General features: G+C 38.3%; 47 protein-coding genes, 1 pseudogene and 1 riboswitch (2 of these 49 only partly in view). Of the genes and pseudogenes, 34 read left to right on the top strand and 14 right to left on the bottom strand.

The window, feature by feature from the left end:
* Positions 1-1,164, top strand: partial view of a hydantoinase/oxoprolinase N-terminal domain-containing protein gene (locus IGJ52_RS13170; protein WP_002419669.1) — the 3' portion only. Its footprint begins 390 nt before the window's first position; 1,164 of the gene's 1,554 nt are visible here — the last part of the coding sequence; its start codon lies beyond the left edge, outside the window; the stop codon is at positions 1,162-1,164.
* A gap of 56 nt (positions 1,165-1,220) precedes the next feature.
* Here the strand turns inward: IGJ52_RS13170 and IGJ52_RS13165 are convergent, their stop codons facing one another.
* Positions 1,221-2,738, bottom strand: coding sequence for an RNA-binding domain-containing protein (locus IGJ52_RS13165; protein ID WP_438792169.1), 1,518 nt, complete (start codon positions 2,736-2,738; stop codon positions 1,221-1,223).
* 429 nt (positions 2,739-3,167) lie between these two features.
* Here IGJ52_RS13165 and gor point away from each other — a divergent pair, with 429 nt between their 5' ends.
* From gor to IGJ52_RS13115, 10 genes are all read left to right on the top strand, one after another.
* Positions 3,168-4,517, top strand: coding sequence for a glutathione-disulfide reductase (gor, locus tag IGJ52_RS13160; protein ID WP_002354732.1), 1,350 nt, complete (start codon positions 3,168-3,170; stop codon positions 4,515-4,517).
* A gap of 197 nt (positions 4,518-4,714) precedes the next feature.
* A complete protein-coding gene (folB, locus tag IGJ52_RS13155) occupies positions 4,715-5,077 on the top strand; it encodes a dihydroneopterin aldolase (RefSeq protein WP_002372599.1) in 363 nt (120 codons plus the stop codon).
* Positions 5,078-5,563 (top strand): 2-amino-4-hydroxy-6-hydroxymethyldihydropteridine diphosphokinase, encoded by a 486-nt coding sequence (folK, locus tag IGJ52_RS13150; protein ID WP_002367511.1) that lies wholly within the window; start codon positions 5,078-5,080, stop codon positions 5,561-5,563.
* Complete coding sequence (folE, locus tag IGJ52_RS13145; protein ID WP_002383148.1) at positions 5,557-6,126, top strand: GTP cyclohydrolase I FolE; 570 nt, start codon at positions 5,557-5,559, stop codon at positions 6,124-6,126. Before folK ends, folE begins: the two co-directional genes overlap by 7 nt.
* Before the next feature lie 3 nt (positions 6,127-6,129).
* Positions 6,130-6,723: a non-canonical purine NTP pyrophosphatase gene (locus IGJ52_RS13140; RefSeq protein ID WP_010816868.1), complete on the top strand. Its 594-nt coding sequence runs from the start codon at positions 6,130-6,132 to the stop codon at positions 6,721-6,723.
* Entirely contained in the window at positions 6,716-7,507 is a 792-nt protein-coding gene (gene folP / locus IGJ52_RS13135) for a dihydropteroate synthase (protein WP_002386219.1), read from the top strand. Before IGJ52_RS13140 ends, folP begins: the two co-directional genes overlap by 8 nt.
* A gap of 452 nt (positions 7,508-7,959) precedes the next feature.
* Positions 7,960-10,008: a hypothetical protein gene (locus IGJ52_RS13130; protein ID WP_438792191.1), complete on the top strand. Its 2,049-nt coding sequence runs from the start codon at positions 7,960-7,962 to the stop codon at positions 10,006-10,008.
* A 504-nt stretch (positions 10,009-10,512) separates the two neighbouring features.
* Positions 10,513-10,713: a hypothetical protein gene (locus IGJ52_RS13125; protein ID WP_002383152.1), complete on the top strand. Its 201-nt coding sequence runs from the start codon at positions 10,513-10,515 to the stop codon at positions 10,711-10,713.
* A gap of 531 nt (positions 10,714-11,244) precedes the next feature.
* Positions 11,245-12,624 carry a hypothetical protein gene (locus IGJ52_RS13120; protein ID WP_438792168.1) on the top strand — a complete coding sequence of 460 codons (1,380 nt, stop codon included), beginning with the start codon at positions 11,245-11,247 and terminating at the stop codon, positions 12,622-12,624.
* An 87-nt stretch (positions 12,625-12,711) separates the two neighbouring features.
* Entirely contained in the window at positions 12,712-13,056 is a 345-nt protein-coding gene (locus tag IGJ52_RS13115) for a hypothetical protein (protein WP_002383155.1), read from the top strand.
* 61 nt (positions 13,057-13,117) lie between these two features.
* Here IGJ52_RS13115 and IGJ52_RS13110 read toward each other — a convergent pair whose 3' ends face one another.
* From IGJ52_RS13110 to IGJ52_RS13095, 4 genes are all read right to left on the bottom strand, one after another.
* On the bottom strand, positions 13,118-14,104 hold the full coding sequence (locus tag IGJ52_RS13110) for a polyprenyl synthetase family protein (RefSeq protein WP_438792167.1): 987 nt from the start codon (positions 14,102-14,104) through the stop codon (positions 13,118-13,120).
* 37 nt (positions 14,105-14,141) lie between these two features.
* A complete protein-coding gene (locus IGJ52_RS13105; protein WP_002354743.1) occupies positions 14,142-14,699 on the bottom strand; it encodes a Gx transporter family protein in 558 nt (185 codons plus the stop codon).
* Between the two features lie 11 nt (positions 14,700-14,710).
* A complete protein-coding gene (locus IGJ52_RS13100) occupies positions 14,711-15,133 on the bottom strand; it encodes a NusG domain II-containing protein (RefSeq protein WP_002354745.1) in 423 nt (140 codons plus the stop codon).
* Between the two features lie 217 nt (positions 15,134-15,350).
* On the bottom strand, positions 15,351-17,297 hold the full coding sequence (locus IGJ52_RS13095) for an NAD(P)/FAD-dependent oxidoreductase (protein WP_002354747.1): 1,947 nt from the start codon (positions 17,295-17,297) through the stop codon (positions 15,351-15,353).
* 277 nt (positions 17,298-17,574) lie between these two features.
* Here IGJ52_RS13095 and pplA point away from each other — a divergent pair, with 277 nt between their 5' ends.
* The 5 genes from pplA (at position 17,575) to IGJ52_RS13070 (ending at position 24,570) form a co-directional block, all read left to right on the top strand.
* Positions 17,575-18,504, top strand: a complete 930-nt coding sequence (gene pplA, locus IGJ52_RS13090; protein ID WP_002367507.1) for an extracellular electron transfer flavoprotein PplA — start codon at positions 17,575-17,577, stop codon at positions 18,502-18,504.
* A 255-nt stretch (positions 18,505-18,759) separates the two neighbouring features.
* A complete protein-coding gene (locus tag IGJ52_RS13085) occupies positions 18,760-19,827 on the top strand; it encodes an FAD:protein FMN transferase (RefSeq protein ID WP_002354751.1) in 1,068 nt (355 codons plus the stop codon).
* A gap of 13 nt (positions 19,828-19,840) precedes the next feature.
* Positions 19,841-20,788 carry a 1,4-dihydroxy-2-naphthoate polyprenyltransferase gene (gene menA, locus IGJ52_RS13080; protein ID WP_010817733.1) on the top strand — a complete coding sequence of 316 codons (948 nt, stop codon included), beginning with the start codon at positions 19,841-19,843 and terminating at the stop codon, positions 20,786-20,788.
* Between the two features lie 385 nt (positions 20,789-21,173).
* Positions 21,174-21,536: an LPXTG cell wall anchor domain-containing protein gene (locus IGJ52_RS13075; protein WP_002383160.1), complete on the top strand. Its 363-nt coding sequence runs from the start codon at positions 21,174-21,176 to the stop codon at positions 21,534-21,536.
* Complete coding sequence (locus IGJ52_RS13070) at positions 21,523-24,570, top strand: WxL domain-containing protein (RefSeq protein WP_279260904.1); 3,048 nt, start codon at positions 21,523-21,525, stop codon at positions 24,568-24,570. The genes IGJ52_RS13075 and IGJ52_RS13070 overlap by 14 nt, the downstream gene beginning before the upstream one ends.
* Positions 24,571-24,819: 249 nt before the next feature.
* Here IGJ52_RS13070 and IGJ52_RS13065 read toward each other — a convergent pair whose 3' ends face one another.
* Positions 24,820-26,436, bottom strand: a complete 1,617-nt coding sequence (locus IGJ52_RS13065) for a phosphatase PAP2/LCP family protein (RefSeq protein WP_438792166.1) — start codon at positions 26,434-26,436, stop codon at positions 24,820-24,822.
* 91 nt (positions 26,437-26,527) lie between these two features.
* Positions 26,528-26,694: riboswitch (M-box (ykoK) riboswitch) on the bottom strand.
* Between the two features lie 203 nt (positions 26,695-26,897).
* Here IGJ52_RS13065 and IGJ52_RS13060 point away from each other — a divergent pair.
* Positions 26,898-28,193, top strand: coding sequence for an AAA family ATPase (locus IGJ52_RS13060; protein ID WP_279259363.1), 1,296 nt, complete (start codon positions 26,898-26,900; stop codon positions 28,191-28,193).
* Between the two features lie 8 nt (positions 28,194-28,201).
* Complete coding sequence (locus IGJ52_RS13055) at positions 28,202-28,696, top strand: RloB family protein (RefSeq protein WP_002419656.1); 495 nt, start codon at positions 28,202-28,204, stop codon at positions 28,694-28,696.
* Between the two features lie 204 nt (positions 28,697-28,900).
* Here IGJ52_RS13055 and IGJ52_RS13050 read toward each other — a convergent pair whose 3' ends face one another.
* Positions 28,901-29,893: a biotin--[acetyl-CoA-carboxylase] ligase gene (locus tag IGJ52_RS13050; protein ID WP_010816863.1), complete on the bottom strand. Its 993-nt coding sequence runs from the start codon at positions 29,891-29,893 to the stop codon at positions 28,901-28,903.
* A 138-nt stretch (positions 29,894-30,031) separates the two neighbouring features.
* Between IGJ52_RS13050 and IGJ52_RS13045 the strand changes: the two genes are divergently transcribed.
* The 3 genes from IGJ52_RS13045 (at position 30,032) to rpoC (ending at position 38,101) form a co-directional block, all read left to right on the top strand.
* Positions 30,032-30,247 (top strand): zinc ribbon domain-containing protein, encoded by a 216-nt coding sequence (locus IGJ52_RS13045; RefSeq protein WP_002354768.1) that lies wholly within the window; start codon positions 30,032-30,034, stop codon positions 30,245-30,247.
* 419 nt (positions 30,248-30,666) lie between these two features.
* Entirely contained in the window at positions 30,667-34,281 is a 3,615-nt protein-coding gene (rpoB, locus tag IGJ52_RS13040; RefSeq protein ID WP_010712913.1) for a DNA-directed RNA polymerase subunit beta, read from the top strand.
* 166 nt (positions 34,282-34,447) lie between these two features.
* Positions 34,448-38,101 carry a DNA-directed RNA polymerase subunit beta' gene (gene rpoC, locus IGJ52_RS13035; RefSeq protein WP_002354777.1) on the top strand — a complete coding sequence of 1,218 codons (3,654 nt, stop codon included), beginning with the start codon at positions 34,448-34,450 and terminating at the stop codon, positions 38,099-38,101.
* A gap of 48 nt (positions 38,102-38,149) precedes the next feature.
* Here the strand turns inward: rpoC and IGJ52_RS13030 are convergent, their stop codons facing one another.
* A complete protein-coding gene (locus IGJ52_RS13030; protein WP_438792165.1) occupies positions 38,150-38,842 on the bottom strand; it encodes a prepilin peptidase in 693 nt (230 codons plus the stop codon).
* Positions 38,843-38,950: 108 nt separating this feature from the next.
* Here IGJ52_RS13030 and IGJ52_RS13025 point away from each other — a divergent pair, with 108 nt between their 5' ends.
* From IGJ52_RS13025 to IGJ52_RS12995, 7 genes are all read left to right on the top strand, one after another.
* Positions 38,951-40,471, top strand: coding sequence for a gluconokinase (locus tag IGJ52_RS13025; RefSeq protein ID WP_129194872.1), 1,521 nt, complete (start codon positions 38,951-38,953; stop codon positions 40,469-40,471).
* Positions 40,472-40,554: 83 nt separating this feature from the next.
* The gene (locus IGJ52_RS13020; RefSeq protein WP_016622550.1) at positions 40,555-41,274 is read left to right on the top strand and encodes a DUF5105 domain-containing protein; all 720 of its coding nucleotides are present in this window, start codon (positions 40,555-40,557) and stop codon (positions 41,272-41,274) included.
* Between the two features lie 127 nt (positions 41,275-41,401).
* On the top strand, positions 41,402-41,869 hold the full coding sequence (locus IGJ52_RS13015; protein ID WP_002354782.1) for a Dps family protein: 468 nt from the start codon (positions 41,402-41,404) through the stop codon (positions 41,867-41,869).
* A 236-nt stretch (positions 41,870-42,105) separates the two neighbouring features.
* Positions 42,106-42,534 (top strand): 50S ribosomal protein L13, encoded by a 429-nt coding sequence (gene rplM / locus IGJ52_RS13010; protein WP_048670019.1) that lies wholly within the window; start codon positions 42,106-42,108, stop codon positions 42,532-42,534.
* A 13-nt stretch (positions 42,535-42,547) separates the two neighbouring features.
* Complete coding sequence (gene rpsI / locus IGJ52_RS13005; protein WP_002354786.1) at positions 42,548-42,940, top strand: 30S ribosomal protein S9; 393 nt, start codon at positions 42,548-42,550, stop codon at positions 42,938-42,940.
* Between the two features lie 178 nt (positions 42,941-43,118).
* On the top strand, positions 43,119-43,346 hold the full coding sequence (locus tag IGJ52_RS13000) for a helix-turn-helix domain-containing protein (protein ID WP_129194899.1): 228 nt from the start codon (positions 43,119-43,121) through the stop codon (positions 43,344-43,346).
* Between the two features lie 24 nt (positions 43,347-43,370).
* Positions 43,371-43,976: a hypothetical protein gene (locus tag IGJ52_RS12995; RefSeq protein WP_202254893.1), complete on the top strand. Its 606-nt coding sequence runs from the start codon at positions 43,371-43,373 to the stop codon at positions 43,974-43,976.
* A 260-nt stretch (positions 43,977-44,236) separates the two neighbouring features.
* Here IGJ52_RS12995 and IGJ52_RS12990 read toward each other — a convergent pair whose 3' ends face one another.
* A complete protein-coding gene (locus IGJ52_RS12990) occupies positions 44,237-44,539 on the bottom strand; it encodes a hypothetical protein (protein WP_231415569.1) in 303 nt (100 codons plus the stop codon).
* A 109-nt stretch (positions 44,540-44,648) separates the two neighbouring features.
* Between IGJ52_RS12990 and IGJ52_RS12985 the strand changes: the two genes are divergently transcribed.
* From IGJ52_RS12985 to IGJ52_RS12960, 6 genes and pseudogenes are all read left to right on the top strand, one after another.
* A complete protein-coding gene (locus IGJ52_RS12985) occupies positions 44,649-44,879 on the top strand; it encodes a helix-turn-helix domain-containing protein (RefSeq protein ID WP_129194901.1) in 231 nt (76 codons plus the stop codon).
* A 54-nt stretch (positions 44,880-44,933) separates the two neighbouring features.
* Positions 44,934-45,716 carry a hypothetical protein gene (locus tag IGJ52_RS12980; RefSeq protein WP_129194902.1) on the top strand — a complete coding sequence of 261 codons (783 nt, stop codon included), beginning with the start codon at positions 44,934-44,936 and terminating at the stop codon, positions 45,714-45,716.
* The gene (locus IGJ52_RS12975; RefSeq protein WP_129194903.1) at positions 45,694-47,682 is read left to right on the top strand and encodes a hypothetical protein; all 1,989 of its coding nucleotides are present in this window, start codon (positions 45,694-45,696) and stop codon (positions 47,680-47,682) included. Before IGJ52_RS12980 ends, IGJ52_RS12975 begins: the two co-directional genes overlap by 23 nt.
* Before the next feature lie 3 nt (positions 47,683-47,685).
* A complete protein-coding gene (locus IGJ52_RS12970; protein ID WP_129194904.1) occupies positions 47,686-48,648 on the top strand; it encodes a bacteriophage abortive infection AbiH family protein in 963 nt (320 codons plus the stop codon).
* Positions 48,649-49,398: 750 nt separating this feature from the next.
* Complete coding sequence (locus IGJ52_RS12965) at positions 49,399-49,815, top strand: (deoxy)nucleoside triphosphate pyrophosphohydrolase (RefSeq protein ID WP_002381045.1); 417 nt, start codon at positions 49,399-49,401, stop codon at positions 49,813-49,815.
* Positions 49,808-52,683 (top strand): annotated as a pseudogene (locus IGJ52_RS12960) (DUF3427 domain-containing protein). The gene IGJ52_RS12965 and the pseudogene IGJ52_RS12960 overlap by 8 nt, the downstream one beginning before the upstream one ends.
* Positions 52,684-52,731: 48 nt before the next feature.
* On the opposite strand, the gene IGJ52_RS12955 reads toward IGJ52_RS12960, so the two are convergent.
* The 5 genes from IGJ52_RS12955 to IGJ52_RS12935 all read right to left on the bottom strand — a co-directional run.
* Positions 52,732-55,251 (bottom strand): sigma 54-interacting transcriptional regulator, encoded by a 2,520-nt coding sequence (locus IGJ52_RS12955; RefSeq protein WP_368561327.1) that lies wholly within the window; start codon positions 55,249-55,251, stop codon positions 52,732-52,734.
* Positions 55,252-55,398: 147 nt separating this feature from the next.
* Positions 55,399-56,226 carry a PTS system mannose/fructose/sorbose family transporter subunit IID gene (locus tag IGJ52_RS12950; RefSeq protein ID WP_002381048.1) on the bottom strand — a complete coding sequence of 276 codons (828 nt, stop codon included), beginning with the start codon at positions 56,224-56,226 and terminating at the stop codon, positions 55,399-55,401.
* Positions 56,223-57,038, bottom strand: coding sequence for a PTS mannose/fructose/sorbose/N-acetylgalactosamine transporter subunit IIC (locus IGJ52_RS12945; protein WP_002365419.1), 816 nt, complete (start codon positions 57,036-57,038; stop codon positions 56,223-56,225). The genes IGJ52_RS12950 and IGJ52_RS12945 overlap by 4 nt, the downstream gene beginning before the upstream one ends.
* A 16-nt stretch (positions 57,039-57,054) precedes the next feature.
* Positions 57,055-57,546, bottom strand: a complete 492-nt coding sequence (locus IGJ52_RS12940; protein WP_002419643.1) for a PTS system mannose/fructose/N-acetylgalactosamine-transporter subunit IIB — start codon at positions 57,544-57,546, stop codon at positions 57,055-57,057.
* A gap of 12 nt (positions 57,547-57,558) precedes the next feature.
* On the bottom strand, positions 57,559-57,671 hold the end of the coding sequence (locus IGJ52_RS12935) for a PTS sugar transporter subunit IIA (RefSeq protein WP_261998595.1). Its footprint extends 307 nt past the window's final position; 113 of the gene's 420 nt are visible here — the last part of the coding sequence; its start codon lies beyond the right edge, outside the window; its stop codon occupies positions 57,559-57,561.

Here is a 57,671-nt window from a genome sequence, read left to right as displayed (position 1 = left end):
GAAGAAGAATTACGTGGGATTTTGGCCTCTTGGCGAGGAGAAGTAGAGGCAATCGCAGTAATTGGCGTTTTTTCTTCTTTAAAAAGTGACCAAGAATTGTTTGTTCAAGCGCTTGCGAAGGAAGTGTTAGGGGCAGATGTTCCTGTATCTTGCTCCTCAATGATTGGGTCTGTCGGTTTAATTGAACGGGAAAATGCAACAATTTTGAATGCTGCGTTGCACAAAGTAATTAAAGTGACCAGCGAAGGCTTTGAACAAGCCTTAGAACAAGAAAAAATTCATCACGCCCAAGTGTACTTATGTCAAAATGATGGTACGTTAATGTCGTTAACGTATGCCAAACAGTTTCCTATTTTAACCATTGCTTGTGGACCAACAAATAGTATTCGTGGCGCTTCTTACTTAGCTGGTTTGAAAGATGCGGTTGTTTTAGATGTTGGTGGCACAACGTCAGACATTGGCGTGTTAGTGGATGGCTTTCCAAGAGAATCTTCACTGGCCGTTGATGTTGGCGGAGTACGGACCAATTTTAGAATGCCAGATATCGTGTCAATCGGTGTCGGCGGCGGCAGTCTAGTGCGTGAACAACCAGATGGTTCTGTGACAGTTGGCCCCGACAGTGTCGGCTACCGTATTACACAAGAGGCCCTTGTTTTTGGCGGCACACAATTAACGACCACTGATATTGCGGTTCGCTTAGGCCATGCCCAAGTCGGTGATCCTAGCAAAGTAGCTCATTTAGACCAAACGTTTGCGGAAAAAGTGTACCAAAAAATTGGCGAATTGGTCAGTGAAGCGATTGATCGCATGAAAACCAGTTCTGCAGACGTGACGGTCGTTTTAGTTGGTGGTGGAAGTATTATCATCCCCGAAGAATTGACAGGTGTTAAAGCGCTAATTCGCAACGAAAACGGGGCAGTGGCGAATGCCATCGGTGCCTCTATCGCTCAGATTAGCGGACAATACGAACAAATTTATGTCTATTCAAAAATCCAACGAGACGCGGCGTTGGCCGATGCCCAAGAAAAAGCCGTCCAACAAGCTGAACTTGCGGGTGCAGTTCCTGGCACAATCGAGTTAGTCGAGGTGGAAGAAACACCACTCGCCTATCATCCAGAAAATGCAACACGCTTACGAGTAAAAGTGGTTGGGAACATGTACTAAAAGAAAGGAAATCCTCTGGCATATGAGGGTTTCCTTTTTGTGCTATAGTCTCATCTTTACTTTCGAGTCAATTCAGTTTCAATGCGTTTTAAAATCCTCTTGTTCGCAATTATACCAAGTTCTTCTGTTGAGTTAAGCATATAAATCGTTGATTTCCCATTTCCTTTGTTTAACAAAGTACCTTGTTGGACTAAGCTGGTAACGGTTTTTCTAATTTTATAGTCAGAGTACCCACTATTTTTTTGAATATCTTTAATTTTTGCTTGTCCGTGATCCATCAAGTATAAAATAATTAATTGTTCAATATCAGTATAACCTTTTAGGCTATCTTTCATATTAATTTTCCAGATTTTGATAGTGGTTGCATCGAAATAGGTATCAATATCAGGTGCTTTTAAACTATTTTTAGTCGCTGCATCTATTATTCTAGGTCCTCCAGACCCTGCCTTCTCGGCAATTCCTACTCTCCTAAACAAAGTTGAAATAATCGGATTTCTAGTGACTGAATAACTTCCATGAATAAATTCTTCTTTAGACACTTTCATTTCTCCTGGATTGTAGAACTCAATATAATCATCGTAATCTGCAATCTTAATGACATGATCTGAATCATAATACGCATGCATTAAGACATTTACCAAAGCTTCTTTTAGTGATAATAATAGATCTGATTTATAGGAACCGCGAGTCATATCTTGTGATTGTCTAAAAGTATCAGGAATTGCGAGAGCGAATTTTTCAATGACAATAGTGTAAAAAGAGAAAATATTCATCTCTGGATAGTTCATATCACCTGTGGAAACTCTATCTAACCAATCGCTATCTAATGAACTTTTTTTCTTAAAATAATCCAATTGAAACTTTTTAAACCTGTCTGTAATTGAATGATATTTTCCAAAAAATAATAGTCCGCCAGTTGTTAATTTATATACATTATCGCTGTTCATTCTATCCTTTTTCAGGACACCCAAATTTATAAGTAACTCTTCATCTGAATAATCTAAGTATTTTTGCTCCTGAGTATTTTTATAAAGTAATTCTCTATATTCTTGAATTGTTTTTGTGTTTAAATCGTCCAGAGTATAATTATTTAGTAGCTCAGTATCTATATCGTTCTGAGAATCGACAATTAGGTATTTAAATTGATTATCATCTGCTTTTCGATCACCATCATCTGTTCTTATGTAGGTATTCGTTTTATTTCCATTTAGATAAATAGGTCTTCTTTCAAATGAAGCTTTTGGGACTTTAATTTGTATAATTGATTTTCCAGCAACTTTTAATGTAATAACATCTTCATTACTCAATAAATTAGCGCTCACTTTTTTCTTGTCGTGAATAAGATTCCAAAAATCCCTAAGGATCATTTCTGGCTTATCAACGCCAACAACTCTATAGCCATCGGTTATTTCTTCTACACCTAAAATAATTATACCACCCTTAGTATTTGCAAATGCGCTGTATGTACTCCAGATATCTTTGGAAAGAGAAGTCTGTGATTTTTTGTACTCTAATTGCCAACTTTCTTTTGGATGTGAAAAGATTTCGTCTTTTAATTCTATAAATTGATTCATACGTCCCCTCCTTAGTAATAAATTCAAAAGTAAATCAAAAGTAAAAAAACTGAGTGGTATCAAGCTTTTGAGTGATTTTTTCAAAAGAAAAAGTCATTTTTGAAAAGAAAACCAAAAGAATTGACATATAGATAAAATGTGGTATAATTTTAGGTTTCAATAATTAAATTGTATCATTAAAAAACTTTTTTTTCTAGAAGATTTTAGCAAGAAGTAGTTAAATGAACCAAGTAAATCAATCATAACTAGGAATTCCCTTCGACAATGCTACGATTGAATTCCTTTCCCCTCCCCCAGTTCTTTTACGGAACGAATCAATGAAACAGAAGCAGCAGAAAACTAAACAAAAGTAAGTAATTCGACTGTCTTTTTTTGCTATTTTTTGCGATAATAAGGGAGAAAGTTCAAATTGAAAGGGAGCCAGAATAAATGAAAACCTATGATTATATTGTTATTGGTGGCGGTAGTGGCGGGATTGCTTCTGCTAACCGCGCAGGAATGCACGGAGCCAACGTCCTTTTAATTGAGGGTAATGAAATTGGTGGGACCTGTGTCAACGTTGGTTGTGTGCCTAAAAAAGTCATGTGGCAAGCCAGCAGCATGATGGAAATGATGGAAAGAGACACAGCAGGCTATGGGTTTGATGTTGAAATCAAAAATTTTAGCTTTAAACAATTAGTTGAAAATCGTGAAAAATATATCGACTTCTTACATGGTGCGTATAATCGTGGTTTAGACAGTAACAACATTGAACGTATCCATGGTTACGCTACGTTTACTGGGGAGCAAACAATTGAAGTCAATGGGACAGAATATACGGCGCCGCACATTTTAATCGCGACAGGTGGTCGTCCGAAAAAACTAGGTATTCCAGGAGAAGAATATGCCTTAGATTCAAATGGTTTCTTTGCATTAGAAGAAATGCCAAAACGTGTGGTCTTTGTGGGTGCAGGGTACATCGCAGCCGAATTAGCAGGAACCTTACATGGCTTAGGCGCAGAAACACATTGGGCCTTCCGTCATGAACGACCATTACGAAGCTTTGATGACATGCTTTCTGAAAAAGTCGTAGAACGCTATCAAGAAATGGGCATGCAAATTCATCCGAATGCAACACCAGCTAAAATTGAAAAAACGGCGCAGAATGAGTATGTTATTACATTTGAAAATGGTGAATCAATTACGACAGATGCCGTGATTTTCGGGACAGGCCGTCAGCCGAACACGGATCAATTAGGCTTAGAAAATACGAAAGTAGCCCTTGATGAAAAAGGCTACGTCAAAGTAGATAAATTCCAAAATACCACGCAAAATGGCATCTACGCAGTCGGCGATGTCATTGGGAAAATCGACTTAACGCCAGTCGCGATTGCCGCTGGTCGACGCCTGTCTGAACGCTTATTTAACGGACAAACCGATTTATATTTGGATTATAACTTGGTACCAACGGTGGTCTTTACCCATCCACCAGTTGCGACAATTGGTTTGACGGAAAAAGCAGCGCTTGAAGAATATGGTGAAGACCAAGTGAAAATCTATCGCTCTAGCTTTACACCAATGTACTTCGCTTTAGGAGAATACCGTCAAAAATGCGACATGAAATTAATCTGTGTCGGCAAAGAAGAAAAAATTGTCGGTTTGCATGGCATCGGCATCGGTGTTGACGAAATGCTACAAGGCTTTGCAGTCGCTATTAAAATGGGCGCGACCAAAGCAGATTTTGATAATACTGTTGCGATTCATCCAACAGGCTCAGAAGAATTTGTAACAATGCGATAAAAGGCTAATAGACCCCAAAAAAGAGCGTTGCTGATGCAACGCTCTTTTTTGAATACACAAGTTGTACTATTTGATTGGTAAAAAGTAATTTTTTATATCATGCCAATAACCACTTTTCCATCTTTTAACTACTGACTTTTCCAAGAAATATGCTATGATTAAAAAAATCAGCAAAACAGAGGGTAGGGAGTTAGAAGATGGATAAAATTAGAATTAACAACTTGAAATTTTTCACAAAAAATGGTGTTTTGGCAGAAGAAAAACGTCTAGGACAGCAAGTAGAAATCGACCTTGAAATGCAGTTGTCGCTAGCCGAGGCAGGGCGAACAGATGATGTCACCCAAACTGTCAATTATGCCGAAGTGAATGAATTGATTGCCCAACGAGTAAACAATCACTCGTACGATTTAATTGAAGGTTTAGCGAGTGCTATTTTAGATGATATTTCCGCAGATTATCAAGAACAATTGGACAAAATTATCATTAAAATTAGAAAATATAGTGTGCCGATGCCCGGCCTTTTTGACAATATTGAAATTGAAATGGAGCGAGAAGTATAGATGATTGGCTATGTAGCATTAGGTAGTAACGTCGGCGATCCGTACACAAATTTAGTGAAAGCCCGCAATTATTTAAACGAAGACCCGCAGATTCAGGTCGTGGCTTCTTCAAAACTTTATGAAACGGATCCTTACGGCTATACAGACCAAGATGATTTTTTGAACGCCGTATTGAAAATTGATACTAGCTATACCGCTGAAGAATTACTGGCTGTTACCCAAGGGATTGAGCAAGCAATGAAACGTAAAAAATTAATTCACTGGGGTCCGCGGATTATTGATATTGATATTTTATTATTAGGGGAACAGTCAGTCACGTTGCCTCACCTACAAGTTCCTCATCAAGAATTAACAAAACGGTCATTTGTTTTGATTCCCTTAAGTGATGTTTACGCAGAGGAACAACTATTGGGCGCGCCAATAGCTACGTGGATTCAGCGCAGTGGCAATCAAGAAGAAGTGCGAGTAAGCGAAAAGGAATGGTAGAGATGGAGCAGGAAAAACAAGCGCAAATTGAGCAGGCAGTTACCACAATCTTAGAAGCAGTGGGGGAAGATACTCAACGGGCAGGACTCATTGATACACCCAAACGCGTAGCTAAAATGTATGCAGAAGTTTTTAGTGGATTAACCGAACCTGAATTTGACGATTATAAATTATTTGATAGCTTAAATGAAGGCGAAATGGTTCTAGTAAAAGATATTGCCTTTTATTCAATGTGTGAACACCATTTATTGCCATTTTATGGAAAAGTACATGTCGCTTATCTGCCAGAAGGTGGCAAAGTATTGGGACTAAGCAAGTTACCAAGATTAGTAGAACATTGTGCCAAACGTCCCACAGTTCAAGAAGATTTAACAGTGACAATTGCCCGCAAACTCCAAGAAAATATTCCCGTCAAAGGCATTGCAGTAGCCATTGAAGCGGAACATATGTGTATGACGATGCGCGGCGTGAAAACACCACAAAGTAGCACCAAAACATTTCAATTTACCGGACTATTTAAAGAACAAGAGTGGAAAAATCAATTTTTAATGGAGATACGTTAGAAAATGGAAATCATTGTCGGCACGAATAACCAAGGTAAGTTAAAAGAAATGCAATCAGGACTTAAGGACCCAGCTATTCAACTTGTCTCTTATCGAAAGTATACAACCAGTCAAGAGCAACCGGCAGAAACTGGCACTACGTATGCTGAAAATGCTTATCTAAAAGCACGCTTTTTCCAACAATTAATTGGACGCCCAGTGTTAGGTGATGATGGCGGCTTAACGTTAACTGCTTTTCCTGATTTATTAGGTATTTATACAAGCCGCTTTTTCCATTCAGCTAATCCGGAAGAACAGAACCGCGAACTGTTGCACTTATTTGAAGGGCAACAGTCGACTCGCGAGTTAACCTTATCAGCCACGTTGGTCTATGCACTCGATGACGACAAACTGTTGCAAACGGAAGCCGCTTTGACTGGTGAATTAGTTGAACCGCGCGGTACAGGCGGTTATGGCTTTGATCCGATTATTTATTTACCAGACCGAGGCAAAACCTTAGCGGAGTTGTCCATGAGTGAACGAATGAAGATAAGTCCTAGGATGCAGGCTTTACGAAAGATGATTCAGCAGATAAAGGAGCAATATGACAATGATTGATTTAAAAAAGAATTACCAAATTATGGGGATTGTCAACACGACCCCCGACTCTTTTTCTGATGGCGGTAGCTACACAACGGTCGACGTGGCCTATCAACATGCGCTTCATCTACTAGAAGCGGGGGCCGATATTTTAGACATTGGCGGCCAATCCACACGTCCTGGCTACGAAGAAGTTTCTCCACAAGTTGAGGCAGACCGAGTATTACCGTTAATTAAAAAAATACGTGAGACTTCTCTAGCGCCGATTTCTGTGGACACCTACTATCCCGAAGTAGCAGAAGCCGCGATCCAAGCTGGCGCCACAATGATTAATGACATCAAAGGATTAGACACTCCGGGGATGGCAGAAGTCCTCGCACAATATCCTGAAATCCAAGTTGTGATTATGCATTCTAGAAAACGCCAATCTCTTTCTTTAAAAGAAGAGTTGCACCAATTTTATACAGAAAAAATTGAACAATGCCAAAAATACGGGCTTTCCTTAGAAAAAATTTGTTTCGATCCAGGGATTGGCTTTCATAAAACTGTCGCAGAAAACCTTCAACTGTTAAAAGATCCTAACGCCTTTCGCTACCAAGATTATCCGTTACTGTACGGCGTTTCTCGCAAACGAACCATCGGCGCTTTAACGAACGAACCAGAACCAGCCAACCGTGATTTTGGTTCAGCCGCTGCTTCCTTGTATGCAGCACAACAAGGCGTAGAAATTTTACGTGTTCATAATGTCCAAGGCTTAAAACAAACATTTGATGTCTGGCGAGCATTGTCGGAGAAGGAGTAAGAGCAGACCAATAGACTAAACAGACCGACCATCAAAAAAGATGGTCGGTCTGTTTAGTCTATTGCTAAAATCAGTAATAAAAAATAAACCTGTCATAACTTTTACCGAAGGTTGATTATAATTAAAGATGACGTCTTAAATGTTCGCAAGCTAATAAACGCCAGGAACAGAACCAACGCCTTCGGAACTAATTGGTTCTGTCCTGATCTCTTCATGTTTATCGTGTTTATTATGCTAAGTTGAAACGGGAAAGTCGATTGTTAAATAAGCTTTCGTTTTTTAGGTATTTTTAAGAAATATTTTAGAGTAGATACAGCATAGAAATTCTATTACAATTGTCTTTGGATCTTCAAATAATATCAATTGTTATTTAATATTTATTTTATTTTTTACAAGTAAAAGTAAGGAGGTTGTAATCTCAATTGAAAAAACATAACTATTTATTGATTTTATTGTGGATAGTTGAAGGGATCTTTTTAGGAGTTGAAAAAGTAGAGGCTGCTCCTAGACCATTAACAGAACTGGGCTATTTCCATTGGGCAAATCAATCGATTACACCAGCGGCAAACACATTTATTATGCATTACGGCGAAAATACATCCGTCGAACCAATTGAAGGCGAAGTGTATTCAAACTACATGGCAGTTAGTCGAACGACAAATAAAAGTAAAGCATTAGTAAAAAATGTGGGGTTCTATGAAGGAAAAGCAGTTAATTTATTAGTTACATTACAACGGAATAAAAGTAATTTGGATGGAGGATCAATTAGTTTTACTGAAAGCTATTTTTTAGGAATTACGATTAAAGGCGAAATGCTGGTTACCTATGATTTTGTTGATAATTATGGTCAGCCCTTAACGATAAAAACAGCGTTTAATTACTATGGGTTAAATTCAAACAAATATGTTGGCTATAAAAACCCTGGAACGATAATTGATGCCTTATATGCGGAAAATCCTACACATATTCTTTACGATACGTGGGATGGCGGAGACGATGATTATTGGTTATATCTAAAAAACGTTACTGCAGGGGTACCTTGGCGGGACCCTCGCCAGCGTTTTGAAATGACGACCAAAAGTATTTCTACTGTTACGTTTGTAGTCCACAACAATGACACAACGCCGTCATCCATTGTTTACTTTACGGATTTTTTGGCAAAACCAGAATTTCCAACAGCCTACGCAATGGATACTTATTTTGAAAATGCAGAGACGGCTGTTTGTTTAAATGTGCAACAGACCATTCCAAATATTGATCAGTGGACAAAACCTAGTCAAATGGCTATAAACGTTAACCTGAACCAAGTAAATCAAACAAAGCAATATCAATTTGACAAAGTCTTAGTTACAGACTTTAAAGGAGAAGATTTAACGGATTTATTTACTAGCCAAACAGATGGTGAAAATGTCCAAATTATGACAAAAAATCTGTCAGATAGTCGTTTCTACGATACCGTATTACAATATAAAGTTTACTTGAAATGGCAAGGAACTCAAAATCCAGTCGATACGGCGCTCATTTCAAATGGAAAATTAGACTTGCCGTTTAGTGCAAGAACTCTTTTAGATGGAGAAAATTTAGAGGAAACGACTGCTACATCCAGTGTGAATTATGTGGGGAAAGCAACGACTGTGTTTTTAAATGAACAAGATAATGCTATTCATGAACCAGTCACAAAAGAAGGGATTTTAACCACGCCTTTTGACTTATCTAATCAGTATCCCGAAATAGCTGGCTATGAACCAATTAAGACCCAACAAGATCAAGGAATGTTTCTTCCAGAGGAGCAAACAATTATTCATCGTTATCGTGAAAAGAAGTTATTACAATTCAAATTGATGGATGAAGAAAATCCGCTATTGGTCTCACGTTTTACAAATCAGCGAGAAGTTACTTTTTCATTTTCCCATGATCCATCAACCAATATAACTTTAATAGCGAAGTGTGGCACGGAAGAAAAAGAATTAAAAAAATATGTAGATGCGCCAGAATCGGTTGTTGATAAAGTTACGTATACTTTTCCTGAACATTGGTTGAATCGAGAGGTTTTCTTTTATATAAAAGATGAGAACAATCAAGAGTCAGAAAAAGACAGTCGGACTCTTCAAAAAGAAGCTGGGCCCAAGCTCATTTTACCTGATACGATCAATTTTGGTGTGAATGAAATTCCCGCAACAGAGACAATGATTTCTTCTATTACAAATAAAGAAATCCGCATTGAAGATACAAGCAAACTTGATAAAAGTCGGTGGACAATTAAAGTAAAAGAAGAACAACCGTTAAAGAACGAAAACGGTGAGTTACTCGACAAAAGAATAAGTTATGGTGAGAAGAATCAGCGTGTTCTAATTAATGCAGATAGCCAACCTATTTTGCAAGGAAGCGGCAACGCTACCGCTAATTTGACCAAACAACTTCAGTTGACGATTTTTCCATCTGATCCAATCGGAAGGTATAGTGGAGTGTTGCGGTGGTCTCTGGAAGATGCGCCAGAATAAAACCTTTGTTTAATAAGAAAAAAGTGCCCAAAGATCTATCAATAGATAATTGGACACTTTTTTATAAACCTCTCTGGGGCTCCTACTTTTTTAAAGAGAGCGCCTTCTAACAAAGTGCAAATGTGTTATACTACACAAGTAGGAAGTTTATGACGGTGGCAATTTCTCAAAAAAGGGGGACTGCCAATGTTTTTGCTTGTTCGCTTTTTCCCTAGAAAGGAATAGCAGTGACTGTCTTTGAAGCATTGATGTTTGCGATTGCTTTCGCAACGTTAATTGTCAAAATCAGTAATAAAAACAACAAAAAATAAACCCGTCATAACCTTTAGCTGGGATTGACGGGTTTATTTCCGTATCAAAATCAAGCTACCGTCTTAAACGGTCTACCCGAGAGCGTATGTCTAGTACGCTCTCTTCGTGTTTATTATAGCAAGTTGAAACGGAAAAGTCGAATAGTAAATAAATTGAGATAAGACAGAGCGGGGAAAGTAGGGAGAGTTAAAAATGGCATTTGCACATATAAATATAGAAAATATGGTTGTTTTTGGAGGAATCTCATTAAGTATTTATATATTATACACTGTTCTGAATATTATAGAATTTAAGTATTATGACAAGGTATCTTTTGATGAAGAAGAACTTGACAGAATAGATACACAGGAATATGCAAGGTACTTTTCAGAACTATTAACGGAAAACCAATAATTTAAAGCCACCGTCGTAAATGGTCTACCCGAGAGCGTATGTCTAGTACGCTCTCTTCGTGTTTATTATAGCAAGTTGGAACGGAAAAATTCGAATAGTATCTAGATAAAAAAACAGTGTAGAAACGAAAGCTATGTTGAATGCTGCAGCAGATACTGCTTTTGTGATAATTAATTAAAGACTTCTGTCTCAACTTAAATCAACCAACAAAAGGGAACTTTTTATACAAAGTGTGTACACACTATTGAATAGACTTGAATCAGCGTGATTTTATTTGAATTTTTCAACAGTAGCTACAAAAAAAGTGTTAATTTATGCTTATAAAAGTAACAATTTTATTTTTGGACGACAATCAATAACTGGTTCAAACATTGGCTTTTATTTCATTTAATAATTTACATTATTTTATTATTTCTTTTTTTAGGAATAAATAAAATAAAATTTTAAATTTATTTCGTGTATGCTAAATGATATACAGGGGAACAATTTTATATATTCTTGATTAATTTTTATTTAAAGGAAGGAATTTGTATGAAGAAAATTACTAAGGCTCTTATCATTAGCACGTTAGGAATTCAAGTGTGTCTACCCATCGTGAGTTATGCAACGTCTGAAGAGCAACCGAGCGAAGTCAGTCAGCAACTTAGCGCCAGTCTGAAGGTAGCTGGTGTACCAGAATCTGAAAATTATAAAACACAGTTTTCTGTGAAACCATCTGAAAACTTATACAAAGGTTCTACGACATTTAGGCCAGCGAATCAAAACGAGTTGTTAATTGATGGCTTTGTCAACAATAACAACATACAAATTGCGATTACTGTTGACCGTACCAAACCGCGAACACTCTATATTTATGAACTTAGTCCCAACAATTCCACTCGACAAAAATACACACTAACAGAGGGGAGTACGGTGAATTCAAAAGAGTTTCCAGGACATCGTTATGTCTACCCTGGAGGGAAATATGACAATATTATTTTGGAACGTTACAACACTAGAGCGGCAATTTGGAATTTAAAACGAACGCTTTTACAAAATGATACGAAAACAGTGAATAAAGTAATCGTCCCAATTATTGATCAATTAGAACAAGAAACACATTATATTATCGCTGGTACAACAAAAGAAGAACCTGAAAATCAGCTATTAGAGAGTGTTAAACAATCTGGTTTCAAAGGAGATGCTTATACAACTGGTGCGCCGGAAACGATTGTTAAAGATGGCGTGACCTATGCGTTAACTGACCCATTACCGACCAACGCAAATGGTTACTTATCTAAATATTATAATGGTTGGTCACACTTGTATAATTATGGAAATTACGATCTTCGTCGCACGCAAATTGATGATAGTGGCACACAATTGATTGAGTTACTAAGAAAAAACGGTACAGTTGAGCAGAGCGCCAAGGTAGCTGCGGGCCAAAGCCACACATTTCCTAATAAAGGCACTGCAGGTGGACCTGTGACAGCTGTTAATTTTTACAATGGGATTCCAGAAACGACGTATCATGTGGTTTATCAATATATTGCTGTTGAAACAGAATACCGTGGTCAAATCGTGGATCAAGATGGCAATAAAATTTCTAAAGAGGGGCTCGAACTGCCATCTTTTGAAGGAAAACGTGGTGAAACAATTCAGGTGAACCCAGAGGACCTACCAGAGATTCCTGGGTATATTAAACCGAGTGCACCATTAGAGCTAGTTATTCCAGAAACAGGTCGGAACAATATAATCGTGAAAGGCTACAAATATATTAATAATCGTTTGTATTTTGAAACCTATGATCCATTATCTGGAGGTCGTAAACACAAAAATGGTGAGCCTTTAGGAAAAGATCGCCTATATGATGCAGAAGAGTTTATGCGAGCAATGGAAAAAGGTGTGCCAATTATTCAAGTCATTGGTTAAGTAAACCTAGAAATAAGTTATAACATATTTGTTTTCAAATATATTATATAAATGCTTTAAAAATACTAAGTAGAGGAGTTTTTTAAGATGAAGAAAGCTATCAAAAAAGTTTCAATGTGTTTAGGGGTAACCGCATTTTTAGGGGCAGGAGCGTTGGCTACAACAACTTCAGCTTTTGCAACAGAACAACCAGAAGTGGCATCAGAAGCCATCTCAACCTATGCGGCGACTGGTTTTTATCGTGTTCTTTACGATACAACGTTGTTATTCAGTGATAACGCCGACATTATTCATATACCAGCAGGATTTATGATTTACCATACAGGAAATGAGATGGAGTGGGGGGGCATGAAATTTTATGAAATGAATGTCATGCAAGGAACAGAAGTATACCGTGGTTATGTTCAAGATACAGCGTTAGTTAAAGCGTAAAAAAAGACAGCTCTTCTGCGTTCAGAAGAGCTGTCTTTTTACTAAATAACCAAAAGTTTTTTTAATTCTCTCTTGTCAAAATCGTTTGTGTAATTTCATACAATTGTTCTTTCGCTTGGACCTTTGTTTCAGGAAGTTTGCTGATTTCTTTCAGCGCTTTTTCTGTGTAATGAGTGGCTAATTGTTGAGCCTTTTCTACGCCACCTAGTTCATGGACAAGACGATAAATTTCCTGTGTTTCTTCATCGGTCAAGGCTTCTTTTTTCATTAAAAGTGGCAACAAAACTTCAGGATTGGCTTCAAGTGCATAAATCAAGGGCAAAGAATACACGCCTTGACGTACGTCTTCTAAGACGGGTTTGCCGATGGCATCGGCAGTTTGCGTATAGTCCAAAATATCATCAATAATTTGAAAAGCCAGTCCGATATTTTCGCCGATTTCACCACAACGTTTGGCAAAACGTTGGGAGGTGCCACTTTCATAGGCACCGACAAAACAACTTAGCGCAAACAATTCCGCAGTTTTCCCGGAAATGTTTTTTAAATATTGGTCAATCGTTACCTCGAAATTATAGCGATTGTCCATTTGACCAAGCTCACCAGTTAGGACTTTTTCCATACTGCGCGAATTTAATTGAATGCTTTTTAATGAAGAAGAATAATCAGATAAGAGCTTGAAACAGCAAACAAAAAGATAATCGCCTGTATACACGGCTGTGCTATTCCCAAAGCGCGAACGCAGTGTTGGCAAGCCACGACGCGTATCGGCTTCGTCGACAATATCGTCGTGAACTAACGTGGCGGTATGCAGTAATTCAATGGAAGCCGCTAACGCTGTCGCCTTTTTAGGGTCCCGCTGTTCACCAAAATAAGAGAACAACAGTTGGTAGGCTGGACGTAGCAATTTGCCGCCAGAATGAATCATGTCATGGACAGCAGCTTGAATCTCTTGATTATCGATTTGAACCGCTTGTTCCATCAAGCGAAGAGTAGTTGTTAATTCTTTTGATAACGTAGGATAGGTATTCCACATAGGATGTATATTCATAAGATGACTCCTTTAATTGTGGCGGACAGGTTTTCAATTAGAAAAATTGACTCCACTTATGTTTCGTTGTTTGTTCATAATTCAGTTGGAATTTTCGTAACGTCTGGACATGTTGTAGTAAATAATTAGCGGCAATCCCAATGGCAATCCCTGAAAGTAACCCAAACAGAGATAGAAATGGTAAGTACAGCATCGGCGCCCACGAATGAGCAAAGAAAGAGGTCGTTAGCAACTGACCAACGTTGTGTAAGAAACCACCAACGGCACTAATCCCTATAATGCTGACCCGTTTTGGCCCCAGCTGCTTGACAAGCAACATGCCGAAATAACTTAATAAGGCACCACTGGCACTATAGAAAAAGGTCGAAAGTGTACCGCCCAGTAATGTCGTTAAAATCAAACGTAAACAGACCAGGAAAAAACTATCACGCTTACGCATGGTGAAAATCGCAATAATAGTAATTAGATTTGCTAGACCGAGCTTTGCCCCAGGAGCAAATGCGAAAGGGTAAGGAATCATATTTTCGATTAAACCAATAATGACCCCTTGGGCAACGAGCATAGCAATATAAATATTCTTGTGTAATTTGCTCATAGTTGTCGTGCTTAATAAATTAAGCTACCGTCTTCACTCCCATCAGAAGCTTCCACGGTGATAAACAAATTGTGGGGTAGACAGGCAATCGGGGTTTCACCAGGTTTGGAAATCCAGCCTCGCCGAACATCCACTAAGTCAGCACAGTTGGCTTCCTTCACGCGGATACGATCACCATCTACTTCAATCAGGTTGTAATCACCGTCTTTTGCTTCGTATTTATATGTATAATGCGGGCCGTCCTTTTTTAAGTCAAAGACTTTGATTACTTTGTTGTCTACTTTCAAGACTGCTTGATACGTAGCCGCTTCTTGACCACGGTTTTGCATGGCAAAAACAACAAGGGGCAGAAAAGAACCAAGAACTAAAATAGCAATAATAATAACGTCCCATGTTTTCAAGCGACTTTTCTTAATGAATTCTTTGATCGTCATTTTCTTCTCTCTCCTTTGGTGTTTTTTTCTTGTCTATCATAACATAATGAACGGAAAAGAAGTATTCTTTTCCAGTTGAGCCACCATATTATATAAAAGAAAATATGTGGGACAAAAGTCATGCTTGACTGCTGTCCCACATACTAAATCCTATGATAGTCAGCTGGAGACATGTGTCTCAGCTTTTGCTCGTAGTTGTCAATCGATGATCGATTGCTTACTTACCGCCGTATCTAGCTTTCGGGGTACCATACCACGCTTTACCAAGTTTGCGTTGAATCCATGGAATTACCCAGCGGTCTAAACCGACAGCACGGCCTGAACCGTTCATCAAAGCAAAAGCGACAAAGATAAACCAGATATTTACCCAATAGAACATGCCAGATAAACAGAAGGCAATTGTTAAACCAATTGTAGCAGCACTTGATAACCAAGTGAATAAACCAGCAATCAATGCTAAAGCAATACATACTTCAACGATTGTCATGAATTTTTGCATGAACAAAGCAACTTCTTGGTTTGGCATCATAAATTTCATTACGCTTTCGAACCATTTAGGCATGTGATCAAACACTTGCATTGGTGTTTCGCCGTAAGCGTAGCTTAACCCAAAGTGCGCTGCTTGTGTTGCCGCATCGGCCCCACCGCTTGCCGCAGCATCCGCCGCACCACTTGCAGCAGTTGTTGCTGTTTCAGTTGCTTGAGAAGCACCTGTTGTTACTTGTTCTTGTAACCAAGGGAATGGGAAAACGACTTTATCTGTGAACCAAGAACCGTCACCAAACCAAGTGCTTGGTTTCAAGTAATCGCCGTTGCCGACAATTTTCTTCATTGATTCGACTAACCAAACCATACCATAGAAGACACGTAGCGGAACACTCCACAAGACATTGCCGTAACGAGACGTATGTCCGCGAGCAACAGAACGATCATCTTTAATATGGAAGATTTCGTGCATAATGTATTGGAACATGTAGTAACCAGAACGAATATCAAAGAAGTATTTCAAGTTAACGATATGTTTCATAATGATGGCTAAGAAACCACTCAAATGAATTTTATCGAATAAGTTGGCAACGCCCCATTTCGCGCCGATGGAAACCATGAATCCTTGGTAGTTTCCTTTAAAGGCATGTTTTTCGCCGCCTTTAATATCTGCAACGATGTTGGCAGCTGCAGTATGACCTGTTTGTTCAGCTGCTTGAACGATTTGAGGAGTTGGTGTATTTGGTGTTTCTTCGTAATAAACCAAGTCACCAATGATATAAATGTTTTTGTCTTCGTAACCTTTTGCTTGCATGTATTCATTCGCAACTAAACGACTACCACGTGCTGCTTCTAAACCAAAGTCAGCGGCATCAGAAGTTGCTTTCACACCAGCTGTCCAGATTAACGTATGCGTTGGTACTTCAGAACCATCTTTTAATTTAATATGATCTGCTGCAACTTCAACGATTGGTGAGTTCAATAATAATTGAACATTTTTCTTTTCTAGATAACGTTCTGCTTTGGCAGCATCGTTACGAGATAACATGTTTAAGATGGTTGGCATTGCTTCAACAACCATTAATGTAATTTCGTCTGGATCAATTTTGGCATCTTTCGCTAAACGATCTTTCCAGTCGATTAATTCGCCGACCATTTCGATCCCAGTAAAACCAGAACCACAGACAACGAATGTTAACATTGCTTTGCGTACTTCAGCATCTGGTTCGATGGCTGCTTTAGCAACGGTTGCTTCAATGTGATGACGAATTTTCACTGCATCATCAAATGACCATAAGGTGAAACCATTTTCTTTCACGCCTGGTGTTCCAAAGTCATTTGGTTCGCCACCCATACCCAGAATTAACTGGTCAAATGGATAAGAACCTGCTAAAGTTTTCACAACTTTGTTTTCTTTGTCGATCCCAGTAACAGTATCTGTTACCAATTTTACGTTTTTCTTGCGTGAGAACAAACGTTGTAAGTCGTATTGAATTGCTTCTGGTTCAACACGTCCGCCTGCTACTTCATGCAATTCGGTCATCATAGTGTGGTAAGAATGGCGATCAATCAATGTGATTGTTACGTCCGTATCTTTTTTAAATTTCTTTGCTAGAAATTTAGTAGCTGAAACGCCAGCATACCCAGCACCTACAACGACAATATTTTGCTTTGTCATTGACAATCCGCTCCTTAATATTGTAAGTAGTAAAATAGTGATAATGATTAATAAGTACACAATCGACTAACATTATATAAGTATTTCACGAATTTGTCTAATATAAATTTTAATTGTCAACAAATTTACTCCAACGATGAGTTTTTGATGAAAAAAAGACCGAAATGTAAATATTTTTAGGGGATGGTCTTGACAACGTTTTTAAAACCATTATAATGTGTAATGTATCACAAACTTTTAATGTTTGTGAAAATCATGAAAGAAAAGGTGACTATCAATGAAAGTGAATAAATTTGTTAAAGGTTTTGCGGCAATTGCATTATTTAGTTTAGTATTAGCAGGCTGTGGCGCAGACAAGAAAGACAACACAACGAACTCTTCTAGCGCAGCATCTTCAGAAACGAAAAAATCAACTGAATCATCAGCACCAGCGAAAAAAGTTGCCGGTGGCGATTTAAAAGATGGTACGTATAAATTAGAAGAAAAAAATGAAAAAAATGGTTACCGTGCAGTCTTTGAAATGACTGTAAAAGACGGCAAAATCACTGAATCTAAATATGACAACATCAATGCTGACGGCAAATCTAAAACAGAAGACACTAAGTATGAAGAAAGCATGAAAGCAAAATCTGGTGTTGGACCAAAAGAATACATCAAACAATTAAACGATTCTTTTGTTAAAGCACAAAGCGCAAGCGGTGTGGAAGTAGTAACCGGTGCGACTCATTCATCTGAATCATTCCAAAACTACGCACAACAATTAATCCAAGCAGCACAAGCTGGTAACACAGACACAATCGAAATCGACAATGGGGCAACATTGAAAGATGGTACGTACTCATTGAAAGAAAAAAATGACTCAAACGGCTACCACACAACATTCTCAATGACTGTGAAAGATGGTAAAGTGACTGAATCTAACTACGATAACGTGAACGCTGACGGCAAATCTAAAAAAGATGACACTGAATACGAAAGCAAAATGAAAGACGTTACTGGCGTTGGACCAAAAGAATATATCGAAACATTAAACAAAGAATTTGTTAAAGCAATGGGCGAAGAAGACGGCTCACCTGCAGGTGTTGAAGTGGTAACTGGTGCAACACACAGCACACATTCATTCATCAACTACGCACAACAATTAGTGAACGCTGCTGAAAAAGGCGACACAACTGAAATCGTTGTTGACAACATCGTAACAAAATAATTAGAAATAAATGAATCGTGAAGTAGTTCCTGAAATGCTTTTCAGCAATTACTTAGCACCATTGAGGGGTTGGGAAAAAGTCGGTTGGCTGACTTTCCCGCCCCTTTTTCTTCGCTAGTTCTGTCCATCATTTCACAAATTTTTTTCACAGAAATTTGTGAATTTCCAAGAGAAAGACTTTTCATTTTTTCCAAAAAAGGCTACTATGCAAGAGAACTTATTTTTTAATTAAAGAAGGAAAGAAGAGGGAATCCTATGAAAAAGAAACTTCTGCTCATGGTGAGTGTTCTAGCAGTGCTGTTTGTGGCAGCTGCTTGTTCCTCAAAACCAGAAGCGAAAATTAATACAGAACCATACTCTGACCGTCAAACAATGCTTGGTACCTACGTTCAAATTCGCATCTACGATGATGGCAAAGAAGACGTCTTACCGAAAGCTTTTGCCCGTGTCAAAGAACTAGGCGATAAAATCACCGTCAACCAACCAGGTTCAGAAATTGATGAAATCAACCAAGAAGCAGGCGTGAAACCAGTCAAAGTCTCAGATGACCTGTATCCTTTGTTGAAAAAAGCCTATGAATATAGCAAAGACTCCCGCGGTGGTTTCGACATGGCAATTGGCCCAATCACCTCTATGTGGCACATTGGCTTCGATGATGCCCGCAAACCAAGCCAAGCCGAAATTGATCAAGCCTTGAAACTTGTCGATTATACGAAAGTTAAATTCAACGACAAAGAGCAAACCGTTTACCTTGAAGAAAAAGGCATGCAATTGGATTTAGGCGCAATTGCCAAAGGCTTCATCACCGACGAAGTCGTGAAAGTCCTCAAAGACAACGGCGTTACCACCGCTATCGTCGATTTAGGCGGGAATGTTTACGTCTTAGGACACAGCCCACGTGGCAAAGACATGGACTGGACAGTTGGGATTCAAGATCCGAATAAAGCCCGCAACACTGTTTTAGGTCAAGTCAAAGAAAGCAACAAAACCTTAGTCACATCAGGAATTTATGAACGCTACTTAAAAGTCGATGGTAAAACGTACCACCATCTCTTCGATCGTGAAACTGGCTATCCGTTTGATAACGACATCGCGGGTGTCACCATTATCACCGACAAATCCATCGATGGTGATGGTCTCTCAACAGCCGTCTTCTCAATGGGCGTCAAAAAAGGACTAGAATATGTCGAAAGTCTGAAAGGAACCGATGCCATTTTCGTCACAAAAGACGACAAAGTCTACATTAGCAAAGATATCGAAGGCAACTTTGAAATCGGCAAAGACTCTGGCTATACGATGGGGAATCGGGCCGATTTGAAATAAGGAGCGACTAAAAATGTCTTTAAATGTGTTTTTAAAAGTAGTGGAAATTCAGACGAAGCTTGCCAGTCTCTTTCCCTTTATCATCGGGGTCTTGTTTTCAATGACCTATTTTGGGGAAGTCCAGTGGGGCAACACGCTGGTTTTCTTCATTGGCATGGTGGTCTTTGATATGGCCACCACCGCCATTAATAATTACATGGACTTCAAAAAAGCCAAATCGGACGTCTACAAATATGAAGAAAATATTATCGGACAATCAGGCGTTTCACCACAACTGGTCCGCAATATGATTTTCGCCATGATTGCCTTCACTGCCGTTGTAGGTGCGTACTTAACGGTTCAAACCGGTTGGCTCTTCCTTGTGTTAGGGGGAATTTGCTGCTTCATCGGTATTTTCTACACGTATGGACCGATTCCGTTATCCCGCATGCCCTTGGGAGAAATTTTCAGTGGCTTCACGATGGGCTTAGGCATCTTCGTCTTAACGGTTTACTTGAACGTCGTTACCAAGCCGCCGTTTTACTTAACGGTTGATTTCGCCAGTGGCGCCTTTCGCTTAGACGGCAATCTCTGGGCGGTGCTTGCGATTGTCGTGGCGTCCTTGCCCTTGGTTTGTTCGATTGCTAATATCATGCTCGCCAACAATTTACGGGACTTAGATACGGATATTGAGAACCACCGTTATACGTTAGTCTATTATATCGGGCGCCCAGCAGGGATTGTGCTGTTTCAAGTGTTAGCGTTAGCTGGGTATCTGGTGATTTTATTTGGCTTCATTAGTGGTATTTATCAATGGCCGGTGTTAATCACGTTTGCCACTCTGCCAGTCATTTGGAAAAATATTCAAACGTTTAAACAAGAATTGCCGCAGCCGAAAAGTTTCCGTCATTCCATTAAAAACTTACTGGTTTTCAATGGTACCTATGCCTTAGGGCTATTAATTAGCGCTTTGATTGGTTGAAACCTAAAAAAGTGCGAAGAATGCGAAAAAAATCTTGTTTTTTTTCAAGAAGTTTCTTCAAAATAGTTAAGAAAAGCTCAAAACGTTAGTGGTCAACACTAACATTTTGAGCTTTTCTCGTTAAAGAGAACAAAAAATTAAACTTTAAAGGCGTGATTTCAGGGAAAAACAGGTGGGAAACAACATTCCTATTGGTTGATAATTAAATAACATGTCTTTAAACGCTGTTCTATCGCTATAATTCAAAAAATTCACATGGAGTGCGTAAAAATCGTCAATTTCTCAAGGGGGGTTCTTTGTTATTATAGAGGTATGAAAAAAGGTTGTTTGAGCATTCGATAAACACAAGTTCAAATCTGTTGTTGATTTAAAAGGAGGTTTTAAAATGAAAAAAAAGCGTTATTTAATGATTGTGTGTCTACTATTTTCCCCTAGTTTTTTTATAAATGTTGAAGCGTCTGATGGTGGTTCTAGTTCGGTGGGGATTGAATTTTACCAAAATCCGACAACACCCGCTCCTAAAGATGCCCCGCCGAAAACAGATGCGCCAGCTACTGATCCCAAGGAACCAGCTGGTCCTCCGCAAGGAGATCAACGAAGTGGTGGTTCGACACAGACCACCACAACTGGCTCAACGCTCCCTCGTACAGGGAGCAAGAGTCAGGCAAATCTTAGCATTCTCGGCTTGGTCTTAATTGGCCTTGTCGGAATGGTACATAGAAAGAGGGGACGACATGAAGCGAAATAAATGGCAACGTCTTGCAGCTATTGGCTTATGTAGTTCTTTGCTAGTGAATGCCTTTTCGGGCGTGACGGCAGTTGCGGAAACCGTGACGATTGAAAGTAGTCCGACCGCTGAAAGTAGCGTCAAGGAAGAAACGCAAGCAAGTAGTGAAACGCAAGAAACAACGACTGAAACAAGTCGAGAAGAAGTAACACAGAAAACAGAGAAACAAGCAGAAGTGGAGGTAGAAAAGAAGGAAGACACGCCAGTGAAAGCGGAGCAAAAAGAAGTGGAAGCTCAGCAGGAGGCGCAACCTACGCCACAACCACCAGTAGAAATACAAAATCGAGCCGTTGGCGTTAAGGCAGGAAATTTGCCCGAGCTTCATCAGCAGTTAGTTGATTTGTTATATGCGAGATATGGAAGTCTAGGGCAATTACTTGGTTATCAAACTGACCCTATTCCCTTTCCTGAAGGCGTAATCGGCTTCAACCTTAAGAATACTGAAAATGTTACCTTGAATATGGCTGATTTTGATTTAACTGCGACAACACGTTTTACAATTAACGAAAACAGTCCTTATAAGCCGATTAGTTCAGTCGTTGGACCTACAACTGTTAATAAATCTGCAACTGGGTTTGACCTTGTTGTCCCAGCGAAAACAATTACAGCAACTTCCAATCTCAATCAATTCTATCATGTAGAAGCTGTGAGTTTACAAGTGCCAGCTTATATCAAACAAGTATCGATTGCAGGGAGTATAGTGAATATAGGTTATGGAACTTTGGAACCACGACTAACAAATGTGGCACTGATAATAGCACCTACTGATTCATCGCATTATGATATCTCAAGTAATTTTGCTTTAGGAAAATACATCTATCAAATTAGAGATACGTCTGGAAAAGCTGAATCGCCCACTAGTTATTATGCTACACATGGAGAGGCTTATGTTCCAGCAAACGATATTGATCTAAATGTTACCTTTCGTAAAGTCACCGAAAACTTCGTTGACGCCACTGGTGCCAAAATCACACCACCAACCGGTTTCACCCAAGGGCAACAAACAAGTATTACGAGCAATGACTTCACGTACACCAGTGCCAAAGCCTTGCCGGATACGTACAAGGCAGGCGGCAAAACTTACAAGTTCAAAGGCTGGTACAAAGGCAAAACCAAACCAGCGACTTTAAAAACGACGAAGACACCTAGTTACGCAGTTACTTACGATGACAATGACGATTTAAATGTGGTCTATGAGGAAATAGAAGCATTTGATTTTCCAGCCATTACCTATCAATTCGGGTTCGTAGATGAATCAGGTAAGCAAGTCGATGCTTCCAAAGTTAGCTTGACCTATGACAATTGGTATGGGGAAGTATTCTCAAATAATGCAGCGGATACAAATATTTCTGCTAACTGGAAAACAGTCAGTCTTGAAAAAGGTCAAGTTGCGCCAACCAAAAACAACTTGAAAGAAATTGTTTATCCTGCACAGTCTCTTGAGATACTGAGTGGGCGAACTTCACAATACAGTGTGGCTAATTTAACATTTGCACTGCCAAAATACTATGAAAAAATGAGCGTTTATAACAAGAACGGTACTTTTGATGCGGCATACTCGTTTCCTAGTGTTCAAAATAATAATTCCACAATTCCAATTGTTGAAGGTTCAGATAAATATGTTTCTAAATGGTTTGAATTAAAGAAAAGTGGGAGTCAATCGTTTGTTTTTAATCAAACAACTCCGGCAGCCCCAACAGATGTTCAAGTACCTGCTTATTTGCGAGAGATTGTCCATAATCCGGCTATTGTAGCAAACAAAGGAACTTATTATACATTAGATAAACCCGTCTACTACTATCTAACCAATCGCAAGGTCACCGAAAACTTCGTTGATACCACGGGCACCAAAATCACAGCGCCAACAGGGTTCACGCAAGGTAACCAGATTCCGATGACTAGCGACACCTTCAAGTATACAGCGGCGAAAGCCTTGCCAGCTAGTTATTCAGCTGGCGGCAAAACCTATACTTTCCAAGGTTGGTACAAAGGTAAAACCAAACCGAATACGTTGACAACCAGCACTACGCCAACATATAACACAACCTTTGATGGCAATGACGATATGACGGCGGTGTATAAAGAGGAAGTGCCAAAAGCGAGTGTTACTTTAACACGCACTACAGCTGAAACAGTAACTAGCGGCGGCAACGTCACATGGCGCGCTACGATTACCAATACAAGCCAAGCCCCGTTAACCACGGCGACCATCAAGAAATCAACGGCTTGGACAACTGGCTTAGCAGCACCAACTGCCATGATCGTGACACCAGTTGGCGGCACGGCGAAAACCGTTCCAGTCACAGCGACTACTTGGACTAATGGCGTTAGCTTAGGGACTGACATCCCAGTAGGGAAATCTGCCACGGTTCAGTTCACTACCAAAGCGACGGGCATAGCGGGGCAAGTCTTGCGTGCAGGGATTACCACCAGTGGGAATTACAGTGGCATTTCTGCTTCAGCAACTGTTCGTGTGAAAGACAATGATCAGGCGATTGTTACACCAACGGCAGAGGGATTCATCAGTGTGCCAACTTTCAATTTTGGTCAGATAGGGATTGCGGGAAACACACAACAGCATGGCCTGAAGAAAACCGCTGATTACTACGGCAACGGCACACGCAATCCCTATCTGCGAATTAAGAAAACCCAACCGAATTGGAGCTTAACGGCGCAACTGTCTCAACCAAAATCAGCTACAGACAGCTTGCCAACAGCGACCCGCCTATTACTAGGTGCAGCTCCTGTTTCAAGTTTCTCCAATTACAATCAACCAACGGAGTTGAAAAACACGATTGGCACCACCAAGGTTATTAACTTAACGGCAAATAACACGGCTACGAACATCGTTGCCAACCAACAATTTACTGGCAGTAATGTCTATCAGCTAGATTTCGTATTTGATAATATCAAACTAGAAGTACCAGCTAGTCAAGGCATGACTGGTCAACAATACCAAGCCGCAGTCACATGGAATTTAGTGACTGGACCGTAAAAATAAAAAATGCTCGAGCTTCAGAAAAATAGGAGGCTCGGGTATTTTTTATTGATGGTCTTTTTAGGGTTGTTGTGCTATAACAGCAATGAAAAGAGAGATATGCGACAACATACCTCTCTGGTGTAGAGCCGTTTAAGACGGTAGCGATTTTTAGTGATTTATAAAAAATAACCGTACTCGCTAAAGCTTCTGCGATAGACAAAGTGAGCAGCGCCCCTTTCATTAAGGGGCGCTGCTTTTTAGTCGTTATTGCGATTGTTCAGTGTCTTTCGTAGAGAGGTTCATTTGTTCTTTGATGGCATTTTCGACACGTTGGCGTTCGCTTTCTTCAACTAGTTGATAAGAAATACCTTCAATTCCTGTCACGCCATCGCCAGTATAATCGTAGCCTTTCAATTGATCGGTTTCGATTGTTTTTAGTGCGGGGGTGTATTTTTTTAGCATTGCCATCATTTGGCCAAAGGACAAGTCGGTTTCACCATGTTCGCCGATTACGTCCAGAATTTCTTGATATTTTAGCAAGCTGTTAAAAGAAAGTAACTTGTTGGTTAATTCGATTAAAACTTCTCGCTGGCGGCGTTGACGACCATAGTCGCCTTCGGGGTCTTCGTAACGCATGCGCGCGTATTGTAAAGCTTCCCAGCCACCTAAATGTTGTTTGCCTTTCGGATAATGAATCCCTTCAGCGTCAAAAGCAAAGGCATTGTCGACAGTGACGCCGCCCACCGCATCGCCAAGGTCCTTCATAGCATCCATATCAATTGAAAAGTAATGATTGATTGGGATGTGCAAGACATTTTCAACTGTTTTGATTTGCATATCGGCACCACCGAAAACGTGGGCCGCATTGATTTTATTGTATTCGCCATTGGTGCCAGCCATTTCCACATAGTAGTCACGCGGGATGCTGGTGATGGTAGTTTTTTGTAATTGATTATTCACTGTAACCACCATTAAGGCATTGGAGCGGTAATCGGTTTTGCGTTTTGAGTCATTCGCAATCCCCATAATTAAGAAACTAACCGGTTCACCTTTGGCTAAATCGGGACTCTTCGTGGAAGATTTTCTTGGTTTATACATGGTATTCGCTGTTTTTTGCAAATTGCGATACATGCTGACCCCGTAAGCGGAAACAGAAAGTGTGCCTAAAAATAAAAGGGTTAAACTAAAGACCACGAATAAACTTTTTCTTTTACGAGAATGGCGGCGCCGGCGTTGTGTCGGTACTTCTGCTTCCTCTGGTTCAGGTGCTGGCAAATAACGTTGAACAATTTGAAATGAAAAGTTGACCCAGCTATAACTTAGGAGCATCCCAGCGATGACATCACTAGGATAATGAACGCGTAAGATTAAACGACCTAACACAATCAAAACTAAATAAGTAAGTAAGAAAATTTTGATGCCTTTGGTTTTTTCGACATGAAGATAGGCCAAAATGATCAAAATCGTACAGACCAGCGCCATTGCTAATAATGAATGTCCGCTGGGAAAGCTAGCAGAGCTTCGATCAGCTAAAGCACCTAGGTTTGGTCGAGCCCGACCCACCACATGTTTAAAAACGCTCCCTAAAAAGCCGACAGCTAATAGGTTACTGACAGCCCAAAAGGCTAGAATTTTTTCTTTTTTGCGTAAAAGGTAAACCATCAATAATAAGAAGAATAGCAGCATTGGTCCAATCGTGGCAGTTTTTGCTAACAGATTGACCGCTGTTAAAAGTGGGGCATTTAATTGCCATTTGATGTGATAAATAGCTTCGTCCATTTGTTGAAACCAATTTGGACTAGCCGCCACTAACAAAGTGAGGAAAGTAAAACCAAGCGTTGTTAGGGCATAAAGTGGAAATTTTTTATTCGATGTTTGCATGAGAATCCCTTTCTTTTTCCCTTGAAAGAGTAGACTAAGCCAGCATCGATCGTAAATAAGCGCTTGCGACTAAACAGGACACAGCAAGCCAATCGGTTCTCATCGTCTGAGCTTTAGCACTATCCAACGTAAAGATTTCTCTTAGCTATTTTTAGAAGAGCCTTAATTCGACCATTCCTGTTTTACACATTGGTGTCTTTCGACATTTCTGCGCAATAGCCTATGTTTGGATAGGAGCCTCACCTAACAAGGTTATTTTATCTAACGCTAGAAGTATAGAATTTATGCAGCGGTTCTCACAATGAAGTTTAAGAAAATTTATTGTTTTTTAAATAAATTTAAAGGTGTGGGAGAAAAGCGTTATTTTGGGAAATCGATTTTAAAAACGGAAAAACGTTTTACAGCATCTGCTTTTAACGATATAATAAAAGAATAGATGAAAAAACGAGGAGGTGAACAGTATGCTAGTTAATTTTACAGTCAAAAATCTTCTATCTTTTAAAGAGGAACAAACACTTTCCCTACAAACAGGCGCGTATTTACGAAAGTATGTCAATAATCGTTTCGAAGTGAAGCCTAAAAATTACCCAGAAAAACTAAGGTTACTGAAGAGTGCCATTGTTTTTGGGGGAAATGGTTCAGGAAAATCAAATTTAGTGAGTGGGTTAAATGCGTTAAAAACTTTGGTTTTAAGAGAACAAGCTTCGATTAATGATGCTTTATTATATGAACCTTTTGCGTTAGACCCTCTCACTAAACAAAGTCCATCTGTTATGACCATTGAATTTATTAATGACAGTGTCTTGTATCGCTATTCGTTAGCTAACACAGCGCGCGAAGTAGTTAAGGAATCTTTAGAAATTTATGACAAAACGCAGGATGATTTTGTTTATTATTTTAAAAGAGACGGTGCGGAATCTTCCGTTTTTCCAGAAAAATATCAAGAATACCAAACACAAATTAAGTCTAATTCGTTAGTTATCCATACGTTGGAATCAAAAAATGATCAGCACGCTACGAATGTCGTTCGTTGGTTTGCCAATCAGTTAGTTATTTTTGATGGATCTTTACGGAATATTGAACGGTTGAACAATGAAAAAGACAAAGAGAAAGTCTTGAACTTTTTGAAACTTGCGGATATGAACATGGTTGACCTAGTTCCTGTGAAAGACAAAGAGGAAGATTACTCGAAACAAGAAAAATTAGCCGCTGTTTTAGAACGAATTATCCAAGAAAAAGACCCGACCATTGAAATTGGTCGAGTCAAGAAAAGTCTGTATTCGTTGTACTCTGTTTATAACCAATATGATGAAATGAATCAAGTGGTCGGACAAGAACGTATTCATTATGATTTGGAATCTTCTGGGACGAAAAAATTAATTGGCTTAGCACTAAATATTTTATTTAATCCAGAAGAAAAAGTTTTTGTTTTTGATGAATTTGATGATGCGTTTCATCAAGAGTTGTCAGGAACATTGTTAGAAGCGTTCAATGCCATGGAGACGAATACACAATTTATCTTGACCTCCCATGAACTTCATTTGATGGATAATCAATTGAGAAAGGATCAAATTTACTTCGCAGATAAGAATTATCGTGGTGCCAGCGAATTATACGCTTTGTATGACTTTGAAGCAGACCCAAAAAAAGGTCGCGGAGATATCACATATTATCGCCGTTATTTAAATGGTCTGTTTGGTGGTGTTCCTCATATTGATCGAAGTGAAATCGTTCAGGCAGTGAAGGTAAAGGAGTAGAAGTTGGTATGCCAAAAATAAAAAGGGTAAAAAAAGGAAAGAAATTAAAACCAAATGTCATGATTTTTTGCGAAGGAGAAACAGAAGAAGCTTACCTTAGATTGATTAAACGAAAATATTCTGCAGTCAATATTAAAAGTAAACTCAAAGTAAAAACATGTAGACGTCAAGGAGAGGCGTTGGTCGAATACGCCGTTTCCTGTATTCGGAGTATGGGAAAAGCGGAGCGAGACAATTATGATTTGTTTTATGTTATGTATGACAAGGACGAACAAACCACAGAATCGATTGAAAACGCGGTAAGATGTGGACAACGACATCGTCCTGAAATCAAGACAATTTTTTCAAATGAATGCTTTGAACTCTGGTTATTACTTCACTTTGAGGAAGTCAATCGATACATGACTAGAGAAAATTTATATGGGAGATTAGAGAAAGTTCTGCATTTAAAAGACAGTTATCGAAATTTTAAAGGCGCAGAAGTATGTAAGTATCTTGAATAAAAAGTAGCTATTGCTTTTCAGAATACGAATAAAAACTGGTTTTCTCCTTTAGAAGAAATGAAAATCAATGAAAATCCCTATACGAATTTCCCCAAAGAATTGTGCGAAATGTTAGCACAAAAAGAAGTTGATTTTTAAAGAGCAAGAAAGCATCTGTTTAAATTTAGACAGGTGCTTTCTTGCTCTTTTTCTAAATTTCCCCACTTATCCTCGACGCCATTCACCAATCTGGTCCAAACTAATTTCCCCAGAAGACAACGTTTTGGACGTACCATCAGGCAACTGGACAATCAATTCCCCGTTTCCATTAATGGTTGTCGCAACGCCGCGGAAGTCTTGCCCGTTTTGGGTAAAAGCGACGTCTTTGCCAATCACAAAGGAGCGTTGTCGGTATTCTTCTAAAAAGTCTTTCGTTGAACGTTCGTCTAAAATTTGATAAAAATGATTCCAAATGTTGGCGACTAGTTCATTTCGCGACGCCGTCGGTTCACCATCTGGGAAAAGGGAAGTCACTTTCTGCCGAATGTCCTCAGGAAATTCGGTTTCTGTAATTGAAAAATTAATCCCCATGCCGATGATAACATTGGAAATTTGCCCTGTTTCCACATTGCTCATGGCTTCCGACAAAATCCCGCAAACTTTTTTGCCGTTTAAATAAAGGTCGTTGACCCATTTAATTTCTGTTTGAACGCCTGCCAGAGTATCCATTGCTCGAGCGACCGCTACGGCCATAATCACAGTATATTGGGCGATTTCTTCAAAATTTTGGTTCGGTTGAAGCACCATGCTCATGTAAATCCCTTTACCTGGCGTAGCGAAAAACGGCCGGCCGAACCTGCCCCGCGGCATTTCTTGCATGTCAGCAACAATCAATGTATTGTCTGGCGTCTGGTCTAAAATCGCCCGCTTAGCATCGGTCATGGTAGATTCAGATGTTTCTAGGACGGTAATTGTTAAAGGCGGTGTTTGTGGCCATAATGCCAACTGAATGCCTTCTGCAGAAAGGACATCTGATTTTTCAAGGCGATACCCCTTGTTTTGCACGCTAGTAATTTGATAGCCATCTTTTTTCAATTCATTAATCGCTTTCCAAATAGCTGTGCGAGATAAGGATAGACGTTGTGCCATCTCTTCGCCCGAAAGGAATGCGGGCGTTTGTTTCATCAATAAAGTTAGGACTTGGCTTTTTGTCGACATATTTTTTCCTCCGATTCGTTATGCTTATTGTAGCGGAAAGGAAAAGGCTTGGTCAACTAGTGAAAAAATCCATCTTAGGATGGAGGAAAATGAAGCAGGCGTTTGCTATACTTGTTTTATTGAGAAGGAGTGAGGGGAATGGAAAAGCAACAATATGTTTGTGAGAAATGTGGCAACATGCACTATGTGTCGGACCAATTTCAAGCAACAGGTGGGAACTTTGCGAAAATTTTTGATGTTCAAAATAAAAAATTTATTACAATTAGCTGTACCCAATGCGGCTACACCGAACTTTACCGCAGCCAAACAAGCGGCGGCATGAATGTCCTAGACTTTTTATTAGGTGGCGGTTAGTCAAAAACGAATGCATCTTTGCATTCGTTTTTTTGTGTGCGAATAGGAAGATAGGGGAAAATGCGTAATTATTTATTACGCCTTTTTTCATTTAAACCCTTTACAAAAAAACTCCTTTTTATGAAAAAGAAAACCTTAAAGAAACCCTTGACTTTTCTAGACAAAGGTAGTAGAATCTATAGAGCAAAAACTATCTGAAAGTGACGAAGCAGGAGCGAAATATTGTCCGTTCCGGTTTTTTATAGGAAAACAAAAGTAGAAACGCCAGAAAATTTTTCGGAAGCATGTTCTATTTTTGGTTTTTTTTTGCTTAAAAACTGCAAAAAATGCTTTTTGTTACATATATTTAATATATGTAACGTAAATGTAATTTTTCGGATCGGTGTTTTGATAGACTTATAACTAGAGGGGTGAAGAGCTTGGCTGGACACGTAGTAAAATACGGAAAGCATCGCGAACGTAGAAGTTTCGCACGTATCAGTGAAGTATTGGAATTACCAAATTTAATTGAAATCCAAACAGACTCTTATCAATGGTTTTTAGATGAGGGACTTCGTGAAATGTTTGAAGACATTTTACCAATTGATGATTTCCAAGGAAACTTATCCTTAGAATTTGTTGACTATGAATTAAAAGAACCAAAGTACACAGTAGAAGAAGCCCGCGCACATGATGCCAACTATTCTGCGCCATTACATGTAACATTACGTTTAACCAACCGTGAAACAGGTGAAATTAAATCCCAAGAAGTCTTCTTCGGCGATTTCCCATTAATGACAGAAATGGGTACCTTCATCATCAACGGGGCAGAACGTGTTATCGTTTCCCAATTAGTTCGTTCTCCAGGTGTTTATTTCCATGGAAAAGTGGACAAAAACGGCAAAGAAGGTTTTGGCTCAACAGTCATTCCTAACCGTGGTGCATGGTTAGAAATGGAAACAGATGCGAAAGACATTTCTTATGTTCGGATTGACCGCACACGTAAAATTCCTTTAACTGTGTTAGTTCGTGCTTTAGGTTTCGGTTCAGATGATACCATCTTCGAAATTTTCGGCGACAGCGAAAGCTTACGCAACACAATTGAAAAAGATTTACACAAAAATGCAAGTGATTCTCGTACAGAAGAAGGCTTGAAAGACATTTATGAACGTCTTCGCCCGGGCGAACCAAAAACAGCAGATAGCTCACGTAGCTTGTTAACTGCACGTTTCTTTGATCCAAAACGTTATGATTTGGCAAACGTTGGTCGCTACAAAGTTAACAAAAAATTAGACTTAAAAACACGTCTATTAAACTTAACCTTAGCTGAAACGCTAGTTGATCCAGAAACTGGTGAAATCATTGTCGAAAAAGGCACGGTTTTAACACACCAAATCATGGAAACATTAGGCGAATACATTGACAACGGCTTAAACAGTGTAACTTACTATCCAAGTGAAGATGCGGTAGTAACTGAACCAATGACGATTCAAGTGATTCAAGTTCTTTCACCAAAAGATCCTGAACGTATCGTAAATGTGATTGGTAACGGCTATCCAGACGACAGCGTCAAAACAGTTCGTCCAGCAGATATCGTTGCTTCAATGAGCTACTTCTTCAACTTAATGGAAGATATCGGCAATGTCGATGACATCGACCACTTAGGTAATCGTCGTATCCGTTCAGTAGGCGAATTATTACAAAACCAATTCCGTATTGGTTTAGCCCGTATGGAACGTGTGGTTCGTGAAAGAATGTCTATTCAAGACACAGAAACATTGACACCACAACAATTAATTAACATCCGTCCAGTGGTAGCAAGTATCAAAGAATTCTTTGGTTCTTCACAGTTATCACAGTTCATGGACCAAACAAACCCATTAGGTGAGTTAACCCATAAACGTCGTCTATCAGCCTTAGGGCCTGGTGGTTTGACTCGTGACCGTGCCGGTTATGAAGTTCGTGACGTTCACTACTCTCACTATGGTCGTATGTGTCCAATTGAAACGCCTGAGGGACCGAATATCGGGTTGATCAATAGTTTATCTAGTTACGCAAAAGTGAATAAATTTGGTTTCATCGAAACGCCTTATCGCCGTGTTGATCGTGCGACAGGCCGTGTTACTGATCAAGTAGATTACTTAACCGCAGACATCGAAGACCATTATATCGTAGCGCAAGCGAACTCAGTTTTAAATGAAGATGGCACATTTGCCAATGATGTTGTTATGGCGCGTCTACAAAGTGAAAACTTAGAAGTTGCCGTAGACAAAGTTGACTACATGGACGTTTCACCAAAACAAGTAGTCGCAGTCGCAACAGCATGTATTCCTTTCTTAGAAAACGATGACTCCAACCGTGCCTTGATGGGTGCCAACATGCAGCGTCAAGCGGTGCCGTTAATTCAACCACGCTCTCCGTGGGTAGGTACAGGTATGGAATATAAATCAGCCCATGACTCAGGTGCTGCTTTACTATGTAAACATGACGGTGTCGTAGAATTCGTCGATGCAAAAGAAATTCGCGTTCGTCGCGACAATGGCGCATTAGACAAATATATGGTTACTAAATTCCGTCGTTCTAACTCAGGAACAAGCTACAACCAACGCCCAATTGTTCACTTAGGTGAAAAAGTTGAAAAAGGCGATACTTTAGCGGATGGACCTTCTATGGAAGAAGGCGAAATGGCTTTAGGGCAAAACGTCTTAGTTGCCTTCATGACATGGGAAGGTTACAACTACGAGGATGCCATTATCATGAGCCGTCGTTTAGTTAAAGACGATGTCTACACTTCTGTGCATATTGAAGAATATGAATCAGAAGCACGTGATACAAAATTAGGACCTGAAGAAATTACCCGTGAAATTCCAAACGTTGGGGAAGACGCGTTGAAAGACTTAGACGAAATGGGGATTATCCGCATTGGTGCTGAAGTTCAAGATGGCGACTTACTAGTTGGGAAAGTCACACCTAAAGGGGTTACAGAATTATCTGCAGAAGAACGTTTATTACACGCAATCTTCGGGGAAAAAGCCCGCGAAGTTCGTGATACGTCTCTCCGTGTACCTCACGGTGGCGGCGGTATCGTTCATGATGTGAAAATCTTTACTCGTGAAGCTGGCGATGAATTATCACCAGGTGTCAACATGTTAGTTCGTGTCTATATCGTTCAAAAACGTAAAATTCACGAAGGAGACAAAATGGCGGGACGTCACGGAAATAAAGGGGTTGTTTCCCGTATTATGCCGGAAGAAGATATGCCATTCTTACCTGACGGAACACCTGTTGATATCATGTTGAACCCATTAGGGGTACCTTCTCGTATGAATATCGGACAAGTACTTGAATTACACTTAGGTATGGCTGCTCGCCAATTAGGTATTCACGTCGCAACACCTGTTTTCGATGGGGCAACCGATGAAGACGTTTGGGAAACTGTTCGTGAAGCTGGTATGGCTAGCGATGCTAAAACAGTTCTTTACGATGGACGTACAGGTGAACCATTTGATAACCGTATTTCCGTTGGTGTCATGTATATGATTAAATTAGCCCACATGGTTGATGACAAATTGCATGCTCGTTCAATCGGACCTTACTCTCTTGTTACGCAACAACCGTTGGGTGGTAAAGCTCAATTCGGTGGACAACGTTTCGGGGAAATGGAAGTTTGGGCACTGGAAGCTTACGGTGCTGCTTACACATTACAAGAAATCTTAACTTACAAATCTGATGACGTTGTCGGACGTGTGAAAACATACGAAGCCATCGTTAAAGGTGAACCAATTCCAAAACCAGGTGTGCCTGAATCATTCCGAGTATTAGTGAAAGAATTACAATCACTTGGTTTAGACATGCGTGTCTTGGACATTGAGGAAGCTGAGATTGAGTTACGCGATATGGACGATGACGATGATGATTTAATCACCGTTGACGCACTAACCAAATTTGCGGAACAACAATCAGCGAAACAGCTGGAAAAAGAAGCAGAATCAGTCGTGAAAGAAGAAGCACAAGACGTTGTTCAAGAAATTGAAACAGCCGAAGACAGAGACTAATTTGTCGCTACCACTCTGATGAGTTGATTCAACTGCGACTTTGTTGCAACTGCGCAAGCCATTACTTGTTCCAAGTGTCGTCAGACCTTCTTTCAAGTGATGCTTGCCATTTGCTAACAAGTTGCTGACTCAGCTTCTCTAAATAAGGAAATGGAGGGAATTCCTTTTGATCGATGTAAATAAATTCGAAAGTATGCAAATAGGGCTTGCTTCACCAGAAAAGATCAGAAGTTGGTCTTATGGGGAAGTTAAAAAACCCGAAACAATTAACTACCGTACATTAAAACCCGAACGTGAAGGGTTATTCTGTGAACGCATTTTTGGTCCAACCAAAGACTGGGAATGTGCTTGTGGTAAATATAAACGTATCCGTTATAAAGGTATTGTCTGTGACCGTTGTGGCGTTGAAGTCACTCGTTCAAAAGTACGTCGTGAACGTATGGGACATATTGAATTAGCCGCACCAGTTTCACATATCTGGTACTTTAAAGGAATTCCATCTCGGATGGGTCTTGTTTTAGACATGAGCCCTCGTGCATTGGAAGAAGTCATTTATTTTGCTTCATACGTTGTCATCGAACCAGGTGACACAACATTAGAGAAAAAACAATTGTTAACGGAACGTGAATATCGTGAAAAACGTGAACAATATGGCCAAGCCTTCAAAGCTGCTATGGGTGCCGAAGCCGTGAAACAATTATTAGATAACGTCGATTTAGATGGCGAAGTTGCGCAATTAAAAGAAGAATTGAAAACAGCTTCTGGTCAAAAACGGACACGTGCCATCCGTCGTTTAGACATCTTAGAAGCCTTCCGTGCCTCTGGTAACCAACCAAGCTGGATGGTAATGGATGTTATCCCAGTTATTCCACCAGATTTACGTCCGATGGTTCAATTGGAAGGTGGTCGTTTTGCAACAAGTGACTTAAACGACTTATACCGCCGTGTTATCAACCGTAACAACCGTCTAAAACGTTTATTAGACTTAAATGCGCCAAGCATCATTGTTCAAAACGAAAAACGGATGTTACAAGAAGCGGTGGATGCTTTAATCGATAATGGTCGTCGTGGCCGTCCAGTTACTGGACCAGGTAACCGTCCATTGAAATCTCTTTCTCACATGTTGAAAGGGAAACAAGGTCGTTTCCGTCAAAACTTACTAGGTAAACGTGTTGACTATTCTGGTCGTTCCGTAATCGTCGTTGGTCCGTTCTTAAAAATGTACCAATGTGGTTTACCAAAAGAAATGGCGATTGAATTATTCAAACCATTTGTAATGCGTGAATTAGTACAACGTGAAATTGCGACAAACATTAAAAATGCGAAACGTAAAATCGAACGTGGCGAAGATGAAGTTTGGGATATCTTAGAAGAAGTTATCCAAGAACACCCAGTTTTACTTAACCGGGCACCTACGTTGCATAGATTAGGGATCCAAGCTTTCGAACCTGTTCTTGTTGAAGGTCGTGCGATTCGTCTTCACCCATTAGTTTGTGAAGCCTACAATGCCGATTTCGATGGAGACCAAATGGCGGTTCACGTGCCTCTAAATGAAGAAGCACAAGCAGAAGCTCGTATGTTAATGCTTGCTGCCCAAAATATCTTGAACCCGAAAGATGGTAAACCAGTTGTTACACCATCTCAAGATATGGTCTTAGGTAACTACTACCTAACAATGGAAGAAGAAGGCCGTGAAGGGGAAGGCATGATCTTCCGCGACATGAACGAAGCTGTTTTAGCATGGCAAAATGGCTACGTGCATTTACACTCACGGATTGGGGTTCAAACAACACTTTTAGGTGACAAACCATTTACTGATTGGCAAAAAGAACGAATCTTAATCACCACAGTTGGTAAGATCATCTTTAACGAAATTATGCCTGTTGAGTTCCCTTACTTGAACGAACCAACAGACTATAACTTAACTGTTCAAACACCAGATAAATACTTCGTAGAAGCTGGTACAGACATTCCTGCACACATTAAAGAGCAAGAATTAGTTTTACCATTCAAGAAGAAAAATCTTGGAAATATCATTGCTGAAGTCTTCAAGAGATTCCACATTACGGAAACCTCTAAAATGCTTGACCGCATGAAAGACTTAGGTTACAAACACTCAACTTATGCTGGGATGACGGTAGGGATTGCCGATATCATGGTTCTTCATGAAAAACAAGCAATCATTGATGCTGCCCACAAACAAGTTGAAACAATTACTAAACAATTCCGTCGTGGTTTAATTACTGATGACGAACGTTATGAACGTGTAATCGGCGTTTGGAACGGTGCCAAAGACGAAATCCAACAAAAACTGATCGAAAGTATGGAAGCTCGTAACCCAATCTTCATGATGTCTGACTCTGGAGCCCGTGGTAACATCTCCAACTTTACACAGTTAGCTGGTATGCGTGGTTTGATGGCCGCTCCGAATGGACGAATCATGGAATTACCAATCATCTCAAACTTCCGTGAAGGACTTTCTGTCTTAGAAATGTTTATCTCAACTCACGGGGCTCGTAAAGGGATGACCGATACGGCCTTGAAGACAGCCGATTCAGGTTACTTAACACGTCGTTTAGTTGACGTTGCCCAAGACGTAATCATTCGTGAAGACGACTGTGGCACTGACCGTGGTCTTGAAATCGAAGCAATTCGTGAAGGTAATGAAATTATCGAACCATTAGACGAACGTCTATTAGGTCGTTATACACGTAAATCAGTTGTTCATCCAGAAACTGGTGCAATCATCATTGGTGCGGATCAACTAATCACTGAAGATCTTGCAAGAGAAATCGTGGATGCTGGTATTGAAAAAGTAACTATCCGTTCTGTCTTTACATGTAACACAAAACATGGTGTATGTAAGCACTGTTACGGACGTAACTTGGCAACTGGTTCTGACGTTGAAGTCGGAGAAGCAGTTGGTACAATCGCCGCTCAATCAATCGGGGAACCTGGTACACAGTTAACCATGCGTACGTTCCATACCGGTGGGGTTGCCGGTGACGATATCACTCAAGGTTTACCTCGTATCCAAGAAATCTTTGAAGCACGTAATCCGAAAGGGCAAGCAGTGATTACAGAAGTAACCGGTGAAGTTATCGATATTTCTGAAGATCCTGCCACACGTCAAAAAGAAGTAACCATCAAAGGAAAAACAGATACACGTACCTATACTGTCCCTTACACTGCACGTATGAAAGTTGCTGAAGGCGACATCATCCACCGTGGTGCACCGTTGACAGAAGGTTCAATTGATCCAAAACAATTATTACAAGTTCGTGATGTTTTATCTGTTGAAAACTACCTATTACGTGAAGTACAACGTGTTTACCGTATGCAAGGGGTAGAAATCGGCGACAAACATATCGAAGTAATGGTTCGTCAAATGTTACGTAAAATCCGCGTAATGGATCCGGGTGACACTGAAATCCTTCCAGGAACATTAATGGACATCGCAGAATTTAAAGACCGTAACTACGACACATTAGTTGCTGGTGGCGTCCCTGCTACTAGTCGTCCAGTTTTACTTGGTATTACCAAAGCGTCATTGGAAACAAACAGCTTCTTATCTGCTGCATCCTTCCAAGAAACAACACGCGTGTTAACAGATGCTGCTATCCGTGGCAAAAAAGATCCATTACTTGGATTGAAAGAAAATGTTATCATTGGTAAAATCATCCCAGCTGGTACTGGTATGGCTCGTTACCGTAACATGGAACCAAAAGAAGTTGGCGTAGCTAGCGAAAACGTTTATAGTATTTCAGACATCGAAGCACAAATGGCTGCTGAAGATGCGATGAAAAACATCAATAAATAAACCCTAAAAAGCCGTAAGGAGCATGCTCCTTGCGGCTTTTTTTATTTGCTATAACCAACTGATTGTGAGTAAACCCAAACTTAAAAAGGGGACAAAAGGAAGTTTCTGTTCAACTGGATACCCCAAAAATTTACAACTGTAGCCACAGATTAGACCATAACTACTGGCAAAAAATAGTAGCATCAGCAACTGAGGTACCTGTAAAAAACAGCCCCACAAACCCAGTAACAAAAGATCCCCTCGCCCCATGGCTTCCGGAAAATAATGTAAGACGGCTCGGAAAAAACAAAAACAAAAAAGACCAGTCAGTAAGTAAAACGAATGCTGACCCGCCACTTTCAGCAAGTAAAGCACAAAAAAACTAGGATAAAGAATCTTCGGTTCAACCACTAAATACCAGTAATCAATCAAGGATAATGTGAAAGCACTCGTCAGCCACCACCAGAGAATCAAAACATCAATCTTCAGGCCAGCTGAAAAACAGCTTGCGGTTAACCCGCCCATGACAAGTTCTGCTAAAAGATAACTCTTAGCTACTGGCTGTTGACACTTTCGACAACGAAAGCGCTGCAGCAAAATCGAAACAACTGGAATTAATTCATAGAGTTGTAGAGGCTGGTGGCAACCTTGACAGTGGGAAGGGGGCCACCACAGAGAACGCCCTACTGGTAAGCGCTCCGCCACTAAGCATAAAAAAGAACCGAAACAGGCACCAATCAAAAAGAGACTCAAGAAAAACATAGGTTACCTCCTTAAAAATAAACTACGCTTTTTTTAAACTTTTTCATTTGACTAGACAAATCTTTTTTTGTTAGGAATAATAAAAGAAACAAGAAATGAGGGAATCAAATGGAAAAATTAGCGATTGGTGTCGACGTTGGCACCACGCAAGCCAAAGCAGTGGCTTTTCAAGCAAATGGCACAGTCGTAGCTTCTAGCTATGTACGTTATCCATTAATTCAAGAGACTGAAGGAATGGCGGAGCAAGACCCAGAAACGCTGTTCCAAGCTGTGGTGAACTGTATTCGAACCGTCACACAGCAAGTGAAGAATCAACCAATTGGGCTCATTTCTTTTGCTTCAGCGATGCATGGCTTAATTGCCATGGATGCGCAAGGACGCCCATTGACCCAAGTGATTACTTGGGCTGACACACGAGCATCTGATTATGCGGAAGCGTTAAAAGAAACGCCAGCGGCCCAATTGTTTTATCAATTGACAGGCATGCCAATTCATCCAATGGCGCCTTTGTACAAGATTCGCTGGCTGCAGGAAAATCAGCCAGCCGTTGCGCAGAGCGCGGCCAAGTTTATTGGGATTAAGGACTACATTTTTTACCGTTTCTTTGGCGAATACTGGACAGATTATAGTAGTGCTTCGGGGATGGGTTTATTTAATATTCACACACGGCAATGGGAATCGTCGATTTTAGCGTATTTATCTATTGAGGAGGAACAGTTGCCAAAAGTTGCCCCGTCAACGTTCATTTTTCCAGCATTAGCGCCTTCTTGGCAAGAGATGCTTGGTGTTGAAGAAGAAACGGTTTTAGTTCTTGGTGGCGCGGATGGTCCATTGTCTAATTTAGGTTTGGGAGCGCTAGGAATGGGTGTAGCGACTTTGACCGTTGGTACGAGCGGCGCACTTCGGTATATTGTCGAAGAACCTTTTTTGCATCCGCAAGGTGAAACGTTTTGTTTTGCTCTAGATGAACAGCACTGGGTGATTGGTGGTGCAAGTAGTAATGGTGCAGTTGCGTTAGATTGGGCGAGCCAAACGATTTTTGCAGAAGAACATCAGCAAGCTATCCAAAACGGGACCAATCTCTATGACCCAATTATGGCCCAAATTGCAACCGTGCCAGCCGGTGCAAATGGCTTACTGTTTCATCCTTATTTGCTTGGTGAACGAGCACCGCTGTGGAATGCAGAGGCGAGCGCAAGTTTTATTGGCTTGCGCAAAAATCACCATGCCGGACATTTAGCTCGAGCGGTGGTGGAAGGAATCTGTTTCAATTTAAAAACTATTTTAGAGGATTTGAAACAACTCGGTGGACCCGTTCAGGAGATTCGGGCGACAGGCGGCTTTGCTGATTCCCCTGTGTTCCGTCAAATCATGGCTGATGTGCTGGGAGAAACGTTATCGTTCACTGATAGTACCGAAGCTTCGGCATTAGGCGCTGTTTTGCTAGGTTGGCAAGGCTTAGGGCAGTTACCAAATTTACAAGCAGCGGCGCAACAGGTGCTGATTCATGAAACGGTCACGCCACGGGCGGATCAATTGCTAGTTTATCAAGAACTGTATCCTGTTTTTCAAGAAACCCAACAAGTTTTAGCACAAAGTTATCAAAAATTAGCAGAATTCCGCAAATAATTGATAGTAAATAGCTTTGACAAATGACTGAGAAGTTGCTTAACTAGAAGAGAGACAAAGACTTGAGGAAATGAGGATGAGGAATGAAGAAACAGCTACTACCACTATTTCTGTTATTCATTGGGGCGTTAGCAAGCTGCAGTGCACCGTCTCGTTCCGGCGAAAAAGCAGCGCAACAGTTGGTAGATTACTTTATTTATCAAGAAAAGACAGCGACATTCTCTCAAACTTTTCGTGAACCGAAAGTCTTGGCGGAGCATTTGCAGACGAGCCGTCAACAGTTTCAGAAGCAGTTTTTCAATAGCTTAAAAGAAATGAACGCTGAAGTCACCGAGACTGAAGCCCAGAAGCTTAGCACAGAATTACTGGCTCAAGTGAAGAAAAAAGCGTCATATCAACTAGTAGCCACGAAAGAATTGAATGGACAAGCGACAATCACTTTTCAGATTAAGGGCTTAGATTTTGTGACGGCGATTGAAGATACAACCACTGCTCTTCTTCAGCAAACGCAACAGGCGACACAAGCGCTAGACATGCAGCACACGTTAGCCGTTTTAAAAAAAGAAATCCAACAAATCAATGTCAGCCATGAGCCAGTTGAACTGCCATTAACGGTTAAGCAAGTAGAAGGACAATGGTACTTGCCAGCAGCGGAGCAACTGAGACTGAATCAGTTTTTTTTAGCTTTCGTCACAGGAAAAGAAGATACTGACCAGTTGACAGAGGCACTCGACACGATCCTCACTCAAGCGGAACAAAAAGTCGTCACTGCGGATGAAAAAACAGCGATTTCAGGAAATTAATTAGATTCTTAATTGTAATTATTATAATTTGATAATAATTTTAAAAAAGAAAGGTTTTCAGTGTACTTTTTTCACAATTCATATTACACTAAGAGTGTAGAAAAAATATTTAGGAGGATGACAAAGAATGAAATTTGAAAAAACAAAAGAAATTTTGAACCAACTCGTTGCAGATTTAAGCCAATTTTCCGTGGTAATTCATCAAACACATTGGTATATGCGTGGACCTGAATTTTTAACACTTCACCCACAAATGGATGAATACATGGATCAAATCAATGAGCAATTAGATGTTGTTTCAGAACGTTTAATCACATTGGACGGCTCTCCATTCTCAACATTGCGTGAATTCGCAGAAAATACAAAAATTGAAGATGAAATTGGTAACTGGGACCGCACCATTCCAGAACGTATGGAAAAATTAGTAGCAGGCTACCGTTACTTAGCAGACCTTTACGCAAAAGGAATCGAAGTTTCTGGTGAAGAAGGCGACGACTGCACACAAGACATTTTCATCGCAAACAAAACAGACATCGAAAAAAATATTTGGATGTTACAAGCCAAACTTGGCAAAGCGCCTGGTATTGACGCATAATTTAAAACAACTCCCAAAGCCGCTGACGTTGACGTTGGCGGCTTTTTTCTGTTTAAAAGGCACAAAAAAATAAGTGAAAATCTATTTTCTGAAAGCGCAGAAAAACATTGACTTTATCAGTGATTGAAGGTAAAATATTAAATGGTATTGTTTGCCCCACAATGAGCCCCGGAAACTCAAGTGTATGTCAAACATCGAAAACAAAATTGGAGGAAAGAAACGTGCGTACAACATATATGGCCAAAGCTGGCGAAGTAGAACGTAAATGGTACGTAGTAGATGCAACAGATGTTCCTTTAGGACGTCTATCAGCAGTTGTTGCTTCTGTACTACGTGGTAAAAATAAACCAACATTCACACCACATGTGGATACTGGAGATTTCGTAATCGTAATTAACGCTGATAAAGTAAAATTAACAGGTAAAAAAGCTACAGACAAAATTTACTACCGTCACTCAATGTATCCTGGAGGATTAAAATCAGTGACAGCTGGTGAATTACGCGACAAAAACTCTCGCCGTCTTATCGAAACTTCTGTAAAAGGTATGCTACCTAAAAACACTTTAGGACGTAAACAATTTACTAAATTGAACGTATACGGTGGAGCTGAGCATCCACATGCTGCACAACAACCAGAAGTATTAGATATCACGAACTTAATTTAAGGAGGGAAATTCATTGGCACAAGTACAATATAGCGGCACAGGCCGTCGTAAAAATGCAGTTGCCCGCGTACGCTTAGTACCAGGTACTGGTAAAATTACTGTAAACAAAAAAGACGTAGAAGAATATATTCCACATGCTGACTTGCGTGAAGTTATCAACCAACCATTTGGCGTAACTGAAACAAAAGGCGCTTACGATGTAATCGTAAACGTAAACGGTGGTGGCTATGCTGGACAATCAGGAGCTATCCGTCACGGAATCGCTCGTGCATTGTTACAAGTAGATCCTGACTTCCGTTCTGCTTTAAAACGCGCTGGGTTACTTACTCGTGACGCACGTATGGTTGAACGTAAAAAACCAGGTCTTAAAAAAGCTCGTAAAGCTTCACAATTTTCAAAACGTTAATCGTTGTTATACCAACGATTTCAAGACACTTTCCAATTTTTGGAAGGTGTCTTTTTTGGATTTGGTAACGAGTTTGGTGACGACTTTGGTGACGACTTTTTTCGTACCCGTAACCATTTAATCATTCTGGTGGGTATTTCTATACTCTTCTAAACGTTTAAGTGTATCTATTTTAGTCATGTTTGGATTGTTAAAACCTGATAAGAAAGTAGTAGGTGCTCGTCTTAAACTGGTAAAAGATGAATTAAATTTATCATTCACTGAATTTGGTAATCGTTTAGGATTGAAGAAGCCAATAATCAATTCTTATGTACAAGGATATACGTTAGTACCGTTAGAGGTTCTTGAAAAAGTATCTAAGTTCAGTGGTAAACCAGTTGGCTGGTTTTATTTTGGAGAGATTTAGGATTACACTTTAGCTTACCTTTTGTTGGAAGGACACGAAGCACTATTACAAGACCATCCAGAAGTTGTTTTAGAAATTAAAAAAGTATTTTTGACAGATGAATATAAAAATATTGGCTGGGAAAATGAATTTGGTTATCCAGTAGAAGGATTTATAGATGGTTGTTTTGCAGAAATTCACTATAAATTATTGAGAGAACACATTCAAGAGTTAGCGGTGAAATTTTTAAATGAAGAAACTTCTGTAAAAAAAGATAAGATAAAGGATTCAAGTATCTTTCTTAGTTCAGAAGTTATGGGATATTATGAGGCAGTAAGACTTTTTGAGTATGGTGATGCAGAAAAAATTGTTGCTTCTATAAAAGATTGTTATGATGGTGTATTAAAGGACAAAGAGCTTTCTTTTGATAATGGTTTTCTTGTCGGAAAAATGATTAATATACTTGAAGACGATGCGGAAACCATAAAATTTATTTCTAAATTGTCTAAGGAGCTAACAGGGTATCCATTTTCTGTTCGTTTTGGTGGAGGGGACTTAGTTAGAGCCTTTCAAAAATTGCGCCCAGAATTACTGAAAGTATACGCAGAAGCGACATCCGATGATTATTATGATTGGTTTGAAAAAAGATAGAGTTACTAATCGAATAACACTATAAAATAAGTCAACAGCCACTAAGTTCTCCTAACGTCGCTGTTGACTTATTTTATTGGGTATGTGTTTTTATTAGTCCCCGAGGAACTCACAAAATAGCAAATCCATAAGCTGGTTCTCGGGCTATTTTAGCGTAACATACCCACCGCTTGCAGAAGTAAATGAAATAGTCGTTATAAAAAATTACTCTTCCCCTTCAGGATCTAGCAAAATAGCAAATGGAACTACGAGATTTTCTGTTAAGTCCGTAGTTTTTCTTTTTGTCTTAGCTCAATAACTTGTTCTTCCATACTTGTGGATAACTCTTGAAAATCAGAATAAAAAGCTTGGAATATTTTTGAATAGGCATAATATTGTTTAACTAATTTCTGTTTATTTAGTGGTCGCTTACTTTCATTGAAATAGCTTTCTAGTAATTTTAAAGGCGCATTCCAAGAGGTTAATTGTTCAAGTAAATCATATAAAGCATAAATATCTTGATGGCTAATTTTCTTAATTGGTTGTTTGCTTGTAGTCAACTTTTCATTTTTTTCTTCTAACAATTTTTATCACTCCTAATAAAATCCATGTCTATATAAACAACAGCGTGAAGATATTCTACTATACCATGTTTGTATAGACAACATTTTTTTATTAGATAGGGGAATTTAGATGGAAAAAGATAGCTGTAGTGTAAAAGTAGAAATACTAATCAATGAATTATTAGCAGAAAGAAAAATGTCTTTGAGGGAACTTGCTCGCTTATCTGGAATAGAGCCTTCAAATTTGAGTAATCTTGCGAATGGTAAAAGAAAGAGAATTTATTTGGAACATATCGAACGGATAGCAGACGCTTTGGAAATTGATGATATATCGAAGATTATGAGATTGAAGTATAAATGAAAATTTTTATTTTTTTGAGTAATCTGTTTAGATTAAATGAAGGAGGAAAATGTAATGGTCGAATTCATTGAAGACAATATTGTAGCTATTTTTACGGTTTGTATAGCATTTTTTTCTTTTGTTATTGCCACAATATCCCTATTTTTGACTAAGAACAATTCTCGCTTAAATAGTTATAATTTTAAAGGGAATTTTTCTGTATACTTAAAACAGGATTCAAAGTTAAAAAAATTTTTTATTTCACCAAGCTTTGAAGTTAAGATTTATAATTCAATAATGTCAGATACAATTCCTTTTGAATATACACTTCAAATAGTGTCTAAACTAGGAGGGATTTTCCGAACACATTGCTTTGACTGCATGGATGATAGCTCAACTTTTGGGGTTGCTAAATCTTTACCAATCATCAAGCAAAAAGTAAATAAAAATCGATTTTTAAAAAGATACGCACATGATAATCTTATTAGTTTTTCATCGGATCATTTCTATTCTTATTTTGAGGCATTAGGGAAGTATAACAAAGAAAAGAATCTTAGAGAAAATAAATTAAATAGGTATCATAACTATATTGAGATTACAGATTATTGTGGGAATACTGAAATATGGTATTTTTCTTTTTCGTTATATCTTTCTAATTTGGATAAAGATTTAGAATATGGGGTATGGAAAACTTGTTACGATTCATCAGCTCATTTTCAATATTATAGATTTTCTGACTTTACAATAATGTCTCCAAATGATATAGCAATGAATTTAAATAGAGTTCTTAAGTATGAAAAAGATTTGTCAGATATTAGAGGAGGTGGATCCGCTGATGAAACGGGTCAAATTTTATAGTTCATCAGATATGTCTATAGGTTATCATTTTGATAGATTGAAAGAGCTAATTGAATCCTGTGGAAAATTAGAATTAAATAACTTTTTAGATATATTGGAAGCTTACAATGTTTTAAAATTTATAAGTAATAAAATTTATCCAATTGATTTATCAGATAAGCATATTAAAGAGGCTAAAGGTAGACTTAATAGTAAGATTAATCAATTTTTTAAGGGAATATCGAAAGAAGATATTTCAGAAATTTTTAGATACTTCTTTTTTTCTGATGATTCCGAGTTAGATGGAAATATATCAAAAAAGCTAGAGAATGATAGTATTGATGAACATAGTAATACTTTATTCAGGGAAGATTTTTTAGAATGTTTTGAACGGTATAAATTAGATGAAAAAATTAGTGAAGATGCTTTAAGAAAATATATTGAAATATATGAAATTCCTATTTGGTACTTTATGGAAACACAATATTTTATAACTAAGTATCCTGATTTAATGAAAGATATATTTTTAGAAAAAACTAGCAACTTTGAACTGATTCTAGATAATTATACAGATGGTAAAACTAAACGTTTTATACCCACTAATATTACTAAACATGAAATGTACAGATTTTGTGAACAGTATATTGAGTATGAGTTTGCGAATTTAAATTATATTCGCTTGATTAATCAAGGGATTCAAGGGTTTAAAGAACTTACAATTGATGCGAAATTGAAATTAAAATCTAGAAAAAGACGTGAGCAGATAGAGCAAGAAATTTTTAGTGATAAGAATAGAGGAATTGGGCAGAGAATTGCTGTTTATACAGAAAAGGAACATTATGATGTTGCGAAAGACGAATTTAAAAACTTAATTGATGTAGATTATATAAAAAAAGAAGACTCCAAAGAAAATTTATTAGAGTATATGATGTATTTTAATGGTTTTTTTACAGATAATTGGATATTAAATTTGTGTAGTTTCCCTAACTTAGAAAGTTCAACTTTAATGAGAACATTATCTGGGATTCATACCAAAAAAAATTATGAAACAAGCTTCTATTTCAGTAATAAAAATTCATTGATGTTATTGAGTTTTAAAGTATATCAGGATAAATTAGAGGAGCTTTTTGACTTAAGAATAGAAGAATTGATAGTCTATTTTTTTTCAAATTATAGTAAAGAATATTTTTTAATAGAGTGGTTATCTTTAGACTTTGCAAGTAAGTCGGAAAAAATACACATTCAAACAAAAAATTTATTTACACTAGAGGAACAAATAAGAAAGCAATGGAAATTGTATATTGACGAAAATGAAATAGACAAAGAATTATTTGAACTAGAAGCAACTCCACGACTTAATTCATTAAAAAGTTTATTGGATAGGAAATATATATATATAAATAATAAAAATGTAAATATTCAAAGAATTATGTATTTACTGTTTTCAGATCAATCACCTATAACTTATATAAATGAAGAATTGAAAGGAAATGATTTTGTACAACTAATTGTCAACAATAAAATTAAAAAAACTGATTTTCGTAGTTACCAACAATTAAATATTGATTTTTTACTTGATAATAATGTTATTTCAGTAGATAAAGAGGAAAACATATTTACAACTGAAAAACAGTTATTTAGAATCCTAATTATTTCAAGTATCTACAAGTATGGAGTTATTCATTATTATCATTGGAATCAAAAATTGAGTATAAAAAAAGGGTTAGAGTACCAGCAGCAAGAGATAGATGAAATGATTGAAGAGGGACTATTAATTTATGAGAATACCCTGTTTGCTAAACCAGAAGTAGATTATCTAAATTATATTCTTAATAATTCTGAATTTGATAATGCATTAGGTTTAAGAAATAAGTATTCACATGGTTCTATTGTAGAAGAAAATGAAACTGATTATTTCTATACATTAATCATTTTGGTAATCTATGTTATTAAGATAAACGAAGAACTAGTTCTTAATGAGGGATAAGGAGTGAGTATTATAAATAAGTTATTTATTATAGGGAATGGATTTGACTTAGCCCATGGAATTCCCTCTACATTTAATCATTTTAAAGAATATCTTAGGTACACATACGAGTATGTGTATGACGAATATCCTAATCTATGGCTACAATCATATACAGATTACGACGGAGGAGAGTCTTATGAAATTGAAGGTTGCGCACAAATAATAGATTTCATGATTTGTAATAGTTGCTCAAATATTAGTTATGAAGGAGATGGAGAGAACTGGAGTGATTTTGAAAAGGCTATGGGGTATTTTGATTACTCTTTGTTAGAAGAAGACATAGAAATTCAATATGATAAAGAAGGTGATATAAATCCTTTTCATACAGGGAATAATCATGAAGATGCATACAATGATTTAAGAAATGTGATGCTAAAGTTACCTGAGCTTTTTTCAGAATGGATAAACAATATTTCAACTCCTGAAAACTGTTTTTCTGTCTTCAACTTGAATAGTTATTATTCTTTTTCAGAATTAATTGACAAAGAAAACGATACTTTTCTAACGTTTAATTATACTGAAACATTAGAAAATCTGTATGAAGCAGAGAATGTTATCCACATACATGGAGATCAAACATCTCCTATTGTAGGTCACAACAATGATTTTCAAATGGATGAACAAGTTTATCACCAAGATACTTATGTAAATTCTATGAATGAAGCATTAAAAAAACCTACATCTAGAATTATTAAAGAAAATTTGTGTTTTTTTAAAGAATTACAGGGAGATGTTGATTCTATTTATTCATATGGCTTTTCTTTCGGAGAAGTTGATTTAATCTATATTGAGGAAATATTTAAACATTTAAACTCTGAAAATATAATATGGTATCTTCACTATTATGACAAAACCAAAAATGAAAAATATAAAGAAAAAATAAAAAAGTGTGGGTTTCTAGGTTCGTTTTCTGAGTTTAATTAATAGAATTCTCTGACGTGCAAGATATTTTATTTGGTTACGAATTTTAGTTACGAGTATTTGAAATTTGCTCAAATATTGTGAAGCTTCTTTTATCTTATTTTTATAGAAACTGTTGGTATTATTATATTCTGAAACTATATGATATCTGAGATTAGCTAACCAGGTCTTAAGAAAGCTCGTAGAGCTTCACAGTTCTCAAAACGTTAATTATTTGGAGTCGTTACGATCTTGTTCGCTTATCAATCAATTACAATGTTTCAAGACACTTTCCATTTTTTGGAAGGTGTCTTTTTTTATGGTAGCGGCAGTGTGTGTTCTGTCATAAACCAGTATATAAAAATTCACATACTGACAATATGTTTATCTTTCTTACCAAGAGAATAATTGATTCCGATTTCAGCAAGTATACTCATTACGAATAACGCACTTACGCAGATGATACATTTCTTTTTAGTTGATTTCCTCATTTTGATCGCCGCTATTTCTTTTTTCTTTGAATTCATCATACGTTTTTGGGAGATATTTCTTTATTAACTTTTTCTCTCTTGCGTTTTGGAGGGAGTAAGTTGCGGTTTTTTGAGAGATTAGTATGTTTAAACTGAAGAGTTATTAAATAATTAAAGTATAGTAAATCAAAAAACAAATATAATAAATGAAATTTACGCCACTAATATTGCAACCATAGCTTATTTATGCGATCCTAAATATAATAAAACTAACAAAATCAATTAGATTAGAGGGTTAAAATATATGAAAAAAGAAATTCACGTAGTAGGAGCAATCATAGTGGAGAACGGGAAAGTTTTGTGTTGTCAAAGAGGACCTGAACGTGCATTAGCAAATCTTTGGGAATTTCCTGGTGGAAAAATCGAGAATGGTGAGACGAAAGTTCAAGCGCTTGAACGTGAATTGCAAGAAGAATTAAAAATAGAAGTAACGATCGTCAAGGAAGAGTATGCTTTTTGTCGATATGAGTATGATTTTGGTTTCGTTAATCTAACTACATTTATCTGTTATTTAGAATCAGGTGAACCTCAGTTGACAGAACATCTACAAATTAAATGGCTAACGCCAAATGAATTAAACCAACTTGAGTGGGCGCCTGCTGATATTCCTACTGTGGAAAAATTAGTAGAAAAAGGTGTGGGAACTGAACAAAATGGATAATTTAGAATTGGCGTTACAAAAGGCATTTATTAATAAAGAAGCTCTAGGTGACGATCTTACACCTAAATTTATTGTGAACAATCCCAAAAAACATGATTATTTATTGAATACATTGAGTAAAGATTTGAAAAGCTGTAAGACTTTTTTTATAGCCGTTGCATTTATAACACCTAGTGGTTTAAATGCAATAAAAACACAACTGGCTGATCTGGCTTTGCGTGGAATCTCTGGAAAAATCTTAACATCAACATACTTAAATTTTAATGATCCACACGTATTTCGAGCATTGTTGAATATTCCAAATGTAGAAGTACGAGTTTCTAAAAAAGAAGGTTTTCATTCAAAAGGATATTTGTTTGAGATGGAGGATTATCAAAGCTTTGTTATTGGTAGTTCGAACCTAACAATGTCTGCTTTGAAACTTAACTATGAGTGGAATGTTAGATTAACTTCAAGAGAGAATGGCGAGATGGTTTCTTCTATTCAAAAGCATCTCATTCAAGAATGGCATGAGGCACAGTCGCTAACCCTAGAATGAGTAGAAGCATTTGAAAAAAATTATCATCCTATTGTTAATAGAAAGATGTTAGTACAAGATGTTTCTGAAAACGAGTGTTTAGATACGCAATATATTTTGCCGAACTCTATGCAGAAAGAAGCGCTTAGAAGTTTAAAATCGCTTAGAGAAACGGGCGCAACTAAGGGAATGATTGTTTCTGCGACTGGTACAGGGAAAACGTATTTAGCAGCATTTGATGTGCAGCAATTCAATCCTAAACGTGTATTATTTATTGTTCATAGTGAGCTAATTTTAATGAAAGCATTAGAATCATTCAAATTGATTTTAGGTGGAAAAGATGATGATTATGGTGTTTTATCAGGGAATTCTAAGAATTTTGATGCAAAATATCTATTTGGAACAATTCAAACAGTATCTAAAAGTGAATATCAAGAGCGTTTAGGAAAAGAAGCGTTTGACTATATTTTGATTGATGAAGTCCATAAAGCTGGAGCGAAATCTTATATTAAAGCCATTGAATTTTTCAATCCCAAGTTTTTATTGGGAATGACGGCTACACCTGAAAGAACAGATAATTTTAATATCTTTGAGCTATTTGATTATAATGTAGCGTATGAAATACGTTTGCAAGCCGCTTTAGAAGCAGAACTGCTTTGTCCATTTTATTATTTTGGCGTAACTGATTATGAAAAAGATGGTGAAATCATTGATGAAACAACTGATTTAAAACGTTTGCTACAGGAAGAACGAGTTGATTTTTTAATAAAAAAATTAACTATTATGGTTATTCGGGAGATAGTCCTCGAGGCTTGGTGTTTTGTAGTCGTAAAGACGAAGCAAGGCAGTTAGCAGAGATGTTTAACGATCGTGGAATTCCGAGTGCTTATTTATCTGGTGACCATAATTTTGATAAAAGAGAAAAGGAAATTAAGCGTTTAGATACTGGAGAGATTCATTATATCTTCACGGTTGATATTTTTAATGAAGGCATTGATATCCCTAAAGTAAATCAAGTAATTATGCTGCGAAATACGCAATCTAGTATTATTTTTATTCAGCAATTAGGTCGGGGGCTAAGAAAAGACCCATCAAAAGAATTTGTTACGGTAATTGATTTTATTGGTAATTATAAAAATAACTATATGATTCCTATGGCTTTATCTGGAGATAGTTCTCAAACTAAGAATAGTTTACGTCGCGATACAATTGATGTGACGTATATCAGTGGTTTATCTTCAATTAATTTTGAAAAAGTTGCTCGTGAACGTATCTTTAAATCAATTGATCAAGCTAAATTAGATGCGATGTCAGAACTAAAAGCTAGTTATTTTAAGTTGAAAAATCGGTTGAATAGGGTTCCTTACCTGAATGATTTTCAAGTGTTAGATGGCGTGGATCCATTGTTGATTATAGGTAAAGAAAAAACATACTATAATTTCTTGGAGAGAATTGGGGAAACAGAAGCTAAATTAAGTGAAGAAGAAAACGGTGCACTAAAATTTGTTTCTGTAGAATTGCTATCAGGAATTCGCCCGCATGAACTTTATGTTATTGAAGAATTTTTAATGACAGATAAAGAACAGTTATCTTTAGAGGAAATCACAGCGCTGTTTGATACGTTTAACCTGACGTATACGACAGATACTCTAGCATCTGTTGTTAAAGTCTTAGATTTATCTTTTTACGAGTCAACAATTAGAAAACGTTATTTGTTATCACAAATGTTTAAGATGAAAGAGAATTGTTTACAAATAACAGAAAAATTCAGAGAGTTTAAAAAGAATTCTTATTTTATCAATTTGATGTTAGATGTAATCCATACAGGGATTAACAAATCTATGGAGTATGATTTATCACAACCGTTAAATTTATACAAAAAATATCGTCGTAAAGATGTTTTACGATTATTAAATATGAATTTTAATCAAAATGAACAAAGTATTGGTGGATATACAAACAGTAACAATCATTTTGCTATTTTTGTAACTTTGGATAAAGGCAAAGATTTTAAAGCTGCACGTATTGCTTATGAGGATGAATTTATTGATGAACGAACATTCCATTGGTATACAAAAGCGCCTAGAAATCTACACTCACCAGAAGCTCAACTTTTGCGAAATCCTGGGGAATATAAATTTCATTTATTTGTGAAACGGAAATATAATCAAAAAGAGAATGAAACAGATTTCTATTATCTAGGCGAAGTAGTCCCTCTTCAAGAAACTATCCAACAAGTCGAAAAACAAGACAAAGAGGGTAAGAAAAAAAGCGTCGTTAAACTAGACTTTACCTTAGAAACACCTGTAGAACCTAATATGTATGAATTTTTAACGCAGAACACAAACTAAAAAAAGCCACTTTCCAGAGGAAAGTGGCTTTTCCCATCCCATCCCATCTCACCGAGAAGACAAAATTTCATAAATCACATAGAGTTCCCAGTTGGAAATCTCTATTCGATAAAACTGTTCTAGGGTATAGAAAATGTTTTTAGCATTTTGGAAAAATGGTTTTTGGTTAATGGTTAGTTCCTCAAGGTTAGCAGGGACTTCATAGTCTTCAACGCCGAGCATTGTCCGCTCTACCATGAGCGCGTTGTGCATCATTAAGTTAAATTTCATTTTGCCGCTGAGTGTGAGGTCGAAACGTTTTTCAATGTTTTTTGTAACGTTTTCGACTTGTTTAATAATAACGTCAGGATTTAGAAATTCTAGTTTTTCTGACAAGCCTTCTTTCGAGAAGAAGTGAACAAATTCGTTAATCATGCTATCAATGTTATTGGGATGCATCAAGTTTTGGAAAGGTTCCATCAACTGGGTTCCTGCATCTTCGTCTAACATGTCTAAGAGATTCACGCTAGCAACATTCGTATGGTTGTCTAAGTAAGACGTCGTCAAAATGAGCGAGGTTTCTTTTAAATAATTTTCTTCGGCGTTGGCAATGTCTAACGTGTTTACCAAATCTTTGTATTTTAGAGTAATGACTTTAATATCAGTATACAGGTATTTTTGACAGATTTGTTTGATTTGCTTGGCAATATCCAGACCTGAAATACTAGAGACAATGATATTTTTTTCCACTGAAAAGCCTTCAAAGTACTGTACATCGGTTTTAAATTTTTTTTCAGCGGTTTTAGCAATACCATAGAAAAGTTGTTCGTTCATTAATTGATGACCAATTTCCAACGCATAGGCAGTGGTCAGGTTATTGATCACCAAAAGTTCTCCAAGAATTTGCGGTTTCAAACTTTTATAAAGTTGTGTCAGAGAACCCATATCGACGAGCATAATGACGCCTTGTGAAGTGTCCCGCTGAGAAAGCCAGTCTTTAACTTCGGCGACGATATCTCGGACGGAGGAGGTTAAGGGCATGTTAATCGCATCGAAAATATAGGTACCACATAATTTGTTGGCAACGGCTTGAATACTTGTGGCAGTCGATTCACCATGCGCCACGAGGAGCGCTTGGTAAGGAATCGTTTCAGAAATTTCCCCGCTGAGTAATACAGATAAGAGTACCTCTGTCAAGAAACGGTATTCTTCTGGTAGCGGACTGACTAAGTTTTTCACGAGGGAAACCGTTCGCGGATAGTGTTCTTTTAACTGTGCTTGGACTGGAAGGAGCATTGTTTCGTTAAATGTTGGCGGTAAAATTTTCAGCAATTTGGCAACATCTTTCATCGGTTTTTCAGTTTGCTCAGGTTGGTTAATAATTAGTTTGTTTTTGGTTTGGACTTCCGTGACTAGGTTTTGTAAAAAATAATCATTTTCCAAGGTTATTTCATCGTCTAAACAATATTTAATGAATTGTGTCAGTTCAGTTTTTAAGTGGGCCAGTGTTTTTTCTTTTGTAAATAAGGCTTCAAATGTTGCGAAAATATCGGAAGAAAGTGTGTCTTCTTCTAACACTTCTTTGTCTAAAGGAATTGTAATCATTGGTTGAGTCGCATCGCCAATGACGACAGGTTGATTGGGCAAAGTTTTTCGTAATTGTGACGCGCAAAGGAGCTGCACTTTGTTGGATAAACTTCCCACGTTGCCAGGTTCGTCATTTTCTAATAATGCCGTAAAGATTTCTTCGTCCACGTTGATGTCTTTGGTCATTCGTTTCGCTTCTCGGTGAAATAAGTTTTTCAAAATCGCAATCCGTTCTCGAATGGGGCGCTCTTTGAAGTTCGGAAGTGAGACGATTACGGAAATTCGGCGATAAAAGGTTGGTAATAAGACTTTTTTCGGGTTTTCGGTGGTTGCAAATAGTAGCCGGACCTTGGAATGCACCATTCTTCCTTCTTCACCAATGGGGCGGAAGGTTCCTGTATCCATAAATTGAAAGAGTTTTTCTTGGTTTTCATTGGATAATCGATGTACTTCATCTAAAAAGAGTACGGAATTATTAGCTTGGGCCAAGAGTCCTTGTTTTTCTGATTCAGCCCCAGTAAATGCGCCTTTGGTATGGCCGAAGAGAATGGATGACAGTAATTCGGGATTGTTGGCATAATCGGCACAGTTAAAGGTGTAGAATTTTTCCAGGCCAATGATTTGTTCATTTTTCAGATACTCATAAATCAGCTTTGCCAAAAAGCTTTTGCCGACGCCACTGGCTCCATGGATTAATAAAGGCATACCCAATGGGGGATACAACATAGCGGCTTTGCATTGTTCAATGGCTTTTTTGGCGCTGCCTTGGCTACCGATGTATTGTCGAAACACATCGGTCGTGGGGGTTGTTGCACGGGTTAATTGCCAATAAACGGGTTTTTTTCCCGTTTGTTGGACTTCACCTTTTTCCAATAATTTATTTAAATATAAGCTGGTTACCGAGCGGCTTAATTGAATTTTTGTGGCAATTTCTTGTGTGCTCATCGGGGTGTTGCTGGTTTCTAAAATATCAACTAAGTGTTGGTAGGTCTCCAAGCGCATAATTCATCGTCCTTCCAAAAGAGAGGTCGGGACAGGGGTTGCTTCTGTTCCCGCCGTTTATCAGCTTTTAAGCCTGAGATAAAAATCACTTTGGATTTTTGTCTCAGGCTCTAAGTGTTTAATGATTAAATGTTTATTGTTTCAATTTTAACAGATGCCTAGTAATCCTAGCAAGATGCCTAAGAACATGATACCAAACATCACCACGTTAACATTGACTTTTTTGCGTAATAGCCAGAAAGCAAGTAATGTCACGGCTAATGGTACGATACCGACGAATAGTTGATCCAAATAGTCTTGAATTTTAACTACGTCTTCGCTTCCTTTAACGGAAACTTCAAGAATCGTTTTGAATTTTACATTCGAAGCAGTCATACTGCCCATCATCATTAAGCCTAGCATACTCGATACTTTTGTGAGTATCTTCATTCCGCCTGATTCGTACATTTTTTGGATAAAACTTTCACCGATTGAGTAGCCGCTATACAACGCATAATAGTGAATCAGGAACGCAGGAACGTTGTATAAAAGTAAGAAGACAATCGCCCCTAATGGCGAACCAGTGCTGGCTAATGAAATCCCAATACCGGCAGCAATAACACGTAAGATGCCCCAGAAGAAGGAATCACCGATGCCTGAAAGTGGCCCCATTAGTGAGGCTTTAACTGCTGTAATAGAGCTAGCATCAAAGTTTTCGTCTTCACTGTTTTGTTTTTCCATCGAAGCAACGAGCCCCATGATGAAGTTATTGATATGCATGGTTGCATTGAACCAAGTGGTGTGACGCACCAATGCCTCGGCCTGTTCTTCCTTGGTTTTATAAAAACGATTGATAACTGGGAGTAAAGTGTACATGACACCCACTGCGTGGTATTGTGTAGCTCCTGTCCGGCTAGCGTTCATCGTCCAAGAACGCCAGAAAACAGAGCGCATCATTTTTTTCTCTTCTTTAGATAAATTCTCTTTTAACTTCATGCGAAAAAGTCCTCCTCTTCGATTTCTTTCGCGCTGCCTTCAACCGCAGAAGACGCCGCCGGTTTTCTTTTTAGAATGTCGCGAAATTCTACATCCCGTTGGGCACTCACGACACAAATTACTGTCCCGATGACCGCTACCGCAACGGCTGGTAATTGTAGGTACGCGGTTAAAACAAAGCCTAAAATGTAAAAGACGGCTAATTTATTATCCCATAATAGTTTCATTAACATAGCAAACCCAACGGCAGGTAAAAGTCCGCCAGCTGCGCTTAAGCCGTTCATCAAATTTTGTGGAATGCTTTCAACAAACAGATTTACTGGCCCGCTTCCTGCTAAAATTCCGATAAATGAAATCGAAGCGATGATTAAATAATAAATGATCCACGTTCCGTAATGCAGTGTCACAACCATTTTTTGGTTACCTTCACGTGCTGCTTTGTCAAGAGAAGGAGCAAAGATATTCATAAAGACATTTTTTAAAAACATCACCACGAAAGCGGCTAACATCCCAATTGGTACGGCTAACGTCATGGCGGCTTTTTGTTCGACATTTGAAATAATTGCAAACGTTGTGGCTAAAGTAGTCGCAGTTACAGGTTCCGCTGCGATAACACCACCGATATTAACATTTCCTAAGAAAATTGCTTCTAAAGAGGCCCCCATTAGAACCCCTGTTTTCATGTCGCCCATTAAAATTCCTGTGACTAATCCAACGACTAAGGGACGTTCCATCATACTTTGACCAGTTAAATAATTCCCAGCAAAACAGATAAATACAGCTAAGGCTGCCATTGTTGCATGCATAAGCATTGTTCATTTCCTCCTTTTAATTGACGGCTTGTTTTAGACTTAATTTTGAGTTGGTTGGCAGTACTTGGTTATAGCTTTCCACGTGAGTCAAACTGGCTAATTCTTTGGCAGCTTCTAACTCTTCAGGGTTTAATTGGACACTTGGGAAAACCAGTGTTTTGGTGGCTGGATCTGATTTATCAAAGCGGCCAGCGTTGGCAACATTCACACTTTCAATATCTGTCACGTTTTTCGCAATTTTAGTAGCATCCGCTACACTGTTCACAATTACAAAAATTCGTTTGTCTTTACCACGAGGATCATTGAAGACATCAATCGCATCATCGACTGAGCGAATTAATAGTTTCATGCCATTAGGGACAGCCATTTTTAACGTCATTTGCATTACTTCGTTTTTGGCTGCTTCATCATTCGCTACAACTAATAAGGGGGCATTCAATTCTTTGGTCCAAACTACGGCTACTTGGCCGTGAATTAATCTGTCGTCTACTCGTACTTGTGTAATCATTTTAATTTCCTCCTAAAAAAAGTTTTCTTCTTCATTTGATGGGTTTAATTCAACGAATTGAATTTGTGCTTCAACAATTGCTGCTTGAATATCTTCTTTGGTTAGCTTTTCGCCTTCTTTTAAGA

Origin of the sequence: Enterococcus sp. DIV1758 (assembly GCF_051711985.1) — a bacterium.
Lineage (GTDB): Bacteria > Bacillota > Bacilli > Lactobacillales > Enterococcaceae > Enterococcus > Enterococcus faecalis.
Note: the sequence above shows the minus strand (reverse complement) of the source record. Positions and strands in the feature narration are given on the sequence as shown.

Coding starts and splice junctions, on each gene's coding strand:
- IGJ52_RS13165 (WP_438792169.1), bottom strand. CDS start 2,738: ATGAATCAATTTATAGAATTAAAAGACGAAATCTTTTCACATCCAAAA.
- gor (WP_002354732.1), top strand. CDS start 3,168: ATGAAAACCTATGATTATATTGTTATTGGTGGCGGTAGTGGCGGGATT.
- folB (WP_002372599.1), top strand. CDS start 4,715: ATGGATAAAATTAGAATTAACAACTTGAAATTTTTCACAAAAAATGGT.
- folK (WP_002367511.1), top strand. CDS start 5,078: ATGATTGGCTATGTAGCATTAGGTAGTAACGTCGGCGATCCGTACACA.
- folE (WP_002383148.1), top strand. CDS start 5,557: ATGGTAGAGATGGAGCAGGAAAAACAAGCGCAAATTGAGCAGGCAGTT.
- IGJ52_RS13140 (WP_010816868.1), top strand. CDS start 6,130: ATGGAAATCATTGTCGGCACGAATAACCAAGGTAAGTTAAAAGAAATG.
- folP (WP_002386219.1), top strand. CDS start 6,716: ATGATTGATTTAAAAAAGAATTACCAAATTATGGGGATTGTCAACACG.
- IGJ52_RS13125 (WP_002383152.1), top strand. CDS start 10,513: ATGGCATTTGCACATATAAATATAGAAAATATGGTTGTTTTTGGAGGA.
- IGJ52_RS13120 (WP_438792168.1), top strand. CDS start 11,245: ATGAAGAAAATTACTAAGGCTCTTATCATTAGCACGTTAGGAATTCAA.
- IGJ52_RS13115 (WP_002383155.1), top strand. CDS start 12,712: ATGAAGAAAGCTATCAAAAAAGTTTCAATGTGTTTAGGGGTAACCGCA.
- IGJ52_RS13110 (WP_438792167.1), bottom strand. CDS start 14,104: ATGAATATACATCCTATGTGGAATACCTATCCTACGTTATCAAAAGAA.
- IGJ52_RS13105 (WP_002354743.1), bottom strand. CDS start 14,699: ATGAGCAAATTACACAAGAATATTTATATTGCTATGCTCGTTGCCCAA.
- IGJ52_RS13100 (WP_002354745.1), bottom strand. CDS start 15,133: ATGACGATCAAAGAATTCATTAAGAAAAGTCGCTTGAAAACATGGGAC.
- IGJ52_RS13095 (WP_002354747.1), bottom strand. CDS start 17,297: ATGACAAAGCAAAATATTGTCGTTGTAGGTGCTGGGTATGCTGGCGTT.
- pplA (WP_002367507.1), top strand. CDS start 17,575: ATGAAAGTGAATAAATTTGTTAAAGGTTTTGCGGCAATTGCATTATTT.
- IGJ52_RS13085 (WP_002354751.1), top strand. CDS start 18,760: ATGAAAAAGAAACTTCTGCTCATGGTGAGTGTTCTAGCAGTGCTGTTT.
- menA (WP_010817733.1), top strand. CDS start 19,841: ATGTCTTTAAATGTGTTTTTAAAAGTAGTGGAAATTCAGACGAAGCTT.
- IGJ52_RS13075 (WP_002383160.1), top strand. CDS start 21,174: ATGAAAAAAAAGCGTTATTTAATGATTGTGTGTCTACTATTTTCCCCT.
- IGJ52_RS13070 (WP_279260904.1), top strand. CDS start 21,523: ATGAAGCGAAATAAATGGCAACGTCTTGCAGCTATTGGCTTATGTAGT.
- IGJ52_RS13065 (WP_438792166.1), bottom strand. CDS start 26,436: ATGCAAACATCGAATAAAAAATTTCCACTTTATGCCCTAACAACGCTT.
- IGJ52_RS13060 (WP_279259363.1), top strand. CDS start 26,898: ATGCTAGTTAATTTTACAGTCAAAAATCTTCTATCTTTTAAAGAGGAA.
- IGJ52_RS13055 (WP_002419656.1), top strand. CDS start 28,202: ATGCCAAAAATAAAAAGGGTAAAAAAAGGAAAGAAATTAAAACCAAAT.
- IGJ52_RS13050 (WP_010816863.1), bottom strand. CDS start 29,893: ATGTCGACAAAAAGCCAAGTCCTAACTTTATTGATGAAACAAACGCCC.
- IGJ52_RS13045 (WP_002354768.1), top strand. CDS start 30,032: ATGGAAAAGCAACAATATGTTTGTGAGAAATGTGGCAACATGCACTAT.
- IGJ52_RS13030 (WP_438792165.1), bottom strand. CDS start 38,842: ATGTTTTTCTTGAGTCTCTTTTTGATTGGTGCCTGTTTCGGTTCTTTT.
- IGJ52_RS13025 (WP_129194872.1), top strand. CDS start 38,951: ATGGAAAAATTAGCGATTGGTGTCGACGTTGGCACCACGCAAGCCAAA.
- IGJ52_RS13020 (WP_016622550.1), top strand. CDS start 40,555: ATGAAGAAACAGCTACTACCACTATTTCTGTTATTCATTGGGGCGTTA.
- IGJ52_RS13015 (WP_002354782.1), top strand. CDS start 41,402: ATGAAATTTGAAAAAACAAAAGAAATTTTGAACCAACTCGTTGCAGAT.
- rplM (WP_048670019.1), top strand. CDS start 42,106: ATGGCCAAAGCTGGCGAAGTAGAACGTAAATGGTACGTAGTAGATGCA.
- IGJ52_RS13000 (WP_129194899.1), top strand. CDS start 43,119: ATGTTTGGATTGTTAAAACCTGATAAGAAAGTAGTAGGTGCTCGTCTT.
- IGJ52_RS12985 (WP_129194901.1), top strand. CDS start 44,649: ATGGAAAAAGATAGCTGTAGTGTAAAAGTAGAAATACTAATCAATGAA.
- IGJ52_RS12980 (WP_129194902.1), top strand. CDS start 44,934: ATGGTCGAATTCATTGAAGACAATATTGTAGCTATTTTTACGGTTTGT.
- IGJ52_RS12975 (WP_129194903.1), top strand. CDS start 45,694: ATGAAACGGGTCAAATTTTATAGTTCATCAGATATGTCTATAGGTTAT.
- IGJ52_RS12965 (WP_002381045.1), top strand. CDS start 49,399: ATGAAAAAAGAAATTCACGTAGTAGGAGCAATCATAGTGGAGAACGGG.
- IGJ52_RS12955 (WP_368561327.1), bottom strand. CDS start 55,251: ATGCGCTTGGAGACCTACCAACACTTAGTTGATATTTTAGAAACCAGC.
- IGJ52_RS12950 (WP_002381048.1), bottom strand. CDS start 56,226: ATGAAGTTAAAAGAGAATTTATCTAAAGAAGAGAAAAAAATGATGCGC.
- IGJ52_RS12945 (WP_002365419.1), bottom strand. CDS start 57,038: ATGCTTATGCATGCAACAATGGCAGCCTTAGCTGTATTTATCTGTTTT.
- IGJ52_RS12940 (WP_002419643.1), bottom strand. CDS start 57,546: ATGATTACACAAGTACGAGTAGACGACAGATTAATTCACGGCCAAGTA.